We start from the raw sequence: 55566 nt of genomic DNA on the forward strand, positions 1-55566 counted from the left end.
CGACAGCGGAGTTCTTGTCAGGTGCTGACGACAAGTGTCCTCTTTCTCTGGATCTACAGCGTCTAGGACGGCAGCTTCAGCATTAGATCACCCCGACAAGCAGCGCGGCTCCGCCTATCAAGCCAACGGCGCAGACCCACAGGAGCCAAAGCCCGCTCACCCTGCATTCGAGAACCGCTGCAACTGGGTTGTCGGGGTCGTAGTGGACCTCGACCTTGTCGCCCTGGAGGTAGCGCTGCGATCGACCGCTGACGAGGCTCGGCAGCGAAGCCGTCACGTTTGCGCCGAAAGCGATGCGATCGGCGGCGTAGCGCTGGCCGGCGACGCTATAGCTGTAGACGATGCGGGATTTGAAGACTGTTCGCCAGGGCCGATAGCCGCCTCCGGACCTGTCGCGGGTCTCGAATTTCTGCAGGCCCGAGGCGTCGATGCGTCCTGCCGTGATCGGCCATTTGGCCGCCTGTTCCGCAAGTGACTTCTGGGCAAAGCCCATGCGCAGGACAAATAATCCCATGAAAAGCAGCAGGGCAGCGGCGCCGAGGTTCTGCGGCCTGGGCAAAAACGGCCGGATCGCTTCGAGGACGCCGCCGACGGAGAAGACCAATACAAGCGCGCCGACCACCAGCCCGGCCGAAAGCTGGACCATGAACTTGAAGGAGCCGTCGGGCATGGTGCGTTCGATCACGGCCTTGGCTGGATCGGCCGGATTGTAGAAGACGGTTACGCCGGCCCCGTTTGGAAATTTCGCAAGGGTTTCCGCCACGGCAAAGTTTCCAAGGTTCTCCTGCACGCTGTAGTGCGAACTGCGAAATGTCTTGCCGTTCACCTTGTATTCGAAGGTGATTGCCGGGAAGTTGCGGATTTCGGTCGACCCTCTGCTGTCCGAACCGGATCCCGAACTGGTCACCTCGCGAGCCTCGACCCGCGACGAGATGATCTTTCCCGGCGTCGGAGACCAGCGGCTGACCGCCCTCACCTCCCACCACTTCAGCAAGGTGATGAGGGACAGCATGCCGGCAACCGCGCAGGCAAACCCGACCAACAGAAATTTGAGTTCCAACTCTCACCCCCTTGGCACTTTTGTGCCATGCCCCGCACAGGCATATCACGGTGATGAGGATAGTGCGCCTGTCCAGAAGCCTAGAAACCACACAATCTTGATGCGAAAAGGCCGGCGGATCGCTCCGCCGGCCTTTCTTGATCGGCAATGAAATTAGCCTTGTCGACCAGCTTGTTCATGGAAATTCCCACGCGCCCGCAGGGCGAAGCCCGAGTACGGGTAACGAAACGAACGTGGATTTCCTTCAGTTCTTGGCCTTATCAACCAGCTTGTTCTTCGATATCCACGGCATCATCGCGCGCAGCTTGGCGCCGACTTCCTCGATCTGGTGGCTGTCGTTGTTGCGGCGGATGCCCTTGAAGCGCGACATGCCGGCGCGGTATTCCTGCATCCATTCCGAGGTGAACTTGCCGGTCTGGATATCCTTCAGCACGCGCTTCATCTCGGCCTTGGTCTCGGCAGTGATGATGCGCGGGCCCGAGACATATTCGCCCCATTCGGCGGTGTTCGAGATCGAGTAATTCATGTTGGCGATGCCGCCTTCATAGATCAGGTCGACGATCAATTTGACCTCGTGCAGGCACTCGAAATAGGCCATTTCCGGCGCGTAGCCGGCTTCCACCAGTGTCTCGAAGCCGGCGCGGATCAATTCGACCAGGCCGCCGCACAGCACCACCTGCTCGCCGAACAGGTCGGTCTCGCACTCCTCGCGGAAATTGGTCTCGATAATGCCCGAGCGGCCGCCGCCAACGCCGCAGGCGTAGGAGAGCGCCAGGTCGAGCGCATTGCCCGAAGCGTCCTGGTTGACCGCGACCAGGCACGGCACGCCACCGCCCTTCTGGTATTCGCCGCGCACCGTATGGCCAGGCCCCTTCGGCGCGATCATCACGACGTCGACCGAAGCTTTAGGCTCGATCAGGCCAAAATGCACGTTGAGGCCGTGGGCGAAGGCGATTGCCGCGCCATCGCGGATGTTTGGCGCGATCTCGGATTTGTAGATGTCGGCCTGCAGCTCATCCGGCGTCGCCATCATCATCAGGTCGGCCCATTTGGCGGCATCGGCTACGCTCATCACCTTGAGCCCGTCGGCCTCGACCTTCTTGGCGGTCGCCGAGCCGGCCTTGAGGCCGATGGCGATGTCCTTGACGCCGGAATCCTTGAGGTTGAGCGCATGCGCCCTGCCTTGGCTGCCATAGCCGATGATAGCGACCTTCTTGCCCTTGATCAGGTTGAGATCGGCGTCGCGATCGTAATAGACACGCATTTTTCTTCCTTCCCGTTTTGAACCAGAGCATGATGCCGAAAAGTGTGAAGCGGTTTTCGGACGACATCATGCTCCATCTTTTAGTGTAGAGCCGGATTCAGATTTCAGGTCGATTTGACCTGAAATCATCCGGCTCTATGGGCCCTGCGGCCCGGTTTTTGCCCCGAAAAGAGCGAGAAACTGCTGCGTCGCCCGGACGGCATCGCCGCCGATCGCCACATCAGTCAATTCCAGCCGGTCGCCAAGCAGCAAGCGGATCTGCACGTCACGGGCGACCAGCCCGAAAAAGGTGCGGAACGCCGTCTCCGCGTCCGAAAATTCAAGGAACCCGGCCTGTCTCCCGGCCTCCAGCACCGGCTTGAGGCGCTTGGCCAGTGCGAAGCGGCCGTTCTCCAGCACGATGGCGCCGAGATCGTCCTTCCCCGAACTAGCATGGCCGACCGCCACCCTGTTCAGCGCGATCGAGGTGTCGCTCGAAATTACCTTGAGCCAGTCCGAAGCGAAGCGTTCGAGGCTCGCCGTCAGCGAAGGGAGGTCGAGCCCCTTGCGGTCGACCGGCACTATCCGCACCTTGGACGCCTGCCATTGTACCGTTGCCGTCAACAGCCCGTCGCGATCGCCGAACCATTTGTAGAGCGTCTCCTTCGAGCAGCTCGCCCGCCGCGCCACGGCGGTCATGGTCAACTGATCGCCCTCTTCGACCAGCAGGCGAAGGGCGGCGTCGAGCACGTCCTTCTGCCGCTCCGTCAGCGCCTCGCTGGTGTCGATGTCGGTCACAGCGTGCAACACAGTTTTTCCTCAGGAGGCAAACTCACCCGCAGTTCAGATACGAGCTCGATGGCGTACCGTACGTTACGGTTCGGATTTATGGCGTATTGCCCGACCCGACGCAAGCCTTTATTTCTGTTTGCTCCATGCGGGGCATCACGGGAGACACGGATCATGCTCGCCGGATTGCTTGCCTTGACCGTTGCCGCAGTGTTCGCTGGCGCGGCTATCTACGTCAGCGTCGCCGAGCAGCCGGCGCGGCTTCGCCTCGATGACAAGGCATTGCTGCAGGAATGGCAGCCTTCCTACAAGCGCGGCGCCGCCATGCAGGCCTCGATCGCCGTCATCGCCTGTATTCTGGGCCTCGTCGCCTGGTGGCTGACCGGCAATCTCGCTTATCTGGTCGGTGCCTTGCTGATCATCCTGCCTTGGCCATGGACGCTGCTGGTGATGATGCCGGCAAATAGGTTGCTGGAGGCGATGGACGCGAACTCCGTCAATCCTGAAGCTCGGACATTGATCGCCAAATGGGGCAATCTGCATCTGGTCCGCGTCGGGCTTGGCGTTCTGGCGACGTTGGCATTCCTCTTGGGCAGTGCCTGACCTCGCCAATCGGTGCCATCTTCGTCATGAAGGCGTGTCACTCCAGGGCGGGCGGATCTCGCAGGCGCCCAAGCAGAGCTGACAGCGCGTCGAGCTCATCATTGGAAAGCCGGGAGCCGACCAACTCCGCGATCGACCGGCCGTAGACAGCCCACATGCGGCGGCGCGTCTCGCGTCCCTTGTCTGTGACGCGGACTGTTTGCCCGCGGCCGTCATCGGCAACTGGAAGCTTCTCGACCTGCCCGTCGGCTTCGAGCCGCGCCAGCAGCCGGGAGATGTTGTACTGCGCAAACAGGGTGCGCTCGGTGAGTTGGAACGGCCGCAATCCGCCCTCGCCCGCCTCGGCAAGCTCATGCAGGACGTCGTACCAGGCAAGCGGCGGCAGGCCACTGTCCTTCAGCGCGTCCTCGGCTCGTTCCAACAACTGGCGCGAAACCCGCATCAGGCGGGCCCAGGCCTTGATGGCTGGAGGTGAAGGAATCCCGGTCATGATTGCATCGTAGGTGATAGATGCAATTGCATCAAGCTTGACGATCGATGCAAATGCATCTATATAGATGCAATCGCATCAATCATGAGAGGCAATTCCGATGAAGCATGAAATCTGCAAGATCGCCGACATTCCGGAAACAGGCAGCCTGATCGCTCCGTTCTTCGGCCGCGAGGTCCATGTCTACCGCAGCGGCGAGCGTATCCGCGCCGCCGCCAACGTCTGCCTGCATTTCGGTGGCCCGCTCGACTGCAAGGACGGCAAGCTCGTCTGCCAGTGGCACGGCGCCTCGTTCGACATGGCGAACGGTGATCGCCTCGAAGGCCCGGCGCGGAAGGGCTCCCGCCTGATGTTTCTCTCCACCCGCGTCGAGGACGGTGCCTTGAACTATGTCTGGGGGGAGTGAGATGACCGACAAGCTCACTCTCGTCAGCCATCATCTTTGCCCCTATGTGCAGCGCGCGGCGATTTCACTTCGCGAAAAGGGCGTGCCGTTCGAACGCATCACGGTCGATCTCGCCAACAAGCCTGCCTGGTTCAAGGCGATATCACCGCTCGGCAAGGTGCCGCTGCTCCGCGTTGAGCATGACGGCCAGGAAACGGTGATCTTCGAATCGCTCGTCATCCTCGAATTCCTCGAGGAAACCCAGCCCAATCCGCTGCATCCCACCGACCCCTATGCCCGTGCCCGGCATCGCGCCTGGATCGAGTTCGGCTCAGCAATCCTCAATGCCATCGGCCGCTTCTATTCAGCACTCACCGAAGCCGCCTTCATCGCCGAACGCGGGGCTCTGGCAGCAATGTTCGATCGCCTGGAAGTGGAACTGGCGAACGGCGCGGCTGGACCATGCTTCGACCGCGAGCGTTTTTCACTGGTCGACGCGGTCTACGGGCCGATTTTCCGTTATTTCGAGGTCTTTGACCGGATCGGCGATTTCGGCATCCTGGACGGAAAACCGCATATCCAGGCCTGGCGCAAGGCATTGCACGAACGCCCATCCGTAAAGGACGCGGTCGCTCCCGATCATGCGCAACGCCTCCATGCATTCTTGCAGGCTAAGGGTTCGCACCTTTCGGAAATCATCCGCCAAAACGATCCGGCCACAGCGCTTCCGCAAGCCCGATCGGCTTGAATGGATTGAGCACCGTTCCTGTAACCATGGAAGCAAGAAACTGCGGCGCCGGCGGGACTTTTGCCAGCGTCGCCACCAGCCTGTCGCGGACGAACGGCATCACAATTGAATCCGATTGATAAAACGGCGTCAGCACCAGCGACAGCGCCTGGAAGACCCGCACATGCCATCGCCGCGCCCCGACATAGGCCCCCAGCGCGGTATCGATACGGTCCGTTCCTATGAGCGCGTAGTTGAGCGCAGCTGCATCGAGCAGCGCCATGTTCGCGCCCTGCCCGAGTTGCGGGCTTGTCGAATGGGCCGCGTCGCCGATAACGGCCAATCGCCGTCCGGCTGGCGTCTTCATCGTGTGATGGCCATAGCGCGCCAGCGAAAGCTGGTCGAAACTGTCGATCTGGTCGGTGAATGCCGCGCATGCAGGCCACAGCCCGGCCAATCTCGCCTTCCATGCATCGAGACCTGCCGCCCATACGCACTCGGCATCCGCCGGCTTCAGGCTCCAGAAGAATGCCGCCATCTTCCCGGCACCGGGCTCAGGCCGGCCGATCGGCAGCACGCCGATCATCACGCTCGCTTTGTCGTAGCGCTGCAGCAGGGCGTGCTCGTCGAAACCCTCGCCGCGCCAGCCGAGCGATGCCCAGAACGCGCCATAGGCGAGCGATCGCGGTTCGCCCGGATTGGTTACGCACCGCCGCAGTTTGGAGCGCGAACCGCTGGCATCCACTACCAGGTCGAACGACCCTATCCGTCGTCCGTTGCCGCAGATCAATGTTGCCCGTTCGCCGGTTTCCAGCGTCTCGAGCTCGATACCTGTCTCGATGGTGATCGCCTGGCGCCGGGCGGCGCGGAAAGGCACGCCGAACAGAGCCGCGCGGTGCACCGCCAGCCCGAAGCGACCGCCGCGCTGGGCATCATAACGGACATCCAGCACGGTGCGGCCAGTTCTGGCGTCTGCACCATGCAGGCGGTCTATGCGGCTGCCCAGCGCCAGAATGTCGTCGAGCAGGCCGAGATCGGCAAGCACCGTCAGCCCGGTCGGCTGCAGGATCAGCCCGGACCCGACCGGCTTTGGCTGGTCGAAGCGCTCGAAGATGGTGACCCTATGTTCGGCGCGCGTGAGATAGAGCGCGGCGGCACGTCCAGCCGGCCCGGCGCCGGCAATCGCGATGTCCAGAGAATTGCCCATCTGCCCGACCCAACCCAGGCCGGACAATCCTTCAGCGCTGTCGCTAAATCAAGCCGCTGTCTCGGCCTTGAGGCTCAGCCCTCGGCAGCATCGAAAATCTTCCGCGCCTCGCGTACAGCGCCGTGATTGAGCTCGGCCCATTGGATCAGCTGATGCAAGGGTCCAAACATCGAGCGCCCGAGATCGGTGAGGCTGTATTCGACGCTCGGCGGTTTGGTCGGAAACACCTGGCGATGCACATAGCCGTCGCGCTGCAGATCGTGCAGCGTCTGGGTGAGCATGCGCTGTGAAATATCGGGCACCAGCCGCCGCAATTCGCCGAAGCGGTACGGCTTCTCGGCCAAGGCCTCCATCAGCAGTGAACTCCATTTATTGCTTATGCCCTGGATCACGTCGCGAACCGGGCAATCCGCAAGGTTTCCGCCACCGCTGCCTGCTTTGTATATCTCGAGCTTCGATCTCAGATTGACGATCTTGCCGTCCATGGCTGGTTCCCTGGATGTGCCTACCTCCCGCAAAACTGCCTTCTTTACGAGGATGGGTCAATTCCTATTTTAGTGCTGGTCTCTTTTTGAGACTAACATATGCACCCGCCGCTCCGGCGCAACGTCAGGACATCTCATGACCGACACCCTTCTCGTCACCGGCGCCTCCGGCCAGCTTGGCCGCGGCGTCATCAATCATCTGCTTGACACGCTCAAGGTCTCCCCTCAGCGCATCATCGCCGCCACCCGCAATCCGGAAAATCTGGCCGATCTGGCAGCCCGAGGCGTCACCATCCGGGCAGTCGACTTCGACGACACCGCGTCGTTGGCCAGTGCATTCACCGGCGCCGACAGGGTTCTGATCATTTCGACAAACGAGCTCGCCGTTCCGGGCAAGCGCCTGAAGCAACATGAGGCCGCGGTCGCCGCCGCAAAAAGCGCCGGCGTTTCGCATCTGCTCTACACGTCGATGCCCAATCCGGAGCCAGGATCGCCGGTACTGTTTGCGCCCGATCACCACGGCACCGAGCAGGCGATCAAGGCGAGCGGTATCCCCTACACCATCTTCCGCAACGGCTGGTATCAGGAGAACCTGTTCATGGCGCTGCCGCACGCCATCGCCTCGGGGCACTGGTACACATCCGCTGGAGACGGCCACATTGCCCATGGCGCGCGCGACGATATGGCAGCCGCGATCGCCGCCGGCCTTGCTTCGAGCGCAACCGAAAGCACGACATACACGCTGACCGGCCCCAAGGCCCACACGATGGCCGAGATTGCAGCCCTCGTCACCGAGGTCACCGGCAAGCCGATCGAAGTTATCCAGCTTTCGGATGAAGCGCTGACCGAGGGATTGAAGGCAGCCGGCGTTCCCGAAGCTTTTGCGCCTGTCATCGTTTCCTTCGACACCAACACCCGCTCCGGCCGGATCGGCATGGTGACCGACGCGGTCGAGACGCTGTCCGGCAGGAAGCCGCAGCCGCTGAAGCAATTTCTTGAAGCAAACAAGGCGGCTCTGGTGAGCTGAGCCTCACAATGGCCGTGCCCTCAAAGGGCACGGCCATCTGTTCAGATAGCCACCTGCGTCCCGATCTCGACCACCCGTCCGGTCGGGATCTGGAAATATTCCGTCGCATCGGCCGCCGTGCGCGCCAGCCCGATGAACAGCTTGTCCTGCCAGACCGGCATGCCGGAATTGGGCGAGGCCTTGAGAGAGCGCCGCGACAGGAAGAAGGACGTCGTCATGATGTCGAACTTCCAGCCCTGTTTGCGGCAGATCGCCAGCGCACGCGGGATGTTGGGCTGCTCCATGTAGCCGAAGGTCAGCGTCACCCGCATGAACAGCTCGTTGACCATTTCCATCTTGACGCGCTCGCTGTCGGGCACAACCGGCTGCGGTGCCGTCACCACCGAAAGGATGACGTTCTGCTCGTGCAGCACCTTGTAGTGCTTCAGGCTGTGCATCAGCGCGGTCGGCGCGCTCAGCGGATCGCTGGTCAGGAACACCGCGGTGCCCGACACCAGATGCGGTTTCTTCTTCAGCAGATTGCCGGCAAGGAAATCGAGCGGGATCTCGTTCCGGCGCGTCTTGTCGAACAAATAGCGGCTGCCGCGGATCCAGGTCCACATAGTCATCACGATAACTGCGGCGATGGCAAGCGATGCCCAGCCACCTTCAAACACCTTGACTATGTTGGCGGCAAAGAAGCCGGTATCGACGAAGGCGAACACGGCCATCAAGGCGATCGCGACGCCGAGCGGCCATTTCCAGATGCGCGTCATCACAACAAAAAGCAGCACATTCGTCACCAGCATGTTGCCGGTCACCGAAATACCGTAGGCCGAGGCCAGGCGGCTGGATTCGCCGAAGCCGACCACCAGCAACATCACCACCAGCGCCAGCATCAGGTTGATGCGCGGCAGATAGATCTGGCCCGACTGTTTTTCCGACGTATGCTGGATAACGAAACGCGGCAGCATATTGAGCTGCACCGCCTGTCTGGTCAGCGAAAAAGCGCCGGAGATCACCGCCTGGCTGGCGATGACGGTCGCCGCCGTCGCCAGCACGACCATCGGAATAAGCGTCCAGCCCTGGTTCATCTCGAAGAATGGATGACCGACAACGCCGCCATTTGCCAGCACGAAGGCGCCTTGCCCGACATAGTTGAGCAACAGACAAGGGAACACGATTGCCAGCCAGGCGAGTACGATCGGCTTGCGGCCGAAATGGCCGAGGTCGGCATAGAGCGCCTCGGCGCCGGTGACGGCGAGGAAGACCGCACCAACCGTGACGAAGGCGACATCGGGCGAGTTGACCAGGAACGACACGATGTAATGCGGGCTGATCGCCAGCAGGATTTCCGGATCGGCGATGATGTGGTTAATGCCGGAAAGGCCGATGGCCAGGAACCACAGCGCCGTGACGGGCCCGAACACCAAACCTACGCCGCCGGTGCCGAATCGCTGTACCGCAAACAGGATCGCCAGGATGGCCAGTGTCAGCGGCACCACATAGGGCTGGAATGTCGGCGTGACGACATTCATACCTTCGACCGCCGATAGCACCGAGATCGCCGGCGTAATGACTGCGTCGCCGAAAAAAAGCGCCGCGCCGACGATGCCGATGCCGAGGATCACCGCCGAGCGCGTCGGGAAACTGTTGCGCGCCAGCGCCATCAGCGACAGCACCCCGCCCTCGCCTCGATTGTCGGCGCGGAGCACGAACATGATGTATTTGATGGTGACGGTGATCGTCAGCGACCAGATGATCAGCGACAACACGCCGAGGATGTCGCCACGGTTGGCGACGTTGCCACCGGCCGATGCATGCAACGCCTCGCGAAATGCATAGATCGGGCTGGTACCGATATCGCCGTAAACCACGCCGAGCGCGCCCAGCATCAGCACCTTGGTGCTGTGCTGCTCAACCTCAGAATGGCTGGATTGTTCGACAGGTTCTGCCTCGTTACCAGCATTGGTAAGGGCCATGGACGACACTCCGGTAAGCGGGCGGTGCTCTACGCTTGCTGCGCTGCAATATCAAGTGCCGTCACGTAATGGCTCCGTCCCGATATTGCGAGTCCTCCACGACTTGGCAGACTCAGTCCGATCGACAGACCACCTGGAATGTCGCAACGGACACGTTTTTAAATAGCCACCTGCGTCCCGATCTCGACTACCCGTCCGGTCGGGATCTGGAAATACTCCGTCGCATCGGCCGCCGTGCGCGCCAGCCCGATGAACAGCTTGTCCTGCCAGACCGGCATGCCGGAATTGGGCGAGGCCTTGAGAGAGCGCCGCGACAGGAAGAACGATGTCGTCATGATGTCGAACTTCCAGCCTTGCTTGCGGCAGATCGCCAGCGCGCGCGGAATGTTGGGCTGCTCCATATAGCCGAAGGTCAGCGTCACCCGCATGAACAGCTCGTTAATTTGCTCCATCTTGACGCGCTCGCTGTCGGGCACGACAGGCTGCGGTGCCGTCACCACCGAAAGGATGACGTTCTGCTCGTGCAGCACCTTGTAATGCTTCAGGCTGTGCATCAGCGCGGTCGGCGCACTCAGCGGGTCGCTGGTCAGGAACACCGCGGTGCCCGACACCAGATGCGGCTTCTTCTTCAGCAGATTGCCGGCGAGGAAATCGAGCGGGACCTCGTTCCTTCGAGTTTTTTCGAACAGGTATCTGGTGCCTCTTATCCAGGTCCACATGGTCATGACAATCACTGCGGCCACCGCCAGCGAGGACCAGCCGCCTTCGAACACCTTGACAATGTTGGCGGCAAAGAAGCCGGTATCGACGGAGGCGAACAACGCCGTCAAGGCCACTGCAACGCCGAGCGGCCATTTCCAGATGCGGGTCATGACGACAAAAAGCAGTATGTTGGTCACCAGCATGTTGCCGGTCACTGAAATGCCGTAGGCCGAGGCAAGCCTGCTGGATTCGCCGAAGCCGACCACCAGCAGCATCACCACCAGCGCCAGCAGCATGTTGACGCGTGGCAGGTAGATCTGGCCGGACTGTTTCTCCGACGTATGCTGGATCTCGAAACGCGGCAGCATGTTGAGCTGCACCGCTTGCCTGGTCAGCGAGAAAGCGCCGGAGATCACCGCCTGGCTGGCGATCACGGTCGCGGCGGTCGCCAGCACGACCATGGGAATGAGCGTCCAGCCTTCGTTCATCTCGAAAAAGGGATGACCGACAACGCCGCCATTGGCCAGCACGAAGGCCCCCTGCCCGACATAGTTGAGCAGCAAGCAAGGGAATACGATCGCCAGCCAGGCGAGTACAATGGGCTTGCGCCCGAAATGGCCGAGATCGGCATAGAGCGCCTCGGCGCCGGTAACGGCGAGAAAGACCGCGCCAACCGTGACGAAGGCGACGTCAGGCGAGTTGACCAAGAACGAAACGATGTAATGTGGGCTGATTGCCAGCAGGATTTCCGGGTCGTCGATGATATGGTTGAGGCCGGACAGTCCGATGGCCAGGAACCACACCGCGGTGACGGGCCCGAACACCAGTCCGACGCCGCCCGTGCCGAACCGTTGCACCGCGAACAGCATCGCCAGGATGACCAGCGTCAGCGGCACCACATAGGGCTGGAACGCCGGCGTGACGACGTTCATGCCTTCGACCGCCGATAGCACCGAAATTGCCGGCGTGATGACTGCGTCACCGAAAAAAAGCGCCGAGCCGACGATGCCTATGCCGAGGATCACCGCCGACCGCTTCGGGAAGCTGCCGCGTGCCAATGCCATCAACGACAGCGTGCCACCCTCGCCCCGGTTGTCGGCGCGCAGCACGAACATGATGTATTTGACGGTGACAGTGATGGTCAGCGCCCAGATGATCAGCGACAGCACCCCGAGGATGTCGCCGCGGTTGGCGACATTGCCGCCAGCCGAAGCATGCAACGCCTCACGGAACGCATAGATCGGGCTGGTGCCGATGTCGCCATAGACCACGCCGAGCGCGCCGAGCATCAGGATCTTGGTGCTGTGCTGCTCGGCCTTGGAGTGGCTGGATTGTTCGATGGGTTCCGCCTCGCTACCAGCGTTGGCAAGGGCCATGGACGACACTCCCATAGACGTGCGGCGCTCTATGCTGCGGGGATGGAAAGGACGCGCTGCCGTGCCGGGAACGCACGGCCTATCGGCTCGCCTTTCTCTACCAGCCACAAGCCTTCAGAAACCGCCTGACCGTTGCGGCCATGCCATACTCCAACGCATCGGCTGTCAACCCATGTCCGATCGACACTTCGGCCAATGCCGGGATGCGCCTGGCCAGCGCCGGCAAATTGCTCACCACAAGGTCGTGCCCGGCATTGACCTGGAGCCCTGCGGCCAATGCGGCATCCGCCGTCTTTCCCAATTTCTCCAATTCCTTCGCCGCTTTTGCCGAATCGGAATGATAGCTGCCGTATGGACCCGTATAGAGTTCGATCCGATCGGCGCCGGTGTCGCGAGCGGCTTTCATGCCAGCGGGATCCGGATCGGAAAACAGCGATACGCGAAAGCCTCCCTTCTTCAGGCGCTTGACAACCGGTGTCAGGAACGCAGCCTCGGCGGCGAAGTTCCAGCCATGGTCGGAAGTCGCCTGCGCCGGGTCGTCGGGCACCAACGTCACCTGCTCCGGCTGGTGCTTTTCCACAAGCGCCAGGAAATCCTCGGTCGGATAGCCCTCGATGTTGAATTCCGCATTCGGGAACTCGTCGTCGATCAGCGCCCTGATCTGCGGCAGATCGGAATGCCTGGTGTGCCGCTCGTCGGGTCGCGGGTGCACCGTCAGCCCATGCGCGCCGGCGGCAAGCGCAATGCGTCCAAGCCCGGTCACGCTTGGCCACGGAAGGTCGCGTCGGTTGCGCAGCATGGCGATGGCATTGAGGTTGACGGAAAGCTTTGCAGGCATTTGCACGGCTCCAGGCTGATCTTGGCGCGCATCTATACCGCCTTTAACGGGAACAGACAGAGGGTTTCAGGTGTTCCAAGGTGTGCGAAGAAAATCGAGCGCAAGGAGTTCCCTGTTGAATTTTCTCGAGGCCGTGCCGGCGGTTCGCCGCATCGACACCGATCGCGAAGATCTTTTCGCCATCGATGTCGTCGGCCATGTCGCAGCGGCTGACGCCGAAAACCTGTTCGGATTGCTGGAGGCGGCCTATGCGCTGCATCCGAAGATCGACGTGCTGGTGCGCCTGATCGACCATGAGGGTGTCGACTGGGCCGACGTATCGGACGAGACGATCGAACAGGGCATAGCTCATGCCGTGGAGCATATCGGCCGCTGCGCGGCGATCGGTGAGCCGAACTGGATACCGGAGGCAAGAGCCTTTTTGCCTGCCTCCTTGCCTATCGAACTCCGGCATTTCGAGGCCGAGGACGAGGCCGCCGCCTGGGAATGGCTTGGCGCCAACCCGATCGCCCAGCGCTGATACGACCGCCCTATCGGACGATCGTCAGCCGTTCGGCCGCGCGCGTGATAGCGGTGTAGAGCCAACGCTGCCGGGTTTCCTTGAACGCCCAGCTTTCGTCGAAAAGCACGATCTCGTTCCACTGCGAGCCCTGCGCCTTGTGCACTGTCAGCGCATAGCCATAGTCGAAATCGTCGAAACGTTTCTTCTGCTGCCAGGGGATGTCGGCGTCCGGATCTTCGAATGCCGCCTTGAGCAGCTTGATCTTGGCGACGCCGCGATCCGGGTCGTCTTCCTCCGGCGAAACCAGCAGATTGATGCCAGGCTTGACGGTCTCGCGCGACGAGGTCATCACCTTCCACAGCGACCCGTTGAGCAGTCCCTTGGCCGGATCGTTGCGCAGGCACACCAGCTTGTCGCCGGCTTGCGGATAATCGGCGTTGAACCCCTTCAGCTCGCGCAGCCGCTGGTTGTAACGGCGGCGCGTGCGGTTGGTGCCGACCAGCACCTGGTCCGCCTTCAGCACCAATTCCTGGGTGACGTCTTCCTTGCCGATCACTTGCGCCGCGCCATAGTCGCCGCGCATGAACTCGCGGCCCTCGCGCACGTCAAGCGCAAGCCGGATGATCGGGTTGTCTCGCGCCTGGCGATGGATTTCGGTGAGCAGAATGTCCGGCTCATGGTCCGTGAAGAAGCCGCCGCCGGAGATTGGCGGCAACTGGCCGGGATCGCCGAGCACCAGGATCGGCGTGCCGAAGCTCATCAGGTCACGGCCGAGTTGCTCGTCGACCATTGAGCATTCGTCGATGACGACGAGCTTGGCGCGCGAGATCGGGCTCTGCCGGTTGAGCGAAAATGTCGGCGACATCGATGTCTTGCCGGTCACCTCGTCCGCTACCGATTCTTCGCCCTTCGGCCGGTAAATCAGCGAATGGATGGTGCGGGCATTGACCGCGCCCTTGGAACGCAGCACCTGCGCCGCCTTACCCGTAAAGGCGGCGAACTGCACCTGGCCGTCGACATGCTCGGCGAAATAGCGCGCCAGCGTCGTCTTGCCGGTGCCGGCATAGCCGAACAGCCGGAACAGCTGCGGCTTGCCGGTTTTCAGCCAGCCGGCCACCGCCTTCAGCGCCTCGTCCTGTTGAGGAGAGAATTCCATCAGCGCGACAGACCGGATTCGCGAGGGAAAGACAAGGTGACTGCCGTCACCATCAATTTTCATCGCCGGCAATCACGCCGCTGCGACAGGGTCAGGCTATCAGTGACGAACAGGAACGTAAAGAGAACAAGGCCAGGCGACCGCAGCTTACCCGGCCCGCTGTGGATCGTTCTCCAGCTGGATCGGCTTGCCATGCGGCGTTGCGTGCGCGGCGCGTTCCCAGGCAGCGGCGAGCGCATCGACGTCGCGCTTTCCGGCAACGCCCTTGGCCAAAAGCAGCTTTTCCAGCGCTGCCAGCCAGTGCTCGTAGTAATCGTGACCGTCGCGCGCGGCGCCCGGCCGCTTCAACTCTGCCGACAAAGCATCCGCCCATTCGCTCCACGAAAACAGCCCGTTGTCGTGCAGTGCTACCGTCATGGCAAAGGCCTCTGCTTGCCACGGCTCGGCAAACACAGGCGCCTCGACACCGGCGGGCAGCATGGCGGCGACTGAGCCCGTCTCACGCCGGCTCAAGGTAGCTCTCCCAGGCATCGATCGACACGACAAGTGTCGGATCGGCGCCCTCGCCCCAGATTTCGCCGCCGGTGAAGGCCACCGTATAGACCCATTGCGGGTTTTCGCCCTGGCCGTGTGCATTGGTGTCGGGAAAGACAAAGCCGTCGCGCACAGCCTCGACGACGCCTCGCTTGCCGCGTGCATAGCGCGGCAGTCTGGTGTGGCCGGTCGGATGAAAGTTCCTGGTTCGCACGGGGTCGCCCGCCTTGAACCGCGCAGGCGCGGCGACAGGCCGGTCGCAGGGCCCGCCCTTGGCCAGCACCGCCGGAACGTCCTTAGCCTTCAGCACCCGTTTGGGTGTCGCTGCCGGGTCGACTGCGTCGCCCGTAGCCAGGTCGCGGTCGCTGACGAAACCATGGCGTTTGAGCAGCACCTCCAGCGCCTTGATCCATATCTGGTAGTAGCTGGAGGCATAATAATCCGCTGGATGCAGCGATTCCCGCGCGTGCCGGCTCTCGTCGATGGTCCAGGCCCCCATGGCGCCGGCGCACAGCGTCACGCCCAGCGCCCGCCTTTCCCAATCGGCATGGAAATAGGGTTCGTCCGGTTCGGGCGCGACCGGCCCGAAACCCATCTGGCCGCCGAGATCCTGCGGCCCGTTCATGCCGGCTCCCGCGCCAACGCCGTGCCGATCATGGCATCGCGCGTCACCAGATCGGCGAGCCGTGCCTCATCCCAGCCCTCCGTACCCCGGGGACGCATCGGCACCACCAGATAGCGCAGCTCGGCGGTCGAATCCCACACCCGGATTGTCGTCCTCGCCGGCAAGGTCAGACCGAATTCCTCGAGCACGCCGCGCGGATCGATCACTGCGCGCGAACGGTAGGGCGGCGCCTTGTACCAGACCGGCGGCAGGCCGAGAACCGACCACGGATAGCAGGAGCACAGCGTGCAGACGACGAGGTTGTGCGTGTCGGCCGTATTGAACACCGCCTGCATGTGCTCGCCTTGCCGGCCGGTGTAGCCGAGCGATTCGATGGCCGCCGTCGCATCACGCTTCAGCCATGCGGCAAACCCGGGATCAACCCAGGCCTTCGCCACCACCTTTGCGCCGTTGCGCGGCCCGATCTTGGTCTCATAGGTGTCGACGATAACATCGATCGCCGCCGGATCGATCAGGCCTTTGCGGGTGAGAATCGTCTCCAGCGCGCGCACCCGCGCCGCAAAAGGATCAAGCTCGTTGTCGTGGTCGTGATTGTGCGGCATGGCGTCAAATTACGATCGCGGACCCCCGGCCGCAAGCACCACGGCTTGGGCCAGCGCTATTCGGCTGCCGCCTTCTGCGGCACCGGTTCTTCCTCCTCGTCGAACAGTGACGGCTGGTCGACCGCTTCGACCGGGCTCGGCTCGCCCCGGCGCCGTGCCCACAGCCTGACCAGCCAGCCGGAAAAATGCTCCATGTAGACGTAAATGACGGGCGTGACGAACAGCGTCAGTGCCTGCGAGGCGACAAGACCGCCGACCACCGCCACGCCGAGAGGCTGGCGCAATTCCGCGCTGGCGCCGGTGCCGAGCGCGATCGGGATGGTGCCCATCAGCGCGGCAAGCGTGGTCATCATGATCGGCCGGAAGCGCATCAGGCAGGCCTTGTGGATGGATTCGACAGGCGACATCCCCTCGCGCCTGAGTTCCAGCGCCACGTCGATCATCATGATGCCGTTCTTCTTGACGATGCCGATCAGCATCAGGATGCCGATCACCGCGATCACCGAAAGATCCATCCCCGCCAGCCGCAGTGCCACCAGCGCGCCGAGCACCGCCGATGGAAGCCCGGTCAGGATGGTGAGCGGGTGGATGAAGCTCTCATAGAGCATGCCGAGAACGATATAGATGGTCAGAATCGCGCCGCCGATCAGCAGCCCCTGGTTGGAAAGCGAATCCTGGAACGTCTTGGCCGTGCCCGAGAAGGCGGTCGAGATCGTCGGCGGCATGCCGATCTTGTCCTTCAGCGCGTTGATGTGGCTCACGCTGTCGCCGAGGGCCACGCCTTGCGGCAGATTGTAGGAGATGGTCACTGCCGGAAGCTGGCCGAGCTGGTTGACGGTCAAAGCACCGGCGGTCCGATCGACGCGGGCGAACGCACCGAGCGGCACCAGGCTGCCGCTCGCCGTTCTCACCTTGATGGCCAGCATCCGCTCGGGCGACCACTCGATCTTCGGATCGAGCTCCATGATCACGTCGTAGCTGTCGGCCGAACCGAAGATGGTCGACACCTGCTGGGTGCCGAAACCGCCATAGAGGCTGGAGCGCAGCGTGTCGGTATCGACGCCGAGGTTCGCCGCCTTGTCGCGGTCGATCACCAGCGTCGCCTGTAGCGCGTTGTTCTGCAGGTCATTGGTGACGTCGGTGAAGGCGGCATGATCGGCAGCCATCGCGTCCGTCAGCCTCTGCGCCCAGACGTTCGTCAGGCCGGTATCGAGGCCCTGAACGGCAAGCTGGTAGGCACTCGCCGAAGAACGCGCGCCGAGCCGCAGGTTCTGCACCGGCTGCATGTAGGTTTCGATGCCGGGCACATTGGCCAGCTGGCGCCGCAGGTCCGTAAGCACCTTGTCGATGTTCGGTCGCTGGTCCTTGTCTTTCAGCTGCACAAACAGCTGGCCCTGGTTGAGCGCATTGTTTCCACTGCCCGCCGACCAGCCGACATGCGCGACGTAGGGCGAATGGGTGAAGACATCCGCCACTTGCCCCTGCAGCTTCACCATCGCGTCAAACGAAATGTCCTGGCGCGCGATGGTCGTCACCGAGACCTGGCCGATATCCTCCTGCGGGAAGAAGCCCTTCGGCGAAATCTGGATCAGCCACACCGACAGCCCGGCGGTCACCAGGAAGACAAGGAAGACAAGGAAATTGTGGCGCAGGCAGAATGTCAGCAGCCTGTCATAGCCCTGCATGAAGACGTTTTGTCTATGGCCTTCACCGTGCGCTGCTTTCTGCTCGGCTTTCGATAATGACAACAGCCGCGAGCACAGCATCGGCGTCAGCGTCAGCGAGACGAACATCGACGCCAGGATGGCGACCGTCACCACCACCGCGAATTCGTTGAAGATGCGCCCGATCACGCCGCCCATCAAAAGCACCGGAATGAACACGGCGACCAGCGAGATCGAGATCGAGATGATGGTGAAGCCGATCTCGCGCGCGCCCTTGAGCGACGCCTCGAGGGCAGAGAGCCCGTCCTCCTCCATATGGCGGAAAATGTTTTCGAGCATGACGATTGCATCGTCGACGACAAGACCGACCGCCAGCGTCAGCCCCATCAATGAGACGTTGTCGATGGAAAAGCCGAACAGGTACATCACGCCCAGCGTGGCGATGAGCGAAATCGGCACCGCCACGGCCGGGATGACCGTCGCCGTTACCCGGCGCAGGAACAGGAAGATCACCATCACCACCAGCGCGATGGTGAGCAAGAGCGTGAACTGCACGTCATCGACCGCCTCGCGGACCGATGTCGAGCGGTCGTTTAGCAACTGGATGCTCGCCGCTGCCGGCATCTGATCGTCGAAGGAAGGTAGCATCGCCTTGACGCGGTCGACGACGTCGACGGTATTGGCATCCGGCTGGCGCTGCACCGCCATAATGATGGCGCGGGTGCCGTCATACCAGCTTGCCGTCGTCGTGGTCTCGACCGAATCGATGACGCGGGTCACCTCGCCGAGCCGCACCGGATGGCCGTTCTTGGTTGCGATGATGATGTTGGAGAATCCTGCCGCATTGGTCAGCTGCGTGTTCGCGGTGATCGTCAGCTGCTGTTTGTTGTTCTTGAGCACGCCGAGCGGCGTGTTGCTGTTGGCCGAGGCAATGGCCGTCTGCAGCTGGTCGATCGAGATGCCGCGAGCGGCGAGCGCCGTCGGATCGATCTGGACGCGGACGGCATATTTTTGCTGGCCATAGATCGAAACCTGCGCAACGCCGTCGATCGTCGACAGCGACGGCGAAATCACATTCTCGGCAAACGCGTCGAGATCAGTCAGCGGAATTGTGTCGCTGACCAGCGACATCAGCAGGATCGGCGCATCGGCTGGATTGACCTTGCGGTAGCTCGGCGGGCTGGTCATCTCCGGCGGCAATTGTCGTTGCGTGCGTGCGATCGCTGCCTGCACGTCGGCGGCGGCTGCATCGATGTCGCGGTTGAGCACGAACTGAATGGCGATCGAGGTCGAGCCGAGCGAGTTGGTCGTCGAGATCGAATCGATGCCTGCGATAGTGGCAAACTGCTTGATCAGAGGCGTTGCCACCGAGGTCGCCATGGTTTCCGGCGAAGCCCCGGGCAGCGAGGCCGAGACGTTGACAACCGGAAATTCGGCGCTTGGCAGCGCCGCGACCGGCAGGAATTTGTAAGCAAATAGCCCGCCCAGAACCAGGGCGAACGACATGAGCAACGTGGCGACGGGCCTGCGGATGCAGAATTCGGAAATCATGGCTGTGTTCCGCCCGTCCGGTCAGCCTCGGCAACCTTCGGAGCCGCCTGATCGCCGGTGCCGGTCGAAGCCTTGCCTTCGCGCACCGCCGCGCCGTTCTTCAGTTTGGTCTGACCCTCGACGACGACACGCTCGCCGCTTTTCAATCCTTGGCTGATTGCGGTGTTGGTGCCTTCTGTCAGCGCGACCTGCACGGGCCGCATTTCAACGGTGTTGTCCGGCTTGATCACATAGACGAACGGGCCCTTCTGGCTGGGCTGGACGGCGACCGTCGGAACGGACGTCATTTGTGGCATGATGCCGGCATCGAGCACGACGTTGACGTATTGGCCCGGCCATAGCGAAAGATCGGCGTTGGGCACACTGGCCCGCGTTGCGATCGTGCCGGACGCCGTGTCTACGCTGGAATCGACGAAATCCAGCGTTCCCTTGCCGATCGGCTTCGGGTCGCCGTCCTTGGTCAGCGTCACCGCACCTTGCTGCGGCGCTGCCAGCGCCTTGTGCAGCAAGGCAAGATCGCTTTCGGGGAGATTGAAGTTCACCTGCAGCGGGTCGACCTGCGTGATCGTCACCAGTGGAGTCGACGTGCTGCTGCCGTTGCTGGTGGTGACGAGATCGCCGACGGCGACGTTGACTGCGCCAAGCCTGCCGGAGATCGGCGCCCTGATCGTGGCGAAGCCAAGCTGGATTTGGTCTGCATCGATCGTTGCCTTGTCGGCGTCGACGGTGGCCGCGGCGGATTTCTGCGCCGCGACGGCCTGATCGTAGGTCTGCTGTGTTCCGGCCTGCCTGGCGACGAGATTTTTGGCGCGCTGAAGATCGGCCGTGGCGCTGGCAAGCAGCGCCTGGTCTTTCGCGAGCGTCGCCTGATCGCGTGCCAGTTGTGCCTTCAACGAGCGATCGTCCAGCGAGAACAGAAGGTCGCCGGCCTTCACCATCTGTCCGTCCTTGACCGCGATTGCGACGATCTGACTCGATATCCGCGCGTTGATGCTGACCACGGCAGGAGAGGACACAAAGCCGATGGCATAGCGCCGGACCGGGAAATCGGCCGTCGTAGCCGTGGCGGCAACCACCGAAGTCGTACGCGCGGCATTTGCTGCTGCAGCGGGCTTGTCCGCCGTCGCCGTCTGATTCGCCGACAGCATCTGCTGAAGACCGCTCATTGCGCTGGGCGAAAGATAGAGCCACGCCGCGGCAACGCAGGCTGCAGCGATCACCGCTAATACGATCTTTCCGCGCATCGACAAAAGGCCTTCTCAACGCGACACGCCGATTTCCGCTGGTCGCACTCTAGCTCAACTCGCAGCCTCTTGCCGCGATTTTGCCAGATAATAGAGGATGCCGAAGGCGAAAAAGGGCCAAAACCCGTCATTACGAAGATTTAATGTGCAGTGCACAATAGAACGGCAGCTAACGCAGCATCGGCCACAGCGTCGCCGCAAGCATCACGCCCATGGCGATGTTGAACCATTTGAGCCGCACCGCATCCGCCAGAAAACCGCGCAGCGCCATGCCGAAACCGGCCCAGGTCGAAATGCTCGGCAGCATAACGACGGCGAACGCGGCCGCGATCAGCACCACCGACACAAACCGGCGTTCCGGGTTCGTATAGACGGCCATGGCTGTAATCGCCATCACCCAGGCTTTGGGATTGACCCACTGGAAAGCCGCAGCCTCGATGAACCGCATCGGCTGGCCCTTCGCCTCGCCTTCGCCGCCGAGCGAGCGCGACATGGCGATCTTCCAGGCGAGATAAAGCAAGTAGAGGCCGCCGGCGATCTTCAACCCGGTATGCAGGACCGGAAAGGCCGTCAACACGGCGCCAAGCCCGAAGCCTACGGCAAGCAACAGCACGAGGAAGCCGAAGCCGATGCCGAGCATGTGTGGCACGGTTTTGACCAAGCCGAAATTCACGCCCGAGGCCAAAAGCATGAAATTGTTCGGACCCGGCGTGATCGAGGTCACGAAGGCATAAACCAGCAGAGCAAGGAATGCATCGAAGGTCATGGAGGATCGCAATGATCAATAATACTGAAATACTGACTTAAATCGATGAAGTGCTGAGTGCAAATGCAATTCGTTGGTCCACGCGCCCTAAGCGTTCCTTCATTTCTTAGGCCAATATCCGCTGAGAACATCTATCTGCGGTAGGCTGCACCGACCATAGATCTGAATCCGGGGCAGTTTCGCGCTGACGGCGCACGCGTCGCAGCCCTTTGCGTCTCGGCGTATTCTCCGGAATCTTGACGCTGTGCGCCAGACCCAGGATCGCCAGAACCTGAATGAATAGCCAGCCGAGATCGATCTGTCCGTGTTCCAGACCAAGCCGTGCAGACTCGGGAAACGCGTGATGGTTGCCGTGGAAACTCTCGCCGAACGTTACCAGCCCGAAACGCGGCAAATTGTATCCTTGCACGGCAACGTCGTCGACGCGCCATCCTTGCTCCCTATCTCGGTGCGCAAAATGCCCAACCAACCAATGCCCGGTAAGCGACACTGAAACGCGCACCGCGATTCCCCATACCACCCAATCCCAGCCGCCAAGCGCGAAAAAGAGGATCGCCCAGGGCAGTTGTTGCAGCATCCAGGTGCGTTCGACGAACTTGTAGAACAGGTCATTCCTGATCGAGGGTTCGATGACGAAGGTGGGTGGATTGCGCAAAGCGACCGCGCAATGCATCTGCCAGAAGGCATCGGTGAAAAATGGCCGACGATGGGCATGGAGATCGTGACATGCGGTCTGGCGCTGAGCCCAGTCACGAATATCGTGAGCATAGATCATCCCAAAAGGACCGGCCATGCCGACGAGCACGCCAAGGTAGACCAGCGCATGCTCGACCCAGATATGAACCTTGAACGAACGGTGGATGAGCAGACGGTGCATCCCCACCGAGTGTCCGGCGCAGATTGTCGCCGCCGTTGTCGCAACGAATAAGGCGAAGGCACTCCAGCTAAATGTCATCGGTCCCAACACAATGGCGGCGATCGTCATCGCCCCGACCCAGATCGACTTTGCCGGCACCCACACGACTTTGCCGTCTTCGGCGTCACTGTCCTGTTGGGAAATCATTCTGCCCGTGGATATGGTTTTCATCGGTACCCCTCCTCCTGCATGAACATTTCCGGACCACAGCCTTGCCTTCTGGCGCGTCTTCCGTTACTTAGGCAGTAAGCTAATCGTCTACTACTACGAATTAGGTATTTAGGCAATAGTCTAAATGAAAATAAGAAAAGCGGACCGAGGCGCAGCCAACGCCTCGGCATCACAAGGTGGCAGACAGTGATCGAAGATGCAGAGCACGCAGCGGATGCCGAAACGGCTGCTCACGCAAATGGCGCGATACAGCGCGTGTTTGAAGCGCTATCTTCAGCGCCCCGGCGCAAGATCCTCGCCTATCTTGCGCACTCTTCCCTAACGGCGGGCGAGATCGCGGCGCGCTTCGAGATGTCGAAGCCGTCGATCTCGCAGCATTTGAGCATTCTGGAGACGGCCGGGCTCATCGCCAAGGAGCGGCACGGACAGTTCATCCACTATTCTCTGGTCCAGAACAATCTTGTGAACACGCTGAATGGATTTGTTCAGGATGTCTGCCCGGTATCGCGCCCTATCAAGAGAGAAAGCAAAGAACTTGGTCGAGGCGAGGCAGCGCAAAGATCGCACTTGCGCAAATCTGAAAAGCCCTAGCGGCTTTGCATCGTTTTCATGAGCGCCTTGGCGTATCGTCAGGCGTCAAATTCCACAGCGATCTCGCAAGACTTTTTGTAGGCGGCCATCGCCTCGGCTTCGTCCACAGAGACGCCTTCACCATGCTGAAGGGCGCTGCCATACATGGTGCAACCCCAGGCATCGCCCTCATTGCAGCTCAGCTTGAATGTGCGATAAGGGCAAGATTCATTGGCACTACCGGCGGCAAGCAGTTTGTTTAGCCCAAGCCGACCCAAGAGAATTCCCGCGCCGCGATTTGTGCAGCCGCCGATACTGCCAGTAGCGCAGGCCTGGGCGAACATCTCCTCGGTCCATTGCTTGTCTTCTGGCGAGTGCTCCTGGATGACCCTGGCCGTCTCGAAACAGGCTTCGCCCCTGCGTCCGTCGAAACACCGCTTGGCACAGGCCAAGACGTCTTTCTCACAACCTTGGTAATCTATTCCCGGCGTGGAAAAGAGCGCGTCATCGACGCCCGACGCCCTGCGCCAAATATCGGCCGGGCATTGTTGGAAATAGTAGCTCGGTGTGCCCCTGCGGTCGATTTCTTCAAACAATTTCGGCAGCACTGACTTGTCGAATACCGGCTCCTGGCTGGCCGCCGCCGTCGTGACCGCAAGAACGATTGCGCCGGCGCCTGCTAGAATTGCCGCCGCGAGCATTATGATCACATCCCTTGCGGGCCGCGGTTCATCGCCGCCACTCCGGTACGGCAGATTTCAACTAGCCCGAGCGGTTTCATGATGGCGATGAACTGATCGAGCTTGGAGCCCTTGCCGGTGATCTCGAAGATGAAATGCTCGGTGTTGGCATCGATGACGCTGGCGCGGAATGCATCGGCGAGCCGGAGCGCCTCGACGCGGGCTTCGCCGGTGCCGGCGACCTTGACCAGCGCGAGTTCCCGCTCCAATGGCCGCTCCTGTCCGAATTCCTGCGACCGCACGGTGAGATCGACGACGCGGTGCACCGGCACGATGCGCTCGAGCTGGTGCTTGATCTGCTCCAGCACGTGCGGCGTGCCGCGCGTCACGATGGTGATGCGCGACAGGTGCTTTTCGTGCTCGGTTTCCGAGACCGTCAGGCTCTCGATGTTGTAGCCACGTCCGGAAAACAGGCCGATGACCCGCGCAAGCACGCCCGGCTCGTTGTCGACCAGGACCGAAAGCGTGTGGTTCTCTGGTTTTTCCGTCTCCTTGGCGATAAAATAGGCGGAGCCGGTCGGTTGCAACTGTGCGTTCATGACATGGATCTCGATTTCAAACTTTTGCGCTAATCTGCTGTTTCCGCACAGCTTCCTCGAACCAGGCTACACCAGTTCCCTGCCCTTGGCGTCGATCGCGTTGGCTACAGCTTCATCGGTCGCCTCGTCAGGCAACAGCATCTCGTTATGCGCCTTGCCCGACGGAATCATCGGGAAGCAGTTGGCGAGCGTCGCCACGCGGCAGTCGAACAGGACGGGCTTCTTGACCCCGATCATCTCCTTGATAGCGTCATCGAGCTCGTCCGGCTTGTCGCAGCGAATGCCGTGGCCGCCATAGGCTTCGGCGAGCTTGACGAAATCCGGCATCGCCTCGGTGTAGGAGTGCGACAGCCGGTTGCCGTGCAGCAGCTGCTGCCACTGCCGCACCATGCCCATATATTGGTTGTTGAGGATGAAGATCTTGATCGGCGCCTCGTGCTGCACCGCCGCGCTCATTTCCTGCATCGTCATCTGCACCGAGGCGTCGCCGGCGATATCGATGACCAGCGCATCCGGGTGCGCGATCTGCACGCCGAGCGCGGCCGGCAGGCCGTAGCCCATCGTGCCCAGTCCGCCGGAGGTCATCCAGCGGTTCGGCTTCTCGAAATGATAGTGCTGTGCCGCCCACATCTGATGCTGGCCGACCTCGGTGGTGATGTAGGTGTCGAGGTCCTTGGTCAGCGCATAGAGCCGCTGGACGGCATATTGCGGCATGATCACCTCGTGGTTCATCTTGTAGGCGAGCGAATCGCGCGCGCGCCATTTGGCAATCTGCTCCCACCACGGGTGAAGCGCTTTCTTGTCGGCCTTGGCGGTTGCCCGCCACAGCCGCACCAGATCCTCCAGCACACGCCCGACATCGCCGATGATCGGCACGTCGGTGTGGACGTTCTTGTTGATCGACGACGGGTCGATGTCGATGTGGATCTTCTTCGAATTCGGCGAGAACGCGGTGAGCCGCCCGGTGATGCGGTCGTCGAAGCGCGCGCCGATGCAGAGCATGACGTCGCAATCGTGCATCGCCATGTTCGCTTCATACGTGCCGTGCATACCGAGCATGCCCATCCAGTTCTTGCCCGACGCCGGATAGGCGCCGAGGCCCATCAGCGTCGAGGTGATGGGAAAGCCGGTGAGGTCGACCAGCTCGCGCAGCAGATGGCTCGCCTCCGGGCCGGAATTGATGACGCCGCCGCCCGAATAGATGATCGGCTTCCTGGCGCCGGCCATCAGCTCGACCGCCGCCTTGATCTTTTCCAGATCGCCCTGGACCTTCGGTTGGTAGCTGGTGCGCGGCGCCGTCTGCGGCGGGACATAGATACCCTTGGCGAACTGCACGTCCTTCGGAATGTCGACGACGACCGGACCGGGGCGCCCTGTGGTTGCCACATGGAAGGCCTCGTGGATCGTTGCCGCGAGCTCGTTGACGTCCTTCACCAGCCAGTTGTGCTTGGTGCAGGGCCGCGTGATGCCGACCGTGTCGCACTCCTGGAACGCATCCGAGCCGATCAGCGAAGTCGGCACCTGGCCGGTCAGGCAGACCAGCGGGATCGAATCCATCAGCGCGTCCTGCAATGGCGTCACCGCATTGGTGGCGCCCGGCCCTGAGGTCACCAGCATGACGCCGGCCTTGCCGGTCGAGCGCGCATAGCCTTCCGCCGCATGGCCCGCGCCCTGCTCATGGCGGACGAGGATGTGCTCGACCTCGTCCTGCTGGAAGATTTCATCGTAGATTGGCAGAACCGCGCCGCCCGGATAGCCGAAAACATGCTTGACGCCGTTGTCCTTCAGCGCCTGCACCACCATTTCGGCGCCAGTCATTTCGCCCCTTGGCATTTCAGTTCTTGGCATCTCGCGCCGCTCATTCTGTCCACTGCTCATCGGTCTGGTCCCGTACTGTTCGCCATCTGGCGATTGCTGGTCGTTTAGTCGTATTTCGGGCAATAAAAAAGGCCCCCGAGGGAGCCTGTGTCTTGCGCATGGGAGGTCACCGCCCGGCGGTTACACCGCCTTGCCCACGCGCTTTCCTACGAGAATGAGTGCCTTTTTCATGGTGGCGGACAATAGAATTGGTTTGACGCCGCTGTCAACGGCGAATGTGCACTTGGCCTGACGTCGGCACATCCGCCCATTGTGCACCCGCGCCGCCTTTCCGCCGCGCGGGTGTTCCGTTTCAGGCGCAGAGCACCACACCCCTCGCCTTGGCCCAGCGCTCGATGATCTTGCGCTCCTCGAGCGAGGCGAGACGATTGCCGAATCCGCGCACCTGCACCGCACGGTTTTGCGGGTCGAGTTCGATCGTCAGCAACCGCTCGATCTTGCCGAGCGCCGAGCGCCGCAGCACCCAGATCGAGGCATTGCCGGCGATGCATTTGGCCGCGTATATCGAGACGCAATGATGCATCGCCCGGCTCTCGGCGACCAGATCCTCAGCTGTCTTCAACTGACGGACGAAGAAACGCTCGCCATGCGCCTTTGCCTCCTTGGTCGACGGCTGCCAGTCCCAGTCGTCCAGGCACGAGCCGTCCCAGGCGCGACCCTGCGACTGCGTCCCGGCAGTACGCGTGGCCCGCCCGGCAGCGCGGCGGCGCATTGCCTCGATGCGTTCGATCGCGGCAATGTCTCGATGCCATTCCAGCATCTGCCGACGCAGCGAGGCAAGCGTGCGACCCTTCAGGCTGTACGCGGCATCGCGCTGGTGCACGGCGCCGATATAGTCGCATAGATCGTCGATCTCCTCCTTCGACGCGGGTTGCCCGCAGAAGAACCGTGTCACCTCGCGCCAGAAGGCCAGATCGTTACGTGGCGTGCGCGCGATTTTCGACTTGGCAAGTCGGGCCGCCAACCCGGAATCATCCGTGTAAGACCGGGCGATCGCCACCCAAAACGCCTCGTCGAACCTGAAATCGCCGGGCAAGTTCAAGAAGCAATGCACCTCCTTGCGAGACAGCCACGCACAGGCGCCCGCCTTGTAGAACGAGTCACCACGCGCCACTGCGATATACCAAGCCTTGCGAAGCGCAATCTGGAGGGCATTCAACCCCGAGCTGTCCAGCCAGATCCCCTCGAGCGCGGCTGTAACCGGGTAGCGCGCATAGAGATGACGCGCCGCGGCCAGCCGCAGCCGCGCGGGGTCGCGCGTCTTCAGCTTTGGACGCCACAGCGCGCCGTCGCGGATCGCCATGCCGGCAAACCCCCGACGTGCCTCGTCGAGCGCCCGCTCGAAATCCGGAGCGGGACGCGGGACGGGAAAAACCCGCCGCAGCGTTACGGCATATGCTTCAATGCGTTCGCGCTCGGCATCCTGCCTGCGCTGGATCATGGACTTTGCCATGGCCGTTCTTCCTGATTGGAACCCTGTCGGCCGCACGCAATTCCAGCGTCGGCACGGAATGTGTCGATCTGGATCGCCGGGTCATTGACAGGTCTCCTTTCAGGACGGATCAGAATGGGCGGCTTCTCTAAGCTCGCCGCCAATTTGACGCAAGAGCTATTCTTTCCATGCCCGCGATGGTCTGACGGTGTTGCAAAGGTGCATCGTTGTCGCCATCACCGTGTCCGGCCGACGCGTTTCCAGTAGATGAGGGTGCCTGTCAGCCCGCCATGCGGCTTCAGCGCATAATCCGGTATTTCGCCGGCCAGCGTGAAGCCGAGCTTTTCATAGAGGCCGGAAGCCCCCTCCTCTTTTGCCGTGTCGAGGACCAACAGCGTGCGGCCTTTCTCCACGGCAACGGCTTCCGCCGCCTCCATCAGGCGGGTTGCGATGCCCTTGCCGCGATAATCGAGGCGGGTCATCAGCTTGGCGATCTCGGCCCGGTGCGGCTGGTTGGGAGGGCAGTCGAGCAGCAAGGTGACGGTGCCGACCAGAGCCTCGCCGTTCCAGGCCCCAAGCACCGCCCTTTCGCCTCTGGCGGCCGCATGAAGCGACCTGTTCCAGAAGGCCGCGGCCATCTCCGGCGCCAGCGGATGCATGAAGCTGACCGAGCCGCCGGCAGCGACTGTCCCGATCAGCAGATCCGCCAGCATTTTTTGCGTTCCGTCAGTACTGGTGAGTGGCCTGATTTCGATCGAACTCATGTGGTTCCCCTGCGCCGTCCGTCAATCGAAATGACTGGTCCGCTTCCGCTTCCTGGCCCGCCGGATTTCCGCGATGCGATCGGCGTCTTCCTCTTGCAGATGTCGCCCGCGTTCCAGCAGTTCGAGCGTGTATTCCTCATAGGTCAGGCCCAGCCGCTCGGCCTTGTCCAGCCGCATCAGCATGATCTCGCGGCTCGGCGCTTTCCACGCCTGGGCATGGGCGGTCCGCCAGGCAAGAAACACATAGGGCTCACCCTTGCCCCAGGGCGGACCGTTATAGTCGTCGAGCGGCGGACCGCCATTGTCGGAGCGTTTCGGACGGCGCGCCTTCACCTCAGCTCCTGGCCAACGCAACCAGATAGTCGGCGGCGTCCGGCCCCGGAGCGTGAAAGACGCAATCGGATGGCGCGCCGAGCGCCAGGCAGTCGCCGGGTTCGAGCCGGTGAACGATGTCCCCCTCGGTGAATTCCAGCCGCCCGGAGATCAGCCATATCTGTTGCCTAATGAAGGCATAGGACGCCGCCGGGAAACTTACCTTGGCGCCGGCCGGCAACTGGATCCGGATCAGTTCGAGGGGCATGTCGGCGACCGGCGAAAGATGCCGCCGCACATAACCCGTAGCCGGATCGCGCCAGAGCGGCTGGTCACGTTCGCGAAGCAGGCCACCGCCCTGCAATTCCGCCCTTGCGATCAATGTGGACAGCGTCATGCCGAAGGCGGCCGCAATGCGCACAAGGAGTGCCGCCGTCGGGCTGGTCATGCCGCGTTCTACCGTGCTCAGCATGGCTTTCGAAACATCGGACCGCTCCGCCAGCTCTGCCAGGGACCAGCCTCGAGCCACTCTTTCGGCATGTATTCTTCTGCCGATGGTCGAGGAGATGTCGTTCGCTATATCATCCATTAATCCAATATATCGAAATTTTTCTACGGAGCAACGGCCGTTTCATCCATTTTTCGCAAACTCCTTAATGTCCGCTAAACCATCCGGCCTCATCCCACCTTAACCCCGTTCGCCTAGGCTCATCGCTTGGGAAAAGGGATCGGCGTGTCCATGCTCGTTGAACGCGAAGCCTCCATTGGGGAACCGACTTTGCTGGAGCGCCGCAGGGCGGAGCAGAACGACAAGCGCATTCTGGGCAATGTCGTGCAATGCGACGGCGCGCGCGCCACCATCAGCGCCTATGCCGACGATATCGAAGGCACGGTCACCGGCCTGTGGAGCGTCGGCAAGATGATCTCGATCAATCTCGGTACATCACGAACCGTCGGCCTGGTCTATGAAATCGCCAAGTCGGATCGTGCCTGGAGCAGCGAGGGCCAGAATCCGATCGAGGTCAGCATCGAATTGATCGGCGAGGTGCGCGACGGTGCCGGACCCGGCGCGAAGCCGATCTTCGACCGTGGCATCACAACCTACCCGCATATCGGCGCCATTGCCCATCGTATCCGCAGCCGCGACCTGCAGGCCGTCTACGATCTCGCCGGTCGTCATTCGATCACCATCGGCACGCTGTCGCAGGACGAGGCCATCGACGCCAATATCGCCATCGACGATACGCTGGCGCGCCATTTCGCCATTGTCGGCACCACCGGGGTTGGCAAATCGACCGCCGTGTCGCTGCTCTTGCGCAAATCGATCGCCGCCCGGCCCGACCTGCGCGTGCTCATCCTCGATCCACACAACGAGTTCGCCGCGTCGTTGCCCGAATATTGCGTCAGGGTCGATTCGACGACGCTCGACCTGCCCTTCTGGATGTTCAAGCTCGAGGAATTTGCCGAGGTGCTGTTTCGCGGCCGCGAGACGGTCCCGGAAGAGGTCGACGCCTTGCGCGATCTCATCCCCGCGGCCAAGAACCTCTACCGCAATCCGAACTCCGGCAACTATCTACGGCGCAGCACCGATGCGCTGACCGCAGACGCGCCGGTGCCCTATCGCATTGCCGACCTCATCAAGCTGGTCGACGAGCGCATGGGGCTGCTGGAAAGCAAGAACGATCGCCCGACCCTCAGGTCACTGAAGACACGTATCGAATCGGCGGCATCCGATCCGCGCTACCGTTTCATGTTCAACTCGCGCCTGATCGAGGACACCATCCACGAGACGATCGGCAACATCTTCCGCGTGCCGCATCACGGCCGCCCTGTGACCTGCTTCGAAATGGCCGGCATGCCGTCCGAGGTGGTCAATTCCGTATGCTCGGTGCTGGCGCGGCTGGCCTTCGACCTGGCGTTGTGGAGCGAAGGCCGCCTGCGGCTGCTCTTCCTGTGCGAGGAAGCGCATCGCTATATGCCGGCCGATCCGCGCCTCGGTTTCGCGCCGACGCGGCACGCGCTGTCGCGCATCGCCAAGGAAGGCCGCAAATATGGCTGTTATCTCGGCGTCGTCACCCAGCGCCCGGGCGAACTCGACCCGACCATCCTGTCGCAGTGCTCGACGTTCTTTGCCATGCGGCTCGCCAACGAGCAGGACCAGGCGATCATCCGCTCAGCGATCGCCGACTCCTCGGCTTCGACGCTGGCGTTCCTGTCTTCCATGGGCCAGCGCGAGGCCATTGCCTTCGGGGAAGGCGTGGCGACGACGATGCGGATGAAGTTCGAAAAGCTCTCAGAGGATTTGATCCCCGGCACCGCCAAGCGCGCGGACGCCTTGCGGTCCGAAACCGGCGACGAGGTCGACCTCGTGGCGATCGTCGAACGGCTGCGCAACGTGCCGAAATCACAGCAGGCAATGCCTTTCGCGGAAGTCGTCGATCAGGGCCGGCAGGCCGGCGATTCGGACTATCGCAAGCCGTCGGCCGCACGCACCCAGCGGAACGACGATTTCGACTTGCGCTACGGCCTCAAGCCGGCGACCTTCGGCCTGCGTCCCCCAGAATGATTGAGCCGAGCGACTTTTAGGCAGCGCTCGCAGATGTCAAAGCTGAGTTTCGATGGCTGTCTTGTCTATAACTGACCACACCTGGCGAATTTTCCCTCTCTGAAACTCATAAAATACGTTCTCGGCAAACGAAATTCTCTTCCCGCTTACATCGAGCCCAAGGAACGTTCCCCTTGGCGCGCAGTCGAAGCTTAGCCGGCTCGCTACATAAGGCGGATCGGCAACCAATAGCTGAATGTCGAAGTAAAGGTCCGGAATTTCGTCGAAGTCTCTCACCAACATTTCGAGATAGCCGGACAATCCGAGCTTGCGACCGTTGTGGGTCACTTCATCATGAACAAACCGCCCCAGATTTGGCCAATCCTGCTTGTTCAGGCATGCAATATAGCCTCGGTAAAGATCGGAGAGATCGGATTTAGTCACGGCAACACCTCTATTTCCGGCAAGCCCCGCAAAGGCAGCATCTCAGCTTGACTGGGTGACGTCGGTCTGCGTGCACCGGAAACGCAGAAAACGATACCAGACGGCCGGCATCAGGAATTCAATGACGGAATTTCAGGCACACACGCGGTTGCGCCCTTGCCTCTTCGCCTCATAGAGCTGGCGATCGGCGCGGCGATAGAACTCCTCGGCGGTTTCCTTGCGATCCCAGACGGCAAGCCCGACGCTGGTGGTGATTTTCAGTCGGACATTGCCCGTCAGCACCGACATGTTGGCGATCGCCTTGCGGATGCGCTCCGCGAATTTGGATAGCAGCTCGGCGTCCATATTGGGCGTGACCACCGCGAACTCCTCGCCGCCCAGGCGCGCCACCACGTCGTGATAGCGTGTCATGTCCTTGAGACAGTTGGCGACCGCCCGCAACACCTCGTCGCCGACATCGTGACCGTGGCTGTCGTTGACCTGCTTGAAATGGTCGAGGTCGAGGATCATCAGCCCTACTGGTTTCTCGATGCGACGGAACTCTTCGAGATATTCCTTCAGCGCATCGTCGAAATAACGCCGGTTCTGCATGCCGGTGAGGCTGTCGGTGAGCGCCGCATGCTCCAGCGTTTCCGAACGCGCGCTGAGCGAAACGGTCATGGCGCGCAGCTTGCCTTCTTCCGTCGCCTGCTTTCGGATCAGCGGGTAGATGAAGAAAATGCCGAAGAACAGCGCAGTCGCCAGCAGCACGCCCGTCGCAAACAGCAGCTTGTTGAGATAGACGATTTCATCGAGTTCCGAAGGCGTATTGCTAATGTCGGCGGCCAGGGTTTGCAGGAGCCCATAGGCGTAAAGCGTCACCAGGCCGGCGGCCAGGATCACAAAAATAAAGACGAAAAAGGCTGATTCCGCCTTGTGGAAACGCATCTGCTCCCCGTTGGAAAGTTCGTAACGATCTTATGGCATGCGGGAACTTACGGACAGTTAACCTGGACAACTTCAACGCGAAATGTCCCCTCGGTGTCGACTTTTCAGGTTGCGCTCGAATGAGGGAGTGAGAGCATCGAGTCGATCCCCTCACCAGGACGCAATCTCTGCCATTCCGGGCCCAATTGGTGCCTGAACCAGGTCGCCTGCCGTTTGGCATATTGCCGCGTCGCGATTTTCGCGCGCTCGATGGCCTCGGGAAAACTGAAGGCGCCGGCCAGCGCGGCCTGAAGCTCGCGAACACCGATTGCTTTCATCGCCGGCAGGTCGGGATCGAGGCCGAGCGCTGAAAGCTGTTTCACCTCGTCCAGTGCCCCCTTGTCCAGCATGCGGTCGAAGCGAGCATCGATCCGCTCCACCAGCGCCGCTCGCTCCGGCTCGATGACGAAAAAGCGCGCGCTGCTCCTGTCGATCAACGGCCGGCCACGCGCGGCCTGCCAGTCCAGGATGGAACGCCCCGACGCGTCGAGCACCTCCAGCGCCCGCACGATGCGCTGGCCATCCGTCGGCTTAAGCATCATGCCGGCCGCAGAATCCTCGCGCAACAGGATGCGGTGCAATCTCACTGCGCCCTGTTCCTGGAGCTCGTAGCGCCAGCGATCGCGGATCGACTTCGGAATGTCGGGCATCTCCGAGATACCTTCCGTGAGCGCCCGGAAATAAAGCCCGGTACCGCCGACGAAAATCACTGGCCGCTCCGAGAGCGTGCCGTCGTCGATGAGCTTCGTGACATCACGCAACCAGGCGCCGGTGGAATAGGCGGTGGACGGATCGACGTGTCCATAAAGAAAGTGGGGGACGCGGGCGAGTTCGGCAGGACCAGGCCGCGCCGTCAGCACGTCGAGCACCGAATAGCCTTGCATAGAATCGGTGTTGACGATGACACCGCCATTGCGCTCGGCGAGGTCGAGTGCGAGCGCCGACTTGCCGCTGGCGGTCGGCCCGGCTATCAGGATCGCGTTCTTCACGCGGCCTTCGCCCGCCTGTCCGCTGGAATTTTCGATGCCGCTGATCGCCACGCTTCTATCCCATCCCGCCGGCCGCGCATTGACGCCGACGCTAGCGAATATGGCCTCGCGGTCGGTCGGCGCAAGCGCTGTTCGCTGGCTGGCCGAAGGCATCGCCTGCGAACTCGACTTGCCGGAGACCGCCGACGCTTCCGAAATAACGGCGCGCCTGCAGGCCGCGCTTGCTTCCGAACCGATCGACGTGGCCGTCCAGCCGGCTGAGAACAGGCGCAAGAAGATCCTGATCGCCGACATGGATTCGACGATGATCGACCAGGAATGCATCGACGAGCTTGCCGACGAGATCGGCGTCAAGGATCGGGTCGCCGCCATCACGGCGCTATCCATGAACGGCGAGATCGCATTCGAGCCGGCCTTGCGCGAGCGTGTGGCGCTGCTCAAGGGTCTCGATGCCGCAATCATCGACCGCATCATCGACAATCGCCTGACGCTAGCCTCCGGCGGCCGCACGCTCGTCCAGACAATGGCGGCCAATGGCGCCTGGACGGCGCTGATCTCCGGTGGTTTCGACATCTTCACCACCCGCATCGCAGCATTGCTCGGCTTTCACGAAAATCGCGCCAACCGCCTGATCGAGCAGGATCGCCGCTTCACCGGCTTGGTCGCCGAACCGATCCTCGGCCGCGCCGCCAAGGCCGAAGCCCTTATCGAGATTTCCGCCCGCCTCGGCCTGACGCCTGCCGATGCCATTGCCGTCGGCGACGGCGCCAACGATCTCGACATGATCCGTCTTGCCGGCATCGGCGTCGCCTTGCATGCCAAGCCGGCCGTGGCAGCCGAGGCAAAGATCCGCATCGACCACGGCGACCTCACCGCCTTGCTTTATCTGCAGGGTTATCGCCGGGAGGAATTTGTCGAATGACGCCGATCCGCACCGAGCGCCTGATCCTGCGCAACTGGGGAGATCGTGACCGCGAGCTCTTCCATCGCATCAATTCCGACGAGCGCGTCATGGAATTCTTTCCGTTTCGGCGTGACCGTGCCCAGTCGGACGCCAAGATGGAGGAGTTGCGCGCGGCTATCGATCGCGACGGCTTCGGCTTCGCGGCCGCTGAGATCGCAGCCACAGGTGAATGCATCGGCTTCGTCGGCATAACCCGAACCGATCATTTGCCATTCCTGCCGCGCGGCACGATCGAGATCGGCTGGCGGCTGGCACCCGAATTCTGGGGCCGCGGCTATGTCACCGAAGCAGCCGAAGCCTGGCTCACCCATGGCTTTGAAAGACTTGGCCTCGACGAAATCGTGTCCTTCGCAGTCAAGGATAACAGCCGGTCCACTGCCGTCATGGAGCGCCTGGGCATGATCGCCGACCCGGCCTCCGACTTCGACCATCCCGGTGTTCCGGACAGCCACACCGCACTCAGGCGACATGTTTTCTACAGGCTGCCGCGCACAGACTGGCAGGCAAGAAAAAGGGCGGCCCGCTAGCCGCCCTTTTTCGTTTCAAGATCAGAGTGTTGCAGGCTCTTCCGGACTCAATCCATCCGGATTGTCACAAACCGCAGCTCGCCGGTCTTCGACGCCAGCATCAAAAGCGCGTTCTTGCGCCCCTGCTCCTTCAGCGCGCCGATCCGGTCCATGACGTCCTTGGGCGTTGCGACCGATTCCTGCGCGATCTCGGTGATCACCTCGCCCGGCTGGATACCGCGTTCGGCTGCCGCCGAATCCTTGGCGACGTCCGTCACGACGACGCCGGAGACATCGGTGGCGATGCCGAATTTCGTGCGCGTCTCCTCATTGAGCTCGCCGATCGTCATGCCGAGCACGGCAGCCGTCGAAACCGCAGGCGCCTTGTCGGCATCGTCCTGGTCGGTGTTGCCGTTTTCACCGCCGCTGGCAAGCTTTTCGCCGTCCTCGAGCCGGCCGAGCGTCACCTTGACGGTCTGCTCGACCCCTTTGCGCACGATGATCACGTCGACCGCCTTGCCGACCGGGCTCTCCGCCACGACGCGCGGCAGGTCGCGCATTTCATGGATGTCCTTGCCGTCGAATTTGATGATGACGTCGCCGGCCTGGATTGTGCCGTTGTCGACCGGCCCGCCCTTGATGACGCCGGCGACCAGCGCGCCCTTGGCGGTCGCCATGCCCAGGCTTTCGGCAATGTCGTCGGTCACCGGCTGGATGCGCACGCCGAGCCAGCCGCGCCGCGTCTCGCCGAACTGGCGAAGCTGGTCGACGACGCCCGAGGCAAGCTGCGACGGGATCGAGAAGCCGATGCCGATCGAGCCGCCCGATGGCGAGATGATTGCCGTGTTGATGCCGATGACCTCGCCGCTGCTGTTGAACAGCGGTCCGCCGGAATTGCCGCGGTTGATCGCGGCATCGGTCTGGATGAAGTCGTCATACGGGCCGGAATTGATGTCGCGATTGCGTGCCGAGACGATGCCGACTGTCACCGTGCCGCCGAGACCGAACGGATTGCCGATCGCCATCACCCAGTCGCCGACACGCATCGTGTTGGAATCGCCGAACTTCACCGCTGTCAGCTTGTGCCCTTTCGGATCGACCTTCAGCACCGCGACGTCGGTCTTGGTGTCGGTGCCGACCAGCGTCGCCTTGAGCGTCACCCCATCGGAGAAATTCACCTCGATGTCGTCGGCATCGGCAATGACGTGGTTGTTGGTCACCACGATGCCCTGCTCGGCGTCGACCACGAAGCCGGAGCCCAGCGACTGCACCTTTTGCCCGCCGCCGCCCTTGTCGCCGCCACGGTTCTTGAAGAAATCGTCGAAGAAGTCCTGGAAGGGCGAGCCTTCCGGCAGCTGCGGCATCGGCACTGCGCCCGGCCCCTCAGTGCCTTTAACAGTCTGCGACGTCGAGATGTTGACCACGGCGCCAAGCAGGCCGGCGGCGAGATCGGCAACCGAGGGCGGCCCGTCGGCTGCCATCGTCGGCGCCACGAACGACGGAACGGCAACGGCGCCGACCAGAAGCGCAGCGGCCCCGGCGATGAACGTCCGCCTCGCTGCACGCAGAAGGGTGGTGGATGTCATCGAAAGGCCTCCGGGTGTTCTGAAAAAAACCGCTTCGGCAAAAATGCCGGTCCGCGTCATGTTGGCAAGAAATAAGGCACGTTTGCGGCTATGGCTACCGCCAGAGAATAAATCCTCTGTTACGCCGGCTATCCCTGCACCGGCCCTACTGGCCGGTGCTTGGCTGCGCTGCCGGTGGGGCGGGAGCGGCAGGTGCTGGCGCTGGTGCCGCCGGTGCCACAGGCGTTTCCTTGCTGTCCGGGTCGCGGAAGAAGCGGAAGAACTCGGAATTCGGCGACAGCACCATCGTCGTTCCGGCGCTGTTCAGCGCCGTGCCATAGGCATTCATCGACCGATAGAAATCGAAGAAGGCCGGATCGCGCTGATAGGCCCCGGCAAACGTGGCACTGCGCTGGGCTTCACCTTCACCGCGCAGGATTTCAGACTCTTTTTGCGCTTCGGCGACGATTTCGACCACTTCGCGGTCGGCGCGAGCCCTGATCCGCTGCGCTGCCTCATTGCCTCGCGCCCTCAGCCGCTCGGCTTCGGCGAGACGTTCGGCCTTCATGCGATCGAAGGTCTGCTGCGAGACTTCGGCCGTGAGATCGGTGCGGCGGATGCGGACATCCTCGATCTGCAGGCCAAGCGAGGTGGCATCGGGCCTCAGCTGATCGCGCACCTCGCGCATCATCACCGCGCGCTCTTCCGAGAGCGCCGCCTCGAAGTCTCGCAGGCCATAGACGCGGCGCAAGGCGGCGTCGAGACGCGTCCTCAGCCGGGCCTCGGCCAGTTCGATCTGGCCGGACACCGCGGCGCGGAACACGCGCGGATCCGAGATACGATAGGCGATAAAGGCATCGACCTCATAGAATTTGCCGCCCGAAACCTGGACACGGATGTTGTCGAGGTCGAAGCGCAGGACCCTGTTTTCGATCAGCTGCACGGTGTCGGCATCGAAGAAGGAGAATGGCGCCTTGAAATAGATGCCCGGCTGGTTCTTGACGTCGACGATTTCGCCGAACCTGAGCACCAGCGCCTGCTGGCGCGCATTGACGACGAAGACCGACGAGTAGAGCAGGAACAGGATGACCGCGGCGATGACCGCAATGACGGGAAGACGGTTGGCCATCACTGGTTTCCTCCGGTGGCCGGTGTCGGCGCCTTCTGCTGCAATGCCGGCAGCGGCAGGTAGGGAACGACCCCTTGCCCGTTGCCTTGCTCGACGATGACCTTGCTCGAATCCTTCAGCACCCTCTCCATCGTTTCCAGGTAGAGTCGCTTGCGCGTCACCTCCGGCGCCTTGGCATATTCGTCATAAACCGAGATGAAGCGCTGCGCCTCGCCTTCGGCCTCCTGCACGACCCGGTTTTTGTAGGCGGCCGCGTCTTCGCGGATCTGTGCGGCCGCACCGCGTGCCTGGCCGAGCTTCTGATTGGAATACTGATTGGCCTGCTCGACGAACTTGTCCTCGTCCTGCTCGGCGCGCTGCACCTCGTCGAACGCGTCTGCCACCTCGCGCGGTGGCGCGGCGTCCTCGATCGAAATGGCGTTGACGTTGAGGCCGGCCTTGTAACCGTCCAGCGTCGTCTGGATGATCTCACGCACCGACGCCGCGATGCCTTGCCGGTCGTCGCGGAAAATGTCTTGCGCCGGGCGCCGGCCGACCGCTTCGCGCATCGCGCTTTCGGCGACCTGCTGCAGCATGCCGTCCGGGTCGGACACGTCGAACAGATAGGCCTTAGGGTCGGAGACCTGATAGGCCACAGAGAACTGCACATTGACGATGTTCTGGTCGCCGGAAAGCATCAGGCCATTGCCGCTGGAACTGCCGCCGCCGATACTGACAAGCTGCTCGGCGATGTTGGCGGTCTCGACCGTTTCGATGGGCCACCAATGGAAATGCAGGCCAGGCTGCGACAGCTCCGCCTTCGGCTTGCCGAACCTGAGTTCCACCGCAACTTCGTCGGGCTGCACGGTGTAGACCGCCTTGAACGCCCATAGCACCACCAGCGCCGCGGCAATCAGCCCGAACACGGCAGGGCTCGCGCCACCGCCGCCCGGCAGCGCGCGCCGCAACCTGTCCTGCCCGCGCCGGATGATATCCTCGAGATCGGGAGGCGAGCCCTGCGGGCCGCTGGGTCCTTTTGGTGCCTGACCCCAAGGCCCCTGATTGTTGCCGCCGCCCCACGGGCCGCCGCCGCCGCTCTTGTCGTTCCAGGGCATAAATGTCCTTTCGCTTGGAATTCCCTCAAGCGCCGGCTCACCGGCGCAAAATCCAATATTATTATTCTATAGGGATGCAGCGGCACGCTTTCAACGCGATCGGCTGCCGCCACTGTCCGCCTTTTGGGTCCATCTAGACCTGTCGCGACCCCTTTGTCGCCTTCAATGCACGTCGCGGCGCCGCTCGTAAACCGAATAGCGTGTCGCATGGCTGTCCTTTTCGCCAGCCTCCACCTCCTGCGAGCGGACGATCCGCCACAGCGCCGGATCGATCGGCGGGAAATGGGCATCGCCGTCGACCGCGGCCAGAACATGGGTCACGTGCAGCCGATCGGCCAACGGCAGCGCCTGAGCGTAGATCTCGCCGCCGCCGATGACGCAGATCTCGTCGGCGCCGGCCATGCAGCGCCCGCGCACCGTCGCCAGCGCGATTGCGTCCTCGATTGAGTGCGCGACTTCGACGCCCTCGGCGCGCCATGCCCTGTCTCGTGTCACCACGATGTTGAGCCTGCCCGGCAATGGGCGGCCGATGCCTTCATAGGTCTTGCGGCCCATGATGATGGGCTTGCCCATCGTATCGGCTTTGAACCGCTTGAGATCGGTGGACAGCCGCCAGGGCAACCCACCCTCGCGCCCGATCACGCCGTTCTCGGCGATGGCGACATAAATCGCGAGGTCCATCAGCCGCCGTTTCCGCCATCGGATGGCTCCAGCAGCAATATGTCGATGTCGTGCTCGGGGTAGAAGTTCTGCGCCTTCATCTCGAACGTCGTCGGTCCGATCTTCCTGACGTTTTCGCCGCAAAACGAGACCAGGTTCTTCGGATCGCCCTTGTCGACGGTCAGCTTGAACGTGCCGATGTTTCCCGACGCCCAGTTGCCGCCCGTTGTCAGGATATAGGCGATGCGGTTCTCGAAATATTTCGGGTAGCCGTCGGGATCGTCCTTGGCTGCCTTGCGCACGGCATTCTCGAAGGCATCGTCCATGCAGTAGCGTGTCTTGTAGGCGGCATACTGACCCTGGAACTGGCCGTCATAGAAGAAGCTGACCGAGGAGGTGCCGCCGACGCTCGGCTTGTAGCGATGCGAGACATGGACCGCCTTGTTGGCCGGAAAGGTCGAGCGCCACCAATAGGTCGAGCGCAATTGCCAGAACGGCGTATAGACGGTCTTCATGCCCGAACCGTCGTCGGCAGTGTCCTCGATGATGATGCCGCGGTTGACCCAGTCGTCGGCGACCGCTTGCGGCAGCTTTGCCAGCGCTGCCTTGGCCGCATCGCCGAACGGATAGAACGGCACGCCCAGCGCCTTCAGGTCAGCGCCGATGTCGATGCCGAGCGCGAACACCTTCTGCTCGAGCTGCGGCTTTGCCGGCACCCCGTCGATCGTCACTTCGAAGCCGAGGAAATTGTCGCTCTGCGCCTCCGGAATCGCCGGTATTTCTTCGGGGTCGCCTTCGATGTCGGGCATCGGAAAGGCGACGATCGCATCGACATCCTTGTCGGTGTTGTTGCGGAAGACGTAATCGACCATCACTTTTTCCGGCGAGATGTAGAGATCCTCGCTTTCCATCGCCACCGCATCGCTGCGCGAAAGGATCAGCCCACCGGTGCCGAGTTCGGCGACCGAATCATTGGCGAGCGCAGGCGTAGCTGAGAGCGCCAAGGCTGCGGTCAGGACGTAACGGAACATGGAAACTCCCCCGGCGAGAATGCCGACATGACTCTAGCTGTTCAATGTGGCGTTTCAAAGCCTTTCGGCAAATGCGCCGGCGCCTGCCGGCATGTCGTGCCGGTCTAGACACGCCGGTCCCGATCGGGCAGGAGTTCGCCCATGCGCAAGCTTCTCGTCATCGGCATCGGCGCCGGCAATCCGGAGCACATGACGGTCCAGGCCATTAACGGTCTCAATCGGGCCGACGTGCTGTTCATTCCCGACAAGGGCGCCAAGAAGAACGATCTCGCCGAATTGCGCCGCCAGATCTGCGACCGCTTCGTCATTAATCCGAACTCGCGCCGTGTCGAATTCGAGGTGCCGGTGCGCGCCGAGCCGGCGCCTTCCTACCGCTCGACCGTCGACGACTGGCACGAGGCGATCGCCGCGATCTACGAAGGCCTGATCCGCGACGAACTCACTGAAGATGGCTGCGGCGCCTTCCTGATCTGGGGCGATCCGTCGCTCTACGACAGTGCGCTGCGCATCCTCGAGCGCGTGCGCCTCAGAGGCAATGTAGCGTTCGAGCTGGAGGTCATCCCTGGCATCACCGCCATCCAGGCACTCGCAGCCAGCCACAAAATGGCATTGAACCGGATCGGCGACGCCATTTTGATCACCACCGGCCGCCGGCTCGCCGAGGAAGGTCTGCCCGAAAACGCCGGCAGCACCATCGTCATGCTGGACGGCAAATGCGCCTTCAACACGCTGGACGACAACGACGTCACCGTCCACTGGGGCGCCTATCTCGGGACGCCCGACGAGATCGTCATCTCGGGCCGGATTGGCGACGTCGGCGACAAGATCGTGAGCACCCGTGAGCAGGCCCGCCGGAAAAAAGGCTGGATCATGGACACCTATCTGCTGCGCAAGCCGGGCGAGCCTAAGAAGTAACAGGGATCACACGCGGCATGAATTCCGCCGGCGTCACGCTGCGTCGATCTCGGCCTGCAGCGCCTCCATATGCGCCGCCGCTGCTGAAGACGCAGCCCGCTCGATCGCGCGGAAGCGGCTGACCACAGCAAGCCCGACCGACGTCAACTGGGCGCCACCGCCTTTTTTGCCGCCCGTCTGTGCCGCAACCAGCGGCTTGCCGAACACGCGGTTCATGTCTTCGACCAGATCCCAGGCGTGCTTGTAGGACATCTCCATGCCGCGTGCCGCGGCCGAAATCGAGCCGAAGGCGGCGATCTGTTCCAGAAGCTCGATCTTGCCCGGTCCGATGCGGCCATCTGGATCGAGATTTATCCGCAAACTCAGCGACGGCATTTGCTCCTCCGCGGTGACGCCATTCTACAAGTTCTGCAGCGATACCGCTATTCTAAAACGATATAGCGAATCATCGGCCGTTCACTCATCCGCCTCGGCGGGCAGGCCGGCGCCGGTATTCGCCCGGTCGAAGCTCACCGTCTTGACCACGGCGAAGACCTGTCGACCAAGCCGAAGCCCCAGTGTCTGCCGCGACTGTTCGGTGATGCGGGCAAGCACGGTTGCGCCATTGCAGTCGAGGCCAATCTCGACCGTAGGCCCTTCGCCCGGCTGTATCGCCACGATCGTGCCCGGCAATATGTTGAGCGCGCTGAGGCCAACCGGCTGCTCGGTGGCGATCATCACGTCGCGGGCACGGATGCGCACGCGCACCGGCGCACCGACTGGCGTTGCCAGAAGCGGCACCCGGATCTCGCCCGCCAATGAGCCTAGCACCGTCATGCCAAAGGCTTCGTCGTGGCGCAGAACCGCGGTATCCAGCACGGCACCGCCCTCGCCGCGCTCTTCGGCCGGCAATAGATCGAGACGCTGCATGATCGCTCCGGTCGGACCGGAAGCGGCGACCTTTCCTTGCATCAGCACCACGACGTCGCTCGCCAGCCGCGCCACTTCGGCGATCGAGTGGCTGACATAGACGATCGGGATTTTCGTCTCGTCGCGCAGCCGCTCGATATAAGGCAAGATCTCGGCCTTGCGCCCCTCGTCGAGCGAAGCCAGCGGCTCGTCCATCAGCAGCAATTTCGGACTGGCAAGCAGCGCCCTGCCGATTGCCACACGCTGCTTCTCGCCACCGGAGAGTTTTGCCGGCCGCCGGTCGAGCAAATGGCCGATCCCGAGCAGTTCGACCACGCCATTGATATCCGCGTAACGCTCGGCAGCCGGCGTGAACCAGCGGCCATAGCGCAGATTGCTCGCCACGCTCATATGCGGAAACAGCCGCGCATCCTGGAACACCATACCGATCCGCCGTTTGTGCTTCGGCACGAACAGACCGGCATCGCTATCGACCAGCACGCGGCCCTCTGCCGCGATACGACCTTTGTCGGGGCGGATCAGCCCGGCAATCAAATTGATCAGCGTCGTCTTTCCGGAGCCGGAAGGCCCGAACAGCGCAGTCAGCCGCCCGGCGCTTTCGAAGCGGGCATTGACGGTGAAATCGCCAAGCCGGTGGCTGATGTCGACCTGAACCGTCATTCGATGTCCATCCGCCGGCCGACGCGCCGCGCCAGCACTTCCGAGGCAACAAGTGCCGCCATCGAGATGACGATCGAGATCAGCGTCAGCCTGAGCGCGCCGGCGTCGCCGCCGGGAACCTGCGTGAAAGTGTAGATCGCCGACGGTAACGTCTGCGTCTCGTTCGGAATGTTGGAGACAAAGGTGATCGTCGCGCCGAATTCGCCCATCGCCTTGGCGAAGGAGAGGATCGCACCGGCGATCAGGCCGGGCAGGATAAGCGGCAGCGTGATCGTGCCGAATACCCATAGCGGATTGGCGCCGAGCGTGCCGGCGGCCGCCTCGATTTTGCGGTCGACGGCCTCGATAGACAGCCGGATGGCCCGCACCATCAGCGGAAAGCCCATCACGCCGCAGGCGAGCGCGGCGCCAGTCCAGCGGAAGGAAAAAACGATGCCGAAATGTTCGGCCAGGAAAGCGCCGGCCGGACCACGTTTGCCGAAAGTCAAAAGCAGCAAATAGCCGGTCACCACCGGCGGCAGGATCAGCGGCAGATGCACCAGACCATTGAGCAGCGTCTTGCCCCAGAACTGGCCGCGGGCAAGCACAAGAGCGATCAGAATGCCCGGCGGCAGGCTGGCAATCATCGCCACGGTCGCCACCTTGATCGACAGCCGGACCGCATTCCATTCGTCGGGAGCGAGATCCAGCAGCCAGTTCATGTGCGGTGCCGTACGTCAGTTGCTCGGCGCGAGGATTGTAAAACCTTGCGCCTTGAAGAGTTCGCCAGCCTTGGCGGATTGCAGGCATTTCAGGAATGCCGGGGTATCCCTGCTCTTCGAATCGGCAAGCTGGGCGACCGGATAGATGATCGGCGGATGGGTACCCGCGGGGAAAGTGCCGACCACCTTGACGCCAGGCTCCGCATGCGCATCCGTGGCGTAGACGATGCCGAGTGCTGCCTCGCCGGTCGACACCAGTTTCAGGGCGGCGCGGACATTCTCGGCCTGCGCCACCTTGCCTTCGACCGAAGACCAGGCACCGAGCGATTCGAGGGCTGCCTTGCCGTATTTGCCTGCCGGCACAGCCTTGACATCGCCCATGGCAAGTTTGCCGTCACCGACGAGCTTGGCAAGATCGAAACCCTTTTCGATCCTGGTTTCAACCTTGGAATCCCGCGGCGCAACCAGCACGATCTGGTTACCGAGCAGTTTCACTTGGGTTTCGGGCTTGGTCAGCTTCCTGTCAGCAAGATATTTCATCCAGTCGAGATCGGCCGAGATGAACAGGTCTGCTGGCGCGCCGCTTTCAATCTGCCTGGCCAGCGCCGAGCTCGCCGCGTAGGAAATGGTCGCCGCCTCGCCGATATCGGCCTCGCAGGCCTTGTTGACGGCATCGAGCCCATCCTTCAGGCTCGCCGCGGCAAACACGACCACCTTGTCATCGGCATGGGCCGACGGCACCGCGGCCATCAGCATGGCGGCGAGACCCGCGATGGCAATCGTCGTCGAACCTTTGCGCGCCAGCATGAAACTCTCCTCGTCTCGGAACGCCCGAAGCCGTCCATCGATATATCCATGTGAACATAACAAGGAAAGGCTCTTTACCGCCGACGGCATTCTGAGCTGAGGTTTTCCCGGCCTGCGATAATCTTCGTTGGATACAGCGGTACCGAGGCCGAAGGAAATATTCACATGAAAATCAGCGACCAGGAATCGCGCGTCAAGTCGACGTCGGCCAATCAAGATGGATGCTGACAATGCCCAAGGGCGCAGCCGCAGTAGGCAATGTCGATATGCACGGTCAGCTATGGTGCTAGACCGCGATCGGCGCCTTGATCGTCGCGTCGGCGAAATAGTTCTCGAGCCGGAAATCCTCGAAGCGGAAGGCAAAGAGATCCTTCACCTCGGGATTGATCCACAGCGTCGGCAACGCCTTGGGCGTGCGCCGCAATTGTTCGCGCGCCTGCTCGAAATGGTTCGAGTAAAGATGCGCGTCGCCGAGCGTGTGGATGAAATCGCCGGGTTTCAATCCGGTCACCTGCGCCACCATCAGCGTCAGCAACGCATAGGAAGCGATGTTGAACGGCACACCGAGAAAGATATCGCCCGAACGCTGGTAGAGCTGGCAGGAAAGCTTGCCTTGCGACACATAGAACTGGAACAGGCAGTGGCAGGGCGGCAAGGCCATGGCCTCCACCTCGGCCGGGTTCCACGCCGAAACGATCAGCCGCCGCGAATTAGGATTTTTGCGTATCTCCTTCAGAAGATTCGCAATCTGGTCGATGGCGCCGCCATGGCCGTCCGGCCACGACCGCCATTGTTTGCCATAGACCGGGCCGAGATCGCCGTTCTCGTCGGCCCACTCATCCCAGATCGAGACGCCGTGATCGTTGAGATATTTGATGTTGGTGTCGCCGGCCAGGAACCACAAAAGCTCGTGGATAATCGACTTCAGGTGCAGCTTCTTGGTGGTGGTGACCGGAAAGCCGCGGGCCAGGTCGAAGCGCATCTGGTAGCCGAATACCGAGCGCGTTCCGGTGCCGGTGCGGTCGCCGCGATCGGCGCCGTTTTCCAGCACATGCTTCAGAAGGTCGAGATACTGGCGCATCGGCTCCGGTCCGATTCGGGTTGTCAGCCATCATAGCCGAATGACCGTCGGCCGAACACAGCAAAGCGAGACGATTCCAGCAGAAGCCTCACCAGCACCGGCGGCGAGGTTGCTCAGAGCGAGCCGAGCATGCCCAGATCCTTGGCGACGAGGTAATAGAATGTCACCCGGCTCTTGCTGTTGTCGGCCGCCATAGCCTTGCAGGTCTTTTCGATAGCCGCATCCGCCTTGGCACCGTCGGTGACGCCGAGCTTGCCGGCGACCCAGCTGTTCCTGACGCGCTTCAGTTCCTCCGGGTCGGTGCAGGACACCAGCGAGGAATCGCGGTTCCTGAGCGCGATGCCCAGATGCTTGACGATCTTGGCGACCGCGTCGGCATCCGCCGCCGCATCATATTTCTTTACGTCTGCGAGATAATCGGCCATCGAATTTCCCCTCGTCGGCGCCACGGGATCCGGTCAGTGAGGATCGTGGCGCGCTGCCGCAAGTATGCGCTAGGTCTCCTCACCGCCACAAAGCTTCGGTTGAGACCGGCTGCAAGTCAACCCCTTGATGATCCACTTTGACACGGACGAAAGTGGCATTCCGGCCTTTCATTTTCCACCGTCAGTCCCTATATTCGCCTCGTCGGCTCGACCGACTATGGCGATAAACAGGCGATGAAATAAGCCGTTCGGACCCGGGGGCGGTACCCGGCGCCTCCACCAAAAACCGCTGCTCAGGAGCGGCTTTTGCTGGGGGCGAAATAGGATCGACGAAGGTGTAAAGATCGTACTTTTGCCCGGCATTGTACCACCGTTATCGGGCTAAACTTATAGTTGCCAACGACAACTATGCGGAAGCACGTCTCGCCGCGTAAGCGGTGCGATAGCTTCAATTCAAGCCCTAGTGGTTCGCACTTCTAGGCGGGGTTCGGAGGTACCTGGCAACAGAAACCTCCATTTCTCCCTCTCGACATATGCAGAAGCAGGCCCCGCCGGCCGGGCTTTCATGTGCCCTGACGGGTCCAAAAAACCCCTGTCTTCATACTTCCCCATCCAATCCATGGATCAGAAATGCGAAACGATTCCAATCGGTTTTTCGTGCTGACCGGCGGTCCGGGCTCAGGCAAGACAACGTTGATCGACTTTTAAGGTGGCAGGCCTCGCACCTCGGGCGAAGCCGGGCGCAGCATCATCACGACGAATTGGCGATAGGCGGCAAGGCCCTGCCCTGGCGGCTCTGTTCGCCGAGTTGATGCTGTCTTGGGAGTTGCGCTCCTACCGGATCGCGGGCGAGCAATCCGGCCTGGTCTTCTTCGATCGCGGCGTGCCGGACACTCTTGGCTATCTGCGCCTGACCGGGGTGCCGGTTCCCGATCACGCCACGAATGCCGCCCGACGCTTCCGCTATGCCAGGCGCGTCTTCGTCGCGCCGCCATGGCCGGAAATCTTTCGGCAGGACAACGAACGCAAGCAAACGATGGACGAGGCTGAACGCACCTTTCACGCACTCGTCGCCGTTTACACGGAACTAGGCTACGAGCTGGTGCCGCTGCCCTTGGCGCCCGTCGAAACGCAGCTGCGGTTCGTCCTCTCCGAGACAGCGTCGTAGCGAAGCGCCGCAAGCGACGGTTTTGCGAAAGCCCAAGGGCCTCCCATCATCGGAACCTCCGATGGCAGCATTCGTATCTTCCCGTTTCCCTTCTCTCATGCCTTGCGGGACAAGGCCTCAGTTTCTCGCCGCATATCAGTCAGGCCCCGGCGAGCTATCTGATGGAGATAAGATGAACCAGGAAACCACACCAAAACACGAACGCATCCTGATCGTTGGCGGCAGTTCCGGTATGGGGCTGTCGCTTGCCGAACAGCAGCTTGCCGCCGGCGCCGAGGTTACGATCGTCGGCCGCTCCGAGGACCGGTTGTCGGCCGCACGGCAGCGCGTGCCTCACCCGGAAAGGCTGAGGACGATCGCAGCCGACGTCACTAGCGAGGACGAGGTCCAGCGCCTGTTCCAGGATGCCGGCACGCTCGACCACATCGTCTCGACCGCCGCCGACGTTACCGGCGTCTATGTGTTGCTTCCCGAGATGGATATCTCGGTGGCGCGGAAAGTGATGGATTCCAAAGTCGTCGGGCCGCTTCTTCTTGCCAAGCATGGCGCGCCTCGTCTGACGCCCGGGGGATCGATCACGCTGACCTCGGGCATCGCCGCCTATCGTCCGGCGGCGAAAGGCTCGGTGGTGGCAGCCGTTAATGGGGCACTTGGCTCACTCGCCTACGCGCTTGCCGTCGAACTGGCGCCGATCCGCGTCAACGTCGTCTCGCCGGGCTGGGTCGACACGCCGATTTGGGATGCCGTCGTCGGCAGCGGAAAGACAGCCGCGCTGGACGCCATGGCAAAGCGTCTGCTCGTCGGCCGGATCGGCCAGGCAGCCGACATTGCCCAAGCCATCACGTCCCTCATGCACAACGGCTTCATCACCGGAACCGTGCTTCATGTCGATGGTGGCCAGCGGCTGGTCTAGTGATGGCCAGATTTCGCGGACCATTGCGAGGAACAGCCGCAAGACCGGCGCTTGAATGCGCCGGTGGCGCCATACCATGGTGACCGGCGTCACCGGACTGCTTCCGACCCAAGGCAACACGACAATATTGGCGTCAGCCGCGGAAGCCACGAGACGCGGGACCAGCGCGCATCCAAGACCGCCTTCAACAAGGCTCCGTATCGCGCTCATGCTGGCGAACTCGCCGACGAGTTTTGGACGGTCAGGCAATGTTGCGGCAAACGTTTCGTCGAACATCCGCCTATAGACGCAACCGGGCTGGGTGACGAGGAAGGCCTCGTCGGCCAGATCGTCGGGCGTTATGGCAGAATATCCGGCCAACCGGTGATTTGCCGGCATTATGGTGACGAGCTCTTCCACTGCCACTTGCTCGCTTCGCAGCTCCGGCGCCGCCGCCGGGACGGCTCCGAAATGGAAAGATACGTCCAGCGCCCCGCTTGTCACGCCGGCACGCAACCCACTGCTATCGTCCGCCCTGAGGTTCAGTTCCACATCGGGATGGCGCCGATGGAATTCCGCCAGCAGAGCTGGCAAGCGTGTCGAGCAAAGCGTCTCCAGGCCGCCGACCGTCAGGCGACCGGCAACCGTGCCGCTCGCGTCGGCGACTGCGGAACGGGCTTCGTCCGCGAGGTCGAGGAGATCGTTTGCGTAGTCCAGCAGGCGTTGTCCCGCCGCCGTCAGCTTCAAGCCACGCCGTGATCTGTCGAACAGCGACGTGCCTAGATCGCTTTCCAGCGCCTGGATCTGTTCGGACACGCTCGATTGGGCAAGATGAACCCGCTCGGAGGCGCGTGTGATGTTCAAGGTGGTGGCGACCGCCACGAAGGTTTTGAGATGTCGAAGCTGCATGTCCTGAACCCGTCATATAGGCATAGACTGCTTTGAACCGGGACGGCAAACGTGAAAAGGCCGGGAACATCGCCCGGCCTTTTTGTCTCGATAGGCGAAGTTTACTCCGCCGGCGCTTCCGCGACGTCCCGGCTGCGGCCGAGCGTTATTTTGGCCAGTGTGAAGGAGATCGCCGCGCAGAGCGTGATGCCCGCCACCATCGGCAGCGGCGTGCCGTCGAAAAACACGCCGGCGACGCCCATGGCGACCGCGCCGATGGCGAAGTGCAGCGTGCCCATCAGCGCCGACGCGGTACCCGCGATCTCGCCATGCTCTTCCATGGCCAGCACCGACGTCGTCGGGATGACCAGGCCGAGAAAGCCGTAGCCGATGAACAGCAGCGCCGCCATCACGTCGAGCCGGTCGACACCCGATGCCATCACCGCGAACAGCACCACCATCGTCGTCGCATAGCCGGTCACCGCGACGCGCACCACGCGCTGCAGCCCGAACCGCTCCGACAGCAACCCGGTCAGCTGCGACATGCCGATAAAGGCAACCGCATTGATCGAGAAGAACACGCTGTAGACCGAAGGCGACAGGCCATAATGGTCGATCAGGATGAAGGACGAGCTCGACAGATAGACGAAGAAGCTCGCAATGCCGAAGCCGGCGATGGCCGTCAGGCCAAGGAAGTTGCGGTCGCCCATCAGGAAGCGGTAGCCGGAAAGTGCCGTCCCGAAGGACGACCCGGCGCGCTCCTCGACCGGCCGTGTCTCCTTGAGCGAGGTCGCCAGCAGGATGGTGGCGAGCACGGCCGCGCCCGTCACCGTCCAGAACACGGCGCGCCAGCCGAAATTCTCGATGATCTGGCTACCGGTCAGCGGTGCCAGGATCGGCGACACCGAAAACACAAGCATCAGCAGCGACATCAGCTTGGCGGCCTCGGTGCCGGTATGCAGATCGCGCACGATCGCGCGCGGCACGGCCATGCCGGCGCTGGCGCCGAGCCCTTGCAGGAAGCGGAAGGCGATCAGCCATTCGATCGAGGGAGCCAGCGCCGAGCCTACGCCGCCGACCATGAACAGCGCCAGGCCGCCGTAGAGTGGCAGCTTGCGGCCGACCATGTCGGAGATCGGTCCGACGACGATCTGGCCGAAGCCCATGGAAAGAAAGAAGATCAGCAGGCTCATCTGCACCGCGGCAGTGCCGGCATGCAGATCCTCACCGATTGAAGGCAGGGCGGGAAGATACATGTCGATGGCAAACGGGCCGATCGCGGACAATAGGCCGAGCACGACCGCAATGCGGAGGAATTTGGCGTTCATGATAGCAGGCTCTTTCGAATTCTGGTTGCCGCCGAGGACCGGCGCGTAACCCTAGGACGTTCCATCCCGTGGAGTTCCGACTCTTCTGCGGAACGAAACCCCCTTCGTGCAGTCCACAAATTTAGACAGGCTTGTCTAATTCGTCAACCACCTCTATATAGTTTTGCATGAAGGCCAACGTTTCTCCTGACATTTTCCCGCCGCGGGGCCATGAGGCCAAGCGGATGTCGATTGTCGATGCCGCCGCCTCGGTCTTCTGCCGCGAAAGCTTCGCCGGTGCCAATATCGACATGATTGCCGCCGAGGCCGGCGTCTCCCGCCAGACCATCTACAATCATCACGGCGACAAGGAAAAACTCTTCGTTGCCATCGTCCGCGACCTCACCGAACGTTGCAACGCCGGCATCTTTGCCACGATTTCCACTTTTCCCGATCAGCCGAAGGATCTCGAGGCCGACCTCATCGCCTTTGCTGTGCGGATGAACCACAACTGCATCTGCAACCGCGACGGCAAATTCCTGCGCAAGCTGATCCAGACCGAGGGCGGGCGCTATCCCGAGTTGTTCGCCGAATGGCGCGAAGAGGGACCGGGCAGGACATGGCCGGCGATCGCCGCCCGCTTCGCCCGCCTCGCTCATGCCGGCTTCCTTGATATCGACGATCCCGATGTCGCAGCGCGCCAGTTCATGGCGCTTGCCAATGCCGAGTTGCAGACGACGTTCATGCTCGGCGGCACACCGACCGAGGACGAGGTGGTGCAGTCGGCGACAAATGGCGTGCGCACCTTCCTGCGCGCCTTCGGCAAGCGGCAGCCTATGGCCCGGGCAAGCAAACAGGGCGCGCTCGCCAGCGCTTGACGATCAAAGCCGTTTGACGATCAAATCGTCGCCAATGGGCTTCGCTTCCGCACGCCGGCGATCTATATCCGGTTTACGCCGCGCTCAAGCTTGATTACAGCTATCAGGACGATTCAACGGAACCCGACAGCCACATGGCCGACGACCACATCCGCTACGACATTCTGGCCCAGGAGGCGTTGCGCGGCGTCATGCGCAAGGTCCTGGCCGAGGTCGCGCGCACCGGTCTCCCGGGCAACCATCATTTCTTCATCACCTTTCTCACCGGCGCGCCGGGCGTGCGCGTGTCGTCGCGGCTGCGCGAGCGCTATCCCGAACAGATGACCATCGTCATCCAGTTCCAGTATTGGGACCTGAAGGTGAGCGACACCGGCTTTGAGGTTGGGCTGTCGTTTTCCGACGTGCCGGAGAAACTGGAAATCCCGTTCTCGGCCGTACGTGGCTTTTACGACCCGTCCGTCAACTTCGAGCTCGAATTCGACGTCAAGACCGATACCCCGGCGGAACAGGAGACAAAGGCCAAGCCTGCTCCCGAACCGCTGGCCATCGTCGCCGAGAAAAAGCCCGAGACGAAGAAGAAAACCGCCGAGGCGGAAAAGAAGCCTGCCGCGGCCGACGCCGGCGCCAAGGGCGCCGACGTGGTGTCGCTTGACGCCTTCCGCAAGAAGTGACCCGACGGGCGGCGTGACATGGCCGAGATCGTCAATCTCCGTCAGGCACGCAAGCAGAAGGCGCGAGCCGAGAAGGAGCGCCTGGGCGAACAGAACCGGGCGCTGCATGGCCGTTCCAAACCCAGCCGGGATCGCGACCGCCTGATCGCCGACAAGGCCGATAAATTCGTCGCCGGCCATCGCCGCGAAAATTCGGGCGATTCGGACAAATCCGATGCTTGAAGTGTGAGTAGGATCGTCTCGTGAGCCCGGTGGAAAAGCGCTCGGTCACCATTCGCGGCCACCGCACCAGCTATTCGCTCGAAAAGCCTTTTTACGACGAACTGGGCGCCATCGCGGCCGTGCGAAAACTGACGCTCGCCGCGCTTGTCGCCGAAATCGACGAGAGCCGCCCGCGGGATGCCAATCTCTCCTCGGCGCTCCGGCTCTATGTGCTGGATTGGGCCAAGCGCGGCAAGTTGTAGCCTTCAGGCAACGCTATCCTGTTTCCTGCGCCGGATACGGAAGCCCAGCAAAGCCGAGCGGTCGCGTTCTTCGGCCTGCCAAGCGGCGTATCCTGCAGTTTCAGGTCGGCGAGCGTGAACTGGCCAAAATAGGCGATGTTCGTGGCAAGCCGGATCAGCTTCAAAAGGGCAATGCCGGCAAACAACCCCGCCGTCGCAACCACCACTGCTATGCCGGCAATGAGCAGCACCCGGGCATCGGTGGTAAAATCGCGCAGATGGCCGGGGTTGGCGTGATCGGACTTCATTTGCAAACCTTGCTTTCTGGCGGCGTGCCGACTTGCGGATGGGTCGCCGGCCGTGCCACCGAAGATGGCGGGCACGAGCCATGTTGGTGCGCTCTGTATCGTAACGCGATATAAATGTTCAAGGCCCGTTTGCGGCTTTGTCGGAAAGGAATCGATGGCAGACACTTCGAAGCCACAAAAGCGCGGCGCAACGATCGGGCCGGCCGACTACCAGAGGCTGTCCGAATTTCGTTACCTGATCCGCTGCTTTCTCGAATTCAGCCAGATCCAGGCGCAGGAAGCCGGCCTGACACCACGCCAGCATCAGGCCCTGCTTGCAATCAAAGGGTTCCCCGGCGGAGGGCCGGTGACCATTGGCGACCTCGCGGAGCGCCTGCGCATCCGCCATCACAGCGCAGTGGAATTGGTCAACCGTCTTTGCGAAGCCGGGCTCGTCGCGAGGGACCACGACGAGGAGGACCACCGCCGCGTGCTGCTGCGGCTGACCGAGCGCGCCGACGACAGTCTCGCCAACCTGTCAGCCGCTCATCTCGACGAACTCGGGCGGATCGAGCCGATGCTGAAGCGCTTGCTTGCTGGACGCGACACATAAGGGATGCGCCGTCACCCGCCATTCAGCGATTTTAGCAGATCGTCGATCGACGAGGGATCGAACTTGAGCTTTGGCGGGGGCTGCACTGGCGGTGGCACGTTATTTGCGGCCGGTGGCGCCCGTTCCGCTCGCTCCGCCGCGGCCTTGCGTTCGGCGTCGAGCCTTGCCTTCTCTTCCGAGGCGATCCGCAACGCCTCTTCCGCCCTCTGGCGTTGCTGTTCTTCGGCCTGCGCTGCTTCCTCGGCAGCCTGTTGCGCCGCCTTGGCTTTGGCTTCGGCCTTTGCAGCCGCCTCGGCTTTCGCCCTGGCCTCGGCTTCGGCCTTCGCCGCTGCATCCGCCTTCGCCTTGGCTTCAGCCTGCGCCCTGGCCTCCGCTTCGGCTTGGGCCTGCGCCTCAGCTTCGGCCTTTGCCTTGGCGTCCGCTTCAGCCTTCGCTTTGGCCTCAGCCTGCGCCCTCGCCTCCGCATCCGCCTGTGCCTTGGCGTCCGCTTCAGCCTTCGCCTTGGCTTCAGCCTGCGCCCTCGCCTCGGCTTCGGCTTGGGCCTGAGCCTCGGCTTCGGCCTTTGCCTTGGCGTCGGCCTCGGCCTTCAGCCGCGCTGCTTCCTGTTGTCTGCGCAGTTCCTCCGCCGCTCTTTCACGCTCGGTTTGCAGCGCAGCGTAGTAGCGCACCTCACGCCGCAGCCTTTGTTTCTCGAGCAGTGCGGCTTGCATGGCTTCGACCCGCTGCTGCTCCTTTTCCAGCGCACGCTGGGTCAGGAACTGTGCCAGCGGCTCGCTGTCGAACTGCCGTTTGGTGGCGCCAAACGGCCCGTCGACGCTGAAATTCAAAATCGGTTCGGAGCCGACCAGCGCCTCGTCGCCGGGCCGGTAAGCGATCTCGCCCTTGGCATCGACGGTGCTGGTATTCAGATCGGCGGTGATGTCGGCGGACAGCGTCGCGCCCGGGCTTTCGAATTTGACCGGTGGCGTCCTCAGCGTGCCGCCCGCGATGGTGAAGGCAATATCGGTGTCCTGCGCCGGAAAACTGCCCGACGCGGCGATCTGCGGCACAAAGCCGGCGGTCTTCGACGCGTCGATATCGCGCCCTATCGCGTCGGCCTTGGCGATGAATGCGCCAAAGGCATCGGGATTGAAGCCGGCAATAGTCATGCCCTTGAGCGTTGCCGTGCCGGAACCGGACAGCGCCGCAACCATCGCGTCGACCGATTTGCCGCTGGTCGAAAGCGCCGTCGAGAACTCGCCGCTTCCGCTGATGCCGGCCTCCGGCAGCACGGCTGCCAGATCGGCGCCGGCGAGTTTCATCTGACCGGAGAAAAGCCCGGTGCCGTCATTGTTCTTGAGCTCGAACAGGCCACTCAACGCGCCGCCGAGGAACTTTGCCTTGAGGTCGGAAACGCGGATGCCCTCCTGGTCGAGCTGCAGCGACAGCGCAGTGTCATAGGCGGTGGCAAGCGGGCCGGCGGCAAGCGACGCCGCCGTCAGATCGAGATCGGCGGTAAATGGCAGACTGGATTTCTGGCTGAACGGTGCCGTCGGCCAGGTCCTGTCATTGACAAGGAAGGCCTGGTCACCGAACAGCATCACCGCCATCGGATCGAGGTCCAGCTCGTCCAGCGACAGCGCGCCGGCAAGATGCGGCAGCCCCTCTTTGATGTCGATATTTACGTCACCGGAAACCGCCGCTTCGTTGACGGCGCCGCTGAGGCCGCTCAGCACCAGGAGACCATTGCCGTAATCGGCATCGGCCGCAAGCGACGTCGACATGCCGGTGCCCATGCCGGGCAGGCCGACGCCGGTCGTCATCAGCCATGGCTCGATGTCGGCCGTTTCAAGGCTGACCTTGCCCTTGGCGGCCGCGCCTTGAGGCGTGTCGGCAATTGTCCCGTCGAAACCAGCTTTGAAGTCGTTGCCGGCCAGGCTGAAGCGTGTCGCCAGGCCGCCGCCAAGCGTGCCTTTGGCCGAGACGTCGGTGGTCGCCTCGCCGAGCATGCCGAGTGGCAGCGCCGGCAGACCGTAAAGCGCCAGCAGCGCGGTGGCGTCGGCGTTCCTTGCGTTGAAGGTCAGCGTCACCGGCGCTTCGAGAGGCCGGTCGAGCGCCCCTTTGCCGGACAACGACGCCGAAAAGGCCGAGCCACCGGCCTTGCCCTGTGCGCTCATTGCCAGTCCGGTC

Annotated in this window: 58 protein-coding genes, 1 other RNA gene and 1 pseudogene (1 of these 60 only partly in view); 18 read left to right on the forward strand and 42 right to left on the reverse strand. The window is 62.3% G+C overall.

The annotated features are described in order from the left end of the window. Positions 1–82 precede the first annotated feature (82 nt). The 3 genes from NKJ73_RS17630 to NKJ73_RS17640 all read right to left on the reverse strand — a co-directional run bounded on the left by NKJ73_RS17630 (position 83) and on the right by NKJ73_RS17640 (position 3113). Entirely contained in the window at positions 83–1060 is a 978-nt protein-coding gene (locus NKJ73_RS17630) for a DUF3592 domain-containing protein (RefSeq protein ID WP_352570414.1), read from the reverse strand. Between the two features lie 244 nt (positions 1061–1304). Beyond that, positions 1305–2324 carry a ketol-acid reductoisomerase gene (ilvC, locus tag NKJ73_RS17635; RefSeq protein ID WP_023676662.1) on the reverse strand — a complete coding sequence of 340 codons (1020 nt, stop codon included), beginning with the start codon at positions 2322–2324 and terminating at the stop codon, positions 1305–1307. 135 nt (positions 2325–2459) lie between these two features. Next, on the reverse strand, positions 2460–3113 hold the full coding sequence (locus NKJ73_RS17640; RefSeq protein WP_352570415.1) for a TetR/AcrR family transcriptional regulator: 654 nt from the start codon (positions 3111–3113) through the stop codon (positions 2460–2462). Positions 3114–3266: 153 nt separating this feature from the next. Here NKJ73_RS17640 and NKJ73_RS17645 point away from each other — a divergent pair, with 153 nt between their 5' ends. Next, entirely contained in the window at positions 3267–3695 is a 429-nt protein-coding gene (locus tag NKJ73_RS17645) for an anthrone oxygenase family protein (RefSeq protein ID WP_023676664.1), read from the forward strand. A gap of 37 nt (positions 3696–3732) precedes the next feature. On the opposite strand, the gene NKJ73_RS17650 is transcribed toward NKJ73_RS17645, so the two are convergent. Beyond that, positions 3733–4185: a MarR family winged helix-turn-helix transcriptional regulator gene (locus NKJ73_RS17650; RefSeq protein ID WP_023676665.1), complete on the reverse strand. Its 453-nt coding sequence runs from the start codon at positions 4183–4185 to the stop codon at positions 3733–3735. A 100-nt stretch (positions 4186–4285) separates the two neighbouring features. Here NKJ73_RS17650 and NKJ73_RS17655 point away from each other — a divergent pair, with 100 nt between their 5' ends. Both NKJ73_RS17655 and NKJ73_RS17660 read left to right on the forward strand, forming a co-directional pair. Then, positions 4286–4591, forward strand: coding sequence for a Rieske (2Fe-2S) protein (locus tag NKJ73_RS17655; protein WP_352570416.1), 306 nt, complete (start codon positions 4286–4288; stop codon positions 4589–4591). Between the two features lies 1 nt (position 4592). After that, positions 4593–5318, forward strand: coding sequence for a glutathione S-transferase family protein (locus tag NKJ73_RS17660; RefSeq protein ID WP_352570418.1), 726 nt, complete (start codon positions 4593–4595; stop codon positions 5316–5318). Here NKJ73_RS17660 and NKJ73_RS17665 read toward each other — a convergent pair. Both NKJ73_RS17665 and NKJ73_RS17670 read right to left on the reverse strand, forming a co-directional pair. Continuing rightward, on the reverse strand, positions 5266–6504 hold the full coding sequence (locus NKJ73_RS17665) for an FAD-dependent oxidoreductase (RefSeq protein WP_352570419.1): 1239 nt from the start codon (positions 6502–6504) through the stop codon (positions 5266–5268). The genes NKJ73_RS17660 and NKJ73_RS17665 overlap by 53 nt on opposite strands. A 74-nt stretch (positions 6505–6578) precedes the next feature. Next, positions 6579–6989, reverse strand: a complete 411-nt coding sequence (locus NKJ73_RS17670) for a winged helix-turn-helix transcriptional regulator (RefSeq protein ID WP_352450047.1) — start codon at positions 6987–6989, stop codon at positions 6579–6581. 136 nt (positions 6990–7125) lie between these two features. Here NKJ73_RS17670 and NKJ73_RS17675 point away from each other — a divergent pair, with 136 nt between their 5' ends. After that, positions 7126–8016, forward strand: coding sequence for an SDR family oxidoreductase (locus NKJ73_RS17675; RefSeq protein WP_084641112.1), 891 nt, complete (start codon positions 7126–7128; stop codon positions 8014–8016). 41 nt (positions 8017–8057) lie between these two features. Here the strand turns inward: NKJ73_RS17675 and NKJ73_RS17680 are convergent, their stop codons facing one another. From NKJ73_RS17680 to NKJ73_RS17690, 3 genes are all read right to left on the reverse strand, one after another. Next, the gene (locus tag NKJ73_RS17680; RefSeq protein ID WP_352450049.1) at positions 8058–9977 is read right to left on the reverse strand and encodes a potassium transporter Kup; all 1920 of its coding nucleotides are present in this window, start codon (positions 9975–9977) and stop codon (positions 8058–8060) included. A gap of 158 nt (positions 9978–10135) precedes the next feature. Beyond that, positions 10136–12055 carry a potassium transporter Kup gene (locus NKJ73_RS17685; protein WP_352456499.1) on the reverse strand — a complete coding sequence of 640 codons (1920 nt, stop codon included), beginning with the start codon at positions 12053–12055 and terminating at the stop codon, positions 10136–10138. A gap of 97 nt (positions 12056–12152) precedes the next feature. Then, positions 12153–12893 carry a pyridoxine 5'-phosphate synthase gene (locus tag NKJ73_RS17690; RefSeq protein WP_352570420.1) on the reverse strand — a complete coding sequence of 247 codons (741 nt, stop codon included), beginning with the start codon at positions 12891–12893 and terminating at the stop codon, positions 12153–12155. Positions 12894–13008: 115 nt separating this feature from the next. On the opposite strand from NKJ73_RS17690, the gene NKJ73_RS17695 reads away from it, so the two are divergent. Continuing rightward, the gene (locus NKJ73_RS17695; protein WP_352456501.1) at positions 13009–13413 is read left to right on the forward strand and encodes a SpoIIAA family protein; all 405 of its coding nucleotides are present in this window, start codon (positions 13009–13011) and stop codon (positions 13411–13413) included. A 10-nt stretch (positions 13414–13423) separates the two neighbouring features. Here NKJ73_RS17695 and NKJ73_RS17700 read toward each other — a convergent pair whose 3' ends face one another. From NKJ73_RS17700 to NKJ73_RS17735, 8 genes are all read right to left on the reverse strand, one after another. Continuing rightward, positions 13424–14551, reverse strand: a complete 1128-nt coding sequence (locus tag NKJ73_RS17700; protein ID WP_352456559.1) for an ATP-dependent DNA helicase — start codon at positions 14549–14551, stop codon at positions 13424–13426. A 147-nt stretch (positions 14552–14698) separates the two neighbouring features. Continuing rightward, positions 14699–15031 (reverse strand): nitrile hydratase accessory protein, encoded by a 333-nt coding sequence (locus NKJ73_RS17705; RefSeq protein ID WP_352456560.1) that lies wholly within the window; start codon positions 15029–15031, stop codon positions 14699–14701. A 19-nt stretch (positions 15032–15050) separates the two neighbouring features. Further along, the gene (nthB, locus tag NKJ73_RS17710) at positions 15051–15710 is read right to left on the reverse strand and encodes a nitrile hydratase subunit beta (RefSeq protein WP_352456502.1); all 660 of its coding nucleotides are present in this window, start codon (positions 15708–15710) and stop codon (positions 15051–15053) included. Next, the gene (gene nthA / locus NKJ73_RS17715) at positions 15707–16312 is read right to left on the reverse strand and encodes a nitrile hydratase subunit alpha (protein ID WP_352570421.1); all 606 of its coding nucleotides are present in this window, start codon (positions 16310–16312) and stop codon (positions 15707–15709) included. Before nthA ends, nthB begins: the two co-directional genes overlap by 4 nt. 56 nt (positions 16313–16368) lie before the next feature. Next, positions 16369–19527 carry an efflux RND transporter permease subunit gene (locus NKJ73_RS17720; protein WP_352570422.1) on the reverse strand — a complete coding sequence of 1053 codons (3159 nt, stop codon included), beginning with the start codon at positions 19525–19527 and terminating at the stop codon, positions 16369–16371. Then, positions 19524–20771 carry an efflux RND transporter periplasmic adaptor subunit gene (locus NKJ73_RS17725; RefSeq protein ID WP_352570424.1) on the reverse strand — a complete coding sequence of 416 codons (1248 nt, stop codon included), beginning with the start codon at positions 20769–20771 and terminating at the stop codon, positions 19524–19526. The genes NKJ73_RS17720 and NKJ73_RS17725 overlap by 4 nt, the downstream gene beginning before the upstream one ends. 169 nt (positions 20772–20940) lie before the next feature. After that, the gene (locus NKJ73_RS17730) at positions 20941–21537 is read right to left on the reverse strand and encodes a LysE family translocator (protein ID WP_352570425.1); all 597 of its coding nucleotides are present in this window, start codon (positions 21535–21537) and stop codon (positions 20941–20943) included. Between the two features lie 106 nt (positions 21538–21643). After that, positions 21644–22624, reverse strand: a complete 981-nt coding sequence (locus NKJ73_RS17735; RefSeq protein WP_352570427.1) for an acyl-CoA desaturase — start codon at positions 22622–22624, stop codon at positions 21644–21646. Between the two features lie 186 nt (positions 22625–22810). On the opposite strand from NKJ73_RS17735, the gene NKJ73_RS17740 reads away from it, so the two are divergent. After that, positions 22811–23215, forward strand: coding sequence for a metalloregulator ArsR/SmtB family transcription factor (locus tag NKJ73_RS17740; RefSeq protein WP_352570428.1), 405 nt, complete (start codon positions 22811–22813; stop codon positions 23213–23215). 38 nt (positions 23216–23253) lie between these two features. On the opposite strand, the gene NKJ73_RS17745 is transcribed toward NKJ73_RS17740, so the two are convergent. The 7 genes from NKJ73_RS17745 to NKJ73_RS17775 form a co-directional block, all read right to left on the reverse strand. Further along, entirely contained in the window at positions 23254–23895 is a 642-nt protein-coding gene (locus tag NKJ73_RS17745; protein ID WP_352570429.1) for an SEL1-like repeat protein, read from the reverse strand. A gap of 5 nt (positions 23896–23900) precedes the next feature. Further along, the gene (ilvN, locus tag NKJ73_RS17750) at positions 23901–24473 is read right to left on the reverse strand and encodes an acetolactate synthase small subunit (protein WP_023676680.1); all 573 of its coding nucleotides are present in this window, start codon (positions 24471–24473) and stop codon (positions 23901–23903) included. Positions 24474–24539: 66 nt separating this feature from the next. Continuing rightward, complete coding sequence (locus NKJ73_RS17755) at positions 24540–26291, reverse strand: acetolactate synthase 3 large subunit (RefSeq protein WP_352570430.1); 1752 nt, start codon at positions 26289–26291, stop codon at positions 24540–24542. A gap of 352 nt (positions 26292–26643) precedes the next feature. Beyond that, positions 26644–27804 carry a PcfJ domain-containing protein gene (locus tag NKJ73_RS17760; RefSeq protein ID WP_352570431.1) on the reverse strand — a complete coding sequence of 387 codons (1161 nt, stop codon included), beginning with the start codon at positions 27802–27804 and terminating at the stop codon, positions 26644–26646. Between the two features lie 215 nt (positions 27805–28019). After that, complete coding sequence (locus tag NKJ73_RS17765) at positions 28020–28547, reverse strand: GNAT family N-acetyltransferase (protein WP_352570432.1); 528 nt, start codon at positions 28545–28547, stop codon at positions 28020–28022. 21 nt (positions 28548–28568) lie between these two features. Next, complete coding sequence (locus NKJ73_RS17770) at positions 28569–28880, reverse strand: hypothetical protein (protein ID WP_352570433.1); 312 nt, start codon at positions 28878–28880, stop codon at positions 28569–28571. 1 nt (position 28881) lies between these two features. Next, a complete protein-coding gene (locus NKJ73_RS17775; RefSeq protein WP_352570435.1) occupies positions 28882–29448 on the reverse strand; it encodes a helix-turn-helix domain-containing protein in 567 nt (188 codons plus the stop codon). 150 nt (positions 29449–29598) lie between these two features. Between NKJ73_RS17775 and NKJ73_RS17780 the strand changes: the two genes are divergently transcribed. Next, positions 29599–31425: an ATP-binding protein gene (locus NKJ73_RS17780; protein ID WP_352570436.1), complete on the forward strand. Its 1827-nt coding sequence runs from the start codon at positions 29599–29601 to the stop codon at positions 31423–31425. Positions 31426–31461: 36 nt separating this feature from the next. On the opposite strand, the gene NKJ73_RS17785 is transcribed toward NKJ73_RS17780, so the two are convergent. The 3 genes from NKJ73_RS17785 to miaA form a co-directional block, all read right to left on the reverse strand. Continuing rightward, positions 31462–31848: an ester cyclase gene (locus NKJ73_RS17785; protein ID WP_352570437.1), complete on the reverse strand. Its 387-nt coding sequence runs from the start codon at positions 31846–31848 to the stop codon at positions 31462–31464. A 132-nt stretch (positions 31849–31980) separates the two neighbouring features. Beyond that, complete coding sequence (locus tag NKJ73_RS17790) at positions 31981–32775, reverse strand: GGDEF domain-containing protein (protein ID WP_023676688.1); 795 nt, start codon at positions 32773–32775, stop codon at positions 31981–31983. 104 nt (positions 32776–32879) lie between these two features. Continuing rightward, positions 32880–33848 carry a tRNA (adenosine(37)-N6)-dimethylallyltransferase MiaA gene (miaA, locus tag NKJ73_RS17795; protein ID WP_352456562.1) on the reverse strand — a complete coding sequence of 323 codons (969 nt, stop codon included), beginning with the start codon at positions 33846–33848 and terminating at the stop codon, positions 32880–32882. Between miaA and serB the strand changes: the two genes are divergently transcribed. Continuing rightward, entirely contained in the window at positions 33838–34725 is an 888-nt protein-coding gene (gene serB / locus NKJ73_RS17800) for a phosphoserine phosphatase SerB (RefSeq protein ID WP_352450067.1), read from the forward strand. The genes miaA and serB overlap by 11 nt on opposite strands. After that, positions 34722–35294 carry a GNAT family N-acetyltransferase gene (locus NKJ73_RS17805; RefSeq protein ID WP_352570438.1) on the forward strand — a complete coding sequence of 191 codons (573 nt, stop codon included), beginning with the start codon at positions 34722–34724 and terminating at the stop codon, positions 35292–35294. Before serB ends, NKJ73_RS17805 begins: the two co-directional genes overlap by 4 nt. A gap of 47 nt (positions 35295–35341) precedes the next feature. Here the strand turns inward: NKJ73_RS17805 and NKJ73_RS17810 are convergent, their stop codons facing one another. From NKJ73_RS17810 to NKJ73_RS17830, 5 genes are all read right to left on the reverse strand, one after another. Beyond that, positions 35342–36859 (reverse strand): DegQ family serine endoprotease, encoded by a 1518-nt coding sequence (locus tag NKJ73_RS17810; protein WP_023676691.1) that lies wholly within the window; start codon positions 36857–36859, stop codon positions 35342–35344. A gap of 145 nt (positions 36860–37004) precedes the next feature. Continuing rightward, positions 37005–37967: a protease modulator HflC gene (gene hflC, locus NKJ73_RS17815; protein WP_023676692.1), complete on the reverse strand. Its 963-nt coding sequence runs from the start codon at positions 37965–37967 to the stop codon at positions 37005–37007. Further along, positions 37967–39061: an FtsH protease activity modulator HflK gene (hflK, locus tag NKJ73_RS17820; protein ID WP_352570439.1), complete on the reverse strand. Its 1095-nt coding sequence runs from the start codon at positions 39059–39061 to the stop codon at positions 37967–37969. The genes hflC and hflK overlap by 1 nt, the downstream gene beginning before the upstream one ends. Positions 39062–39223: 162 nt before the next feature. Continuing rightward, positions 39224–39742: a dihydrofolate reductase gene (locus tag NKJ73_RS17825; protein WP_023676694.1), complete on the reverse strand. Its 519-nt coding sequence runs from the start codon at positions 39740–39742 to the stop codon at positions 39224–39226. Continuing rightward, positions 39742–40752, reverse strand: a complete 1011-nt coding sequence (locus NKJ73_RS17830; RefSeq protein ID WP_352570441.1) for a DUF4424 domain-containing protein — start codon at positions 40750–40752, stop codon at positions 39742–39744. The genes NKJ73_RS17825 and NKJ73_RS17830 overlap by 1 nt, the downstream gene beginning before the upstream one ends. Positions 40753–40893: 141 nt before the next feature. On the opposite strand from NKJ73_RS17830, the gene cobF reads away from it, so the two are divergent. Further along, positions 40894–41667, forward strand: a complete 774-nt coding sequence (cobF, locus tag NKJ73_RS17835) for a precorrin-6A synthase (deacetylating) (protein ID WP_352570443.1) — start codon at positions 40894–40896, stop codon at positions 41665–41667. Between the two features lie 33 nt (positions 41668–41700). Here the strand turns inward: cobF and NKJ73_RS17840 are convergent, their stop codons facing one another. The 6 genes from NKJ73_RS17840 to NKJ73_RS17865 form a co-directional block, all read right to left on the reverse strand. Continuing rightward, positions 41701–42042 carry a winged helix-turn-helix domain-containing protein gene (locus NKJ73_RS17840; RefSeq protein WP_023676697.1) on the reverse strand — a complete coding sequence of 114 codons (342 nt, stop codon included), beginning with the start codon at positions 42040–42042 and terminating at the stop codon, positions 41701–41703. 81 nt (positions 42043–42123) lie between these two features. Beyond that, positions 42124–43236 carry a molybdenum ABC transporter ATP-binding protein gene (modC, locus tag NKJ73_RS17845; protein ID WP_352570445.1) on the reverse strand — a complete coding sequence of 371 codons (1113 nt, stop codon included), beginning with the start codon at positions 43234–43236 and terminating at the stop codon, positions 42124–42126. After that, positions 43233–43937: a molybdate ABC transporter permease subunit gene (gene modB / locus NKJ73_RS17850; protein WP_023676699.1), complete on the reverse strand. Its 705-nt coding sequence runs from the start codon at positions 43935–43937 to the stop codon at positions 43233–43235. Before modB ends, modC begins: the two co-directional genes overlap by 4 nt. Before the next feature lie 15 nt (positions 43938–43952). Beyond that, positions 43953–44744: a molybdate ABC transporter substrate-binding protein gene (gene modA / locus NKJ73_RS17855; protein WP_352570446.1), complete on the reverse strand. Its 792-nt coding sequence runs from the start codon at positions 44742–44744 to the stop codon at positions 43953–43955. 286 nt (positions 44745–45030) lie between these two features. Beyond that, positions 45031–45825, reverse strand: coding sequence for a thymidylate synthase (locus NKJ73_RS17860; protein WP_352570447.1), 795 nt, complete (start codon positions 45823–45825; stop codon positions 45031–45033). A 113-nt stretch (positions 45826–45938) separates the two neighbouring features. Beyond that, on the reverse strand, positions 45939–46250 hold the full coding sequence (locus tag NKJ73_RS17865; protein WP_023676702.1) for a DUF2853 family protein: 312 nt from the start codon (positions 46248–46250) through the stop codon (positions 45939–45941). 162 nt (positions 46251–46412) lie between these two features. On the opposite strand from NKJ73_RS17865, the gene ssrA reads away from it, so the two are divergent. The 3 genes from ssrA to NKJ73_RS17880 all read left to right on the forward strand — a co-directional run bounded on the left by ssrA (position 46413) and on the right by NKJ73_RS17880 (position 48331). Then, positions 46413–46768: a transfer-messenger RNA gene (gene ssrA, locus NKJ73_RS17870) on the forward strand. A gap of 293 nt (positions 46769–47061) precedes the next feature. After that, entirely contained in the window at positions 47062–47418 is a 357-nt protein-coding gene (locus NKJ73_RS17875) for an AAA family ATPase (protein ID WP_502896707.1), read from the forward strand. Between the two features lie 172 nt (positions 47419–47590). Then, the gene (locus NKJ73_RS17880; protein WP_352570448.1) at positions 47591–48331 is read left to right on the forward strand and encodes an SDR family oxidoreductase; all 741 of its coding nucleotides are present in this window, start codon (positions 47591–47593) and stop codon (positions 48329–48331) included. Positions 48332–48403: 72 nt separating this feature from the next. Here the strand turns inward: NKJ73_RS17880 and NKJ73_RS17885 are convergent. Together NKJ73_RS17885 and NKJ73_RS17890 are read right to left on the reverse strand one after the other, a co-directional pair. Further along, positions 48404–49219: pseudogene (locus NKJ73_RS17885) on the reverse strand (LysR family transcriptional regulator); the annotation flags it as partial. Between the two features lie 101 nt (positions 49220–49320). Further along, complete coding sequence (locus tag NKJ73_RS17890; RefSeq protein WP_023676705.1) at positions 49321–50526, reverse strand: multidrug effflux MFS transporter; 1206 nt, start codon at positions 50524–50526, stop codon at positions 49321–49323. Positions 50527–50693: 167 nt separating this feature from the next. Between NKJ73_RS17890 and NKJ73_RS17895 the strand changes: the two genes are divergently transcribed. The 4 genes from NKJ73_RS17895 to NKJ73_RS17910 all read left to right on the forward strand — a co-directional run bounded on the left by NKJ73_RS17895 (position 50694) and on the right by NKJ73_RS17910 (position 52518). Then, positions 50694–51383, forward strand: a complete 690-nt coding sequence (locus NKJ73_RS17895; protein WP_352456524.1) for a TetR/AcrR family transcriptional regulator — start codon at positions 50694–50696, stop codon at positions 51381–51383. Between the two features lie 134 nt (positions 51384–51517). Further along, positions 51518–52054 (forward strand): SspB family protein, encoded by a 537-nt coding sequence (locus NKJ73_RS17900; protein ID WP_023676707.1) that lies wholly within the window; start codon positions 51518–51520, stop codon positions 52052–52054. 18 nt (positions 52055–52072) lie between these two features. Then, on the forward strand, positions 52073–52276 hold the full coding sequence (locus tag NKJ73_RS17905; protein WP_352570449.1) for a DUF4169 family protein: 204 nt from the start codon (positions 52073–52075) through the stop codon (positions 52274–52276). Positions 52277–52296: 20 nt separating this feature from the next. Further along, on the forward strand, positions 52297–52518 hold the full coding sequence (locus NKJ73_RS17910) for a ribbon-helix-helix domain-containing protein (protein WP_023676709.1): 222 nt from the start codon (positions 52297–52299) through the stop codon (positions 52516–52518). On the opposite strand, the gene NKJ73_RS34265 is transcribed toward NKJ73_RS17910, so the two are convergent. After that, positions 52482–52970 (reverse strand): hypothetical protein, encoded by a 489-nt coding sequence (locus tag NKJ73_RS34265; RefSeq protein WP_502898925.1) that lies wholly within the window; start codon positions 52968–52970, stop codon positions 52482–52484. The genes NKJ73_RS17910 and NKJ73_RS34265 overlap by 37 nt on opposite strands. On the opposite strand from NKJ73_RS34265, the gene NKJ73_RS17920 reads away from it, so the two are divergent. Further along, complete coding sequence (locus tag NKJ73_RS17920; protein WP_023676711.1) at positions 52960–53397, forward strand: MarR family winged helix-turn-helix transcriptional regulator; 438 nt, start codon at positions 52960–52962, stop codon at positions 53395–53397. The genes NKJ73_RS34265 and NKJ73_RS17920 overlap by 11 nt on opposite strands. 11 nt (positions 53398–53408) lie before the next feature. Here NKJ73_RS17920 and NKJ73_RS17925 read toward each other — a convergent pair whose 3' ends face one another. Then, on the reverse strand, positions 53409–55566 hold the 3' portion of the coding sequence (locus tag NKJ73_RS17925; RefSeq protein ID WP_352570450.1) for an AsmA family protein. Its footprint extends 1952 nt past the window's final position; 2158 of the gene's 4110 nt are visible here — the last part of the coding sequence; its start codon lies beyond the right edge, outside the window; the stop codon is at positions 53409–53411.

It is taken from the genome of Mesorhizobium sp. M0074, assembly GCF_040322975.1.
Classification (GTDB): Bacteria; Pseudomonadota; Alphaproteobacteria; order Rhizobiales; family Rhizobiaceae; genus Mesorhizobium.

Coding starts and splice junctions, on each gene's coding strand:
- NKJ73_RS17900 (WP_023676707.1), top strand. CDS start 51,518: ATGGCCGACGACCACATCCGCTACGACATTCTGGCCCAGGAGGCGTTG.
- NKJ73_RS17705 (WP_352456560.1), bottom strand. CDS start 15,031: ATGCTGCCCGCCGGTGTCGAGGCGCCTGTGTTTGCCGAGCCGTGGCAA.
- serB (WP_352450067.1), top strand. CDS start 33,838: ATGCCGCTGATCGCCACGCTTCTATCCCATCCCGCCGGCCGCGCATTG.
- NKJ73_RS17905 (WP_352570449.1), top strand. CDS start 52,073: ATGGCCGAGATCGTCAATCTCCGTCAGGCACGCAAGCAGAAGGCGCGA.
- NKJ73_RS17895 (WP_352456524.1), top strand. CDS start 50,694: ATGAAGGCCAACGTTTCTCCTGACATTTTCCCGCCGCGGGGCCATGAG.
- NKJ73_RS17745 (WP_352570429.1), bottom strand. CDS start 23,895: ATGCTCGCGGCGGCAATTCTAGCAGGCGCCGGCGCAATCGTTCTTGCG.
- NKJ73_RS17920 (WP_023676711.1), top strand. CDS start 52,960: ATGGCAGACACTTCGAAGCCACAAAAGCGCGGCGCAACGATCGGGCCG.
- hflK (WP_352570439.1), bottom strand. CDS start 39,061: ATGCCCTGGAACGACAAGAGCGGCGGCGGCGGCCCGTGGGGCGGCGGC.
- NKJ73_RS17680 (WP_352450049.1), bottom strand. CDS start 9,977: ATGGCCCTTACCAATGCTGGTAACGAGGCAGAACCTGTCGAACAATCC.
- NKJ73_RS17840 (WP_023676697.1), bottom strand. CDS start 42,042: ATGCCGTCGCTGAGTTTGCGGATAAATCTCGATCCAGATGGCCGCATC.
- NKJ73_RS17700 (WP_352456559.1), bottom strand. CDS start 14,551: ATGGAATTCTCTCCTCAACAGGACGAGGCGCTGAAGGCGGTGGCCGGC.
- NKJ73_RS17765 (WP_352570432.1), bottom strand. CDS start 28,547: ATGAGTTCGATCGAAATCAGGCCACTCACCAGTACTGACGGAACGCAA.
- NKJ73_RS17730 (WP_352570425.1), bottom strand. CDS start 21,537: ATGACCTTCGATGCATTCCTTGCTCTGCTGGTTTATGCCTTCGTGACC.
- nthB (WP_352456502.1), bottom strand. CDS start 15,710: ATGAACGGGCCGCAGGATCTCGGCGGCCAGATGGGTTTCGGGCCGGTC.
- ilvC (WP_023676662.1), bottom strand. CDS start 2,324: ATGCGTGTCTATTACGATCGCGACGCCGATCTCAACCTGATCAAGGGC.
- NKJ73_RS17875 (WP_502896707.1), top strand. CDS start 47,062: ATGCTGTCTTGGGAGTTGCGCTCCTACCGGATCGCGGGCGAGCAATCC.
- NKJ73_RS17690 (WP_352570420.1), bottom strand. CDS start 12,893: ATGCCTGCAAAGCTTTCCGTCAACCTCAATGCCATCGCCATGCTGCGC.
- NKJ73_RS17865 (WP_023676702.1), bottom strand. CDS start 46,250: ATGGCCGATTATCTCGCAGACGTAAAGAAATATGATGCGGCGGCGGAT.
- modA (WP_352570446.1), bottom strand. CDS start 44,744: ATGCTGGCGCGCAAAGGTTCGACGACGATTGCCATCGCGGGTCTCGCC.
- NKJ73_RS17860 (WP_352570447.1), bottom strand. CDS start 45,825: ATGCGCCAGTATCTCGACCTTCTGAAGCATGTGCTGGAAAACGGCGCC.
- NKJ73_RS17725 (WP_352570424.1), bottom strand. CDS start 20,771: ATGCGCGGAAAGATCGTATTAGCGGTGATCGCTGCAGCCTGCGTTGCC.
- NKJ73_RS17775 (WP_352570435.1), bottom strand. CDS start 29,448: ATGGATGATATAGCGAACGACATCTCCTCGACCATCGGCAGAAGAATA.
- cobF (WP_352570443.1), top strand. CDS start 40,894: ATGCGCAAGCTTCTCGTCATCGGCATCGGCGCCGGCAATCCGGAGCAC.
- NKJ73_RS17670 (WP_352450047.1), bottom strand. CDS start 6,989: ATGGACGGCAAGATCGTCAATCTGAGATCGAAGCTCGAGATATACAAA.
- NKJ73_RS17790 (WP_023676688.1), bottom strand. CDS start 32,775: ATGCGTTTCCACAAGGCGGAATCAGCCTTTTTCGTCTTTATTTTTGTG.
- NKJ73_RS17735 (WP_352570427.1), bottom strand. CDS start 22,624: ATGAAAACCATATCCACGGGCAGAATGATTTCCCAACAGGACAGTGAC.
- ilvN (WP_023676680.1), bottom strand. CDS start 24,473: ATGAACGCACAGTTGCAACCGACCGGCTCCGCCTATTTTATCGCCAAG.
- NKJ73_RS17880 (WP_352570448.1), top strand. CDS start 47,591: ATGAACCAGGAAACCACACCAAAACACGAACGCATCCTGATCGTTGGC.
- NKJ73_RS17665 (WP_352570419.1), bottom strand. CDS start 6,504: ATGGGCAATTCTCTGGACATCGCGATTGCCGGCGCCGGGCCGGCTGGA.
- NKJ73_RS17655 (WP_352570416.1), top strand. CDS start 4,286: ATGAAGCATGAAATCTGCAAGATCGCCGACATTCCGGAAACAGGCAGC.
- NKJ73_RS17645 (WP_023676664.1), top strand. CDS start 3,267: ATGCTCGCCGGATTGCTTGCCTTGACCGTTGCCGCAGTGTTCGCTGGC.
- nthA (WP_352570421.1), bottom strand. CDS start 16,312: ATGCCGCACAATCACGACCACGACAACGAGCTTGATCCTTTTGCGGCG.
- NKJ73_RS17755 (WP_352570430.1), bottom strand. CDS start 26,291: ATGACTGGCGCCGAAATGGTGGTGCAGGCGCTGAAGGACAACGGCGTC.
- NKJ73_RS17760 (WP_352570431.1), bottom strand. CDS start 27,804: ATGGCAAAGTCCATGATCCAGCGCAGGCAGGATGCCGAGCGCGAACGC.
- NKJ73_RS17825 (WP_023676694.1), bottom strand. CDS start 39,742: ATGGACCTCGCGATTTATGTCGCCATCGCCGAGAACGGCGTGATCGGG.
- modC (WP_352570445.1), bottom strand. CDS start 43,236: ATGACGGTTCAGGTCGACATCAGCCACCGGCTTGGCGATTTCACCGTC.
- NKJ73_RS17675 (WP_084641112.1), top strand. CDS start 7,126: ATGACCGACACCCTTCTCGTCACCGGCGCCTCCGGCCAGCTTGGCCGC.
- NKJ73_RS17780 (WP_352570436.1), top strand. CDS start 29,599: ATGCTCGTTGAACGCGAAGCCTCCATTGGGGAACCGACTTTGCTGGAG.
- NKJ73_RS17650 (WP_023676665.1), bottom strand. CDS start 4,185: ATGACCGGGATTCCTTCACCTCCAGCCATCAAGGCCTGGGCCCGCCTG.
- NKJ73_RS17890 (WP_023676705.1), bottom strand. CDS start 50,526: ATGAACGCCAAATTCCTCCGCATTGCGGTCGTGCTCGGCCTATTGTCC.
- modB (WP_023676699.1), bottom strand. CDS start 43,937: ATGAACTGGCTGCTGGATCTCGCTCCCGACGAATGGAATGCGGTCCGG.
- NKJ73_RS17720 (WP_352570422.1), bottom strand. CDS start 19,527: ATGATTTCCGAATTCTGCATCCGCAGGCCCGTCGCCACGTTGCTCATG.
- hflC (WP_023676692.1), bottom strand. CDS start 37,967: ATGGCCAACCGTCTTCCCGTCATTGCGGTCATCGCCGCGGTCATCCTG.
- NKJ73_RS17810 (WP_023676691.1), bottom strand. CDS start 36,859: ATGACATCCACCACCCTTCTGCGTGCAGCGAGGCGGACGTTCATCGCC.
- NKJ73_RS17685 (WP_352456499.1), bottom strand. CDS start 12,055: ATGGCCCTTGCCAACGCTGGTAGCGAGGCGGAACCCATCGAACAATCC.
- NKJ73_RS17805 (WP_352570438.1), top strand. CDS start 34,722: ATGACGCCGATCCGCACCGAGCGCCTGATCCTGCGCAACTGGGGAGAT.
- NKJ73_RS17660 (WP_352570418.1), top strand. CDS start 4,593: ATGACCGACAAGCTCACTCTCGTCAGCCATCATCTTTGCCCCTATGTG.
- NKJ73_RS17830 (WP_352570441.1), bottom strand. CDS start 40,752: ATGTTCCGTTACGTCCTGACCGCAGCCTTGGCGCTCTCAGCTACGCCT.